Source organism: Hymenobacter edaphi, assembly GCF_003258365.1.
Lineage (GTDB): Bacteria > Bacteroidota > Bacteroidia > Cytophagales > Hymenobacteraceae > Solirubrum > Solirubrum edaphi.
The window spans coordinates 1-56481 of record NZ_QHKM01000012.1; the positions used below are offsets into that span (position 1 = coordinate 1).

Genomic DNA, 56481 nt, shown 5'->3' on the forward strand with positions numbered 1-56481 from the left:
TGGCTCAACTTCTTCCGACGGGTAGTCATGGACTACGAGTACACGCCCGAAAGCCACGCCGCCTGGATTCTCTGGGCAAACGTCACCCTGTGCCTCAACCGACTACCTTAATTCCCCAACAGGCTCTTATGCTCCGTTTGCTTCACCGCGCCGCCGCGCTGGCGCTGGCCGCCGCCCTGCTCGCCGCCTGCGACGCCAACCACGACACCGACCAGATTTCCACCGAGTCGCCGACCACGCGCCACAGCACCGCGCCCGCACCCGACAGCAGCGGCTACGCGGTGGACAGCTCCACGACGGTGCAGGAATAGGGTATGAGGGTAGGAGAGTATGGTGGGATGAGTCATTGTTTAAAAAACGCTTGACCTTTTACCTTCTTCAACTCCTACCCTCCTACCCGCACACCCTATCAAAACCGGCTGGTGATGCCGAAGTGAATCTTGGAGGCGTTGAAGGCAAACGCCTGGCTGTTGGTGCGCCCCACCGAGTACACAAACTGGAACAGGCCCGCGCCGGTGCGGAAGCTCAGGCCCGCGCCGAGGCCGGTGGGCGCATCCTCGCCGGGCGCGCCGGGCAGCCCCTGGCGCAGGTAGGCCTGATCGGCGAAGAGGAACACGTAGGCCTCGGGGCCGGTGAACTGCCGCAGTTCCACGGTGCCCACGCCGTACTGCGCGGCGTAAAACTGCAGCTCGTTGAAGCCGCGCAGGGTGGAGAGGCCGCCGAGGCGAAACAAATCGTTCTGAAACAGGCGCTGGTTTACCAGGGCCTCGCCGCGCAGGCGGGTGAGCAGCACGCCCTGCTGGCCCACGCGGAAGTAGTGCTCGGCCCGGCCGCTGAAGCTCACCTGGGTGGTGCGCAGCGGCAGCCCGTCGTAGAGCTCGGGCCGGATATCGGCGTTTTTGCTGATAATCTTGGTGCCCACGGCGCCCTGGGCAATCAGCAGGGTGCCCCGGCGCGGAAACAGCGGGTCGTCGAGCGAGGAGCGGGTCACGTCGAGGCCGTAGGCGGTGTAGCGCGAGTCGATGTTGTCGGGCAGCATCTGCAGAGTGGGCAGGCGGCGCTGGGCCAGCAGGCGGGAGTTGCGCTGCTCCACAAACACGCTGATGCGCCCGGTGCGGGCATTGACGTGGCTGAGCTGCAGGCGCGGGCGCAGGGTCAGAAACGTGCTGTCCTGCTTGAACAGGTTGAAGGTGGCGGCCACGTCGATGGGCGTGCCGAAGAAGTTGGGGTGCTGGTAGGCCGCGTCGAGCACCTGGGAGGCGGCATCCACCTTGCGCCACTGCAAGCCCAGCTGCTTGCCCCCGCCGCCGATGTTGCGCAGGTTCAGCGTCACGTCGCCCGTCACCTGCACGCGCTTCTGCCCGGCCGTCGGATTCGCGTTCGGCAACACGCCCACGATGGCGTCGAACTGGTTGGCGTTGCGGTCATCGAGCAAGAGATAAAGCCGGGCCCGGCCGCGGGCAAAGCGCACCTGCGGCTCCTCGCGCAGCTGCACGTAGGGCAGCAGGCGCAAGAGCCGGGCCGCGTCGTCGATGCGCTGCTGGCTGTAGGGCTGGCCGGGCACGATCTGCAGATACTTCATCAGAAAGCGCGCCTTGGTTTTGGTCTTGCCGAGCACCCGCACCGAATCGAACACCACCACCGGGCCACGGTCGAGCAGCAGGCGGGCGGAAATGTCGGCCCCGTGCAGCTGCACCGAGTCGAGGCGCACCTGGGCGAAGGGGTAGCCCTCGTTTTCGGCCCCGTCGAGCACGCGCTGCTGCAGGCGGGCCAGTTCGGCGGGCTGCAGGGGCTGGCCGGCGTAGAGCCGCTCGCGGAAGCCCGAGCGGCTGAGCACGTCCTCGCTCACGTTGCCGCGCTGCAGCCGGGCCCAGCGAAACTTCTCGCCCACGTACAGGCGCACGGCCAGCGTGTCGTGGCGCCAGTGCAGCTCGTCGGCCGAGGCGGTCAGGTAGGCGTCGGTTTGCAGGGCCAGCACCAGCTCGCGCACCTGCTCCAGGGCCGCCAGCGTGTCGGCCGCCATCAGGCGCGGGCGGTAGCGGTTGACGAGCGGTTGGTCGGCGGCTTCCACGTCGAGGCGAATGACCTTGGGGCGGGCGGGTGGCAGGCGGCGGGCGGCGCGGGCCGAGTCGCGCGGGACGCGGGGGCGCGGGGGCAGCGGCGGAGCCTGGGTGCCGGGCAGGTTGGGCGAGGTTACCGGCGAGGTCGTCTGGGCCCGGGCCGCGCGCGGGCCGCCCAGCAGCAGCCAGGGCAGCAGGAGCAGCAGAGCAAAAACGCGGGTATACCTTTGCATGTGGGGCCAGAACGCGGCGGCGCACGTTTTCATTTCGCCCGGCGCCGGATGTTCGGTTTTGGGGCCGGATAAGTCAGCCAGGGCGCCGAGCGAACCAGACGGGGCGCCGCGCGGTTTCACAATTTTACGGCTGATTTGGCGCCGGGCCCGTCGACTGCGGCGCGAAACGTCGCCCGGCGTAAATCAGGCGCTGCTTCGCGCATCAGGGAACGACCAGTTGCCGGCCGCCAGCACCCCGACATCAGCAACGATACGCGAACGGCAAGTTCGCGCTACCCCATGGCCGGACTTTACCTCCACATTCCCTTCTGCAAGCAGGCCTGCCACTACTGCGACTTTCACTTCAGCACCGCGCTGGGACGCAAGCCGCAGGTGGTGGAAGCGCTGTTGCGCGAGCTGGAGCTGCGCCAGGACTACCTCGGCGGGGCGGCGCTGGGCACCATCTACTTCGGCGGCGGCACGCCCTCGTTGCTGTCGGAGGCCGAGCTTATGACGTTGTTCGAGGCCCTTTACCGGCGCTTCGATGTGGCCCCGGACGCGGAAATTACCCTGGAAGCCAACCCCGACGACCTCACGCGCGAGAAGCTGCGCGAGTTGGCGGCTTCGCCCGTCAACCGCCTGAGCATCGGCCTGCAGAGCTTCCACGAGCCGCATTTGCGCCTGATGAACCGCGCCCATTCGGCGCAGGAGTCGCGCCGCTCGGTGCTGGCCGCCCAGGATGCGGGCTTCGATAACCTCAGCATCGACTTGATTTACGGCGTGCCGGCGCCCGGGCCCGGCCACGGCATCTGGCAGCACGATCTGGCCCAGGCCCTGGAGCTGCAGGTGCCGCACCTTTCCTGCTACGCCCTCACCATCGAGCCGCAGACGGTGTTTGGGCGCCGCCTGCAGAAGGGGCAGTTTCGCGCCGCGCCCGAGGAGTTTGTGGCCCGGGAGTTTGAGCTGCTGCTCGAGGCCAGCCGCGCCGCCGGCTACGAGCAGTACGAAATCAGCAACTTCGCCCGGCCCGGCCACCACTCGCGCCACAACAGCAGCTACTGGCAGGGCACGCCCTACCTCGGCCTGGGCCCCAGCGCCCACTCCTTCGACGGGCGGAGCCGGCAGTACACCGTGGCCAGCAACGCGCAGTACGTGCAGGGCTTGCTGGAGCGCGGTGAGCTGCCCGCCACCCGCGAGGACCTCTCCCCGACCGACCGCGCCAACGAGTACCTGATGACCAGCCTGCGCACCGCCGCCGGCTGCAGCCTGGCCTACCTGCGCCAGCTGGGCGTGGACCTGGCCACCGCCCGCGCCGCCTACCTGCAGCAGCTGCAGCACGACGGCTGGGCCACCGTCACGCCCGACCTCGTGCGCCTTACCGACCGCGGCAAGCTGCTGGCCGACCAGATTACGCTGGAGCTGTTTCTGGAGGCGCCGGAGTAAGCGGGCGGCCCACGGCAGGCATTGCCGCGCTTGACGACGTCGACCTTCGGTTCGCTTGCAATGACTGCGGGGTGAACCGTTGGCCGGGCTGGCCTGGCGCCGCGCCGCTGCGTAGCTTGCCCTATTCCCCCGCCCCGCGTACCTTCCCCCCATGCAACGCCTCATTGACGCCGTCGAATACGGAGCCGACTTTTTCGTGGAGGAAATCCACCTGCGCGCCATCGTGTTCGACAACTCCGACGACGTGACCCTGTGGGCCACCACCGTTTACGACGGCGACACCTACTTTTTTCACCTCGGCCTGCCCTTCGGCCAGCTCGATATCCTGCTGCGCCACGCCGGCCCGCGCGCCGGCGAGCTGCAGGAGGAAGTGGCCGATGCCCTAGCCCACGCCCCGCGGCCCTGCCTGCTGGAGTACACCAACGCCGAAGTCGAGCCCATCGGGTTGCCCGGCATTGCCCTGAAGCTCTCCTTCACCTACCCCGCCGACGAGGACGAATTTCTCAGCGAAGACGAGGAGGAGGACTTTAGTGAGGAGCGCGCCGCCGCCGACAACGTGTTTTACCTCGAAGGCATTTACCGCCGCCTCGATGCCTGATTCTGCGGAAACCCAGCCCGTTTTCTACCTGATTTCCGGCCTCGGCGCCGACGAGCGGGTGTTTCAGCGCCTCATTCCGCAGCTGCGCGGCACGGTGCACTACCTACCCTGGCTCGCGCCCGCCGACCCCGACGAGCCCATCACGGCCTATGCCGCGCGCATGGCCGAGAGCATTCCGCTCGAGCAACGCTGCTGGCTGGTCGGCGTGTCGTTTGGGGGCACGGTGGCGCTGGAAATGGCCCGCCTGCGGCCCTTGGCCCTGGTGGCGCTGGTATCGAGCATTCCCGGCGCCGACCAACTGCCCGCGCTGCTCAGGCTCGTGCGGGCTACCGGGGTGCAGCACTGGTTGCCCCCGCAGATTCTGCACTACCTGCCGCGCCTGGGGCAGTGGTATTTCGGGGTGAGCAACGGGCCGGAGTACGAGCTGTTTCGCCGGATTCTGAAGGACCAGGAGCCGCGCTACACCCGCTGGGCCATCCGGAGCCTGTTTCGCTGGGAGAGCCGCGACATCGGCCCGGCCGTGCAGATCCGCGGCACGCACGACCGGGTGTTTCCGCCCGGCCCGGCCCGGGTGGAGTACCTTATCCAGGGCGGCACGCACTTCATGATCTACAGCCGCGCCGACGAAGTAGCGCGCATCCTCAACCAACTCGCCGGCGAATTCCGCACCGAGCCGCCGGTCGTCTAACTGGTGAACTGGTGAGATGGTGAAATAGTGAGTGCCGTTCTAGCTGCGCAACCTGCGCGGCTCTGGCCTCCCGGACATCAAACTCACCAGTTCACCACCTCACCAGTTCACCGCATGTTCACCCTTCAGCACCACGGCCGCACGTTTCGCTTCGATGCCACGGCGCCGCTCGACATTGCCCTGCCGCTGGCGCCGGGGCCCGACCAGGTCAACTGCTTCTGGGCCGAGCCGGTTGGCATCGACGTGATTCGCGTCGGCAGCTTCGTGGGCTCGGTGGCCGAGGGCGGCAGCACCAACTACAAGCGCGTACACCTGACGCCCCACGGCAACGGCACCCACACCGAATGCTACGGCCACATCAGCCCCGACCCCGCGGCCACCCTACCCGCCTGCCTGGAGCGCTTCTTGTTCGTGGCCTGGCTGGTGTCCGTCGAGCCCCGCCACCGCGCCGACGGCGACTTGGTGGTGGAGTTGGCCGACGTGCAGCCGCTGCTACAAGCCGCCCCGGTGCCGCCCGAGGCCCTGGTGCTGCGTACCGTGCCCAACGACGAGGCCAAGCGCCACCGGCAGTATTCGGGCCAAAACCCGCCCTACATCAGCGCCGAGCTGGCCCAGTACCTCGTGGCGCAGGGCATCGAGCACCTGCTGCTCGATCTGCCGAGCGTCGACCGGGAGCTGGACGCGGGCGTGCTGGCCGCCCACCACGCTTTCTGGCAGTATCCCGACCACATTCGCCGCGGCGCCACCATCACCGAGCTCATCTTCGTGCCCGATGCGGTGCCCGATGGCCTGTACCTGCTCAACCTGCAGGTGACCATGCTGGCCCTCGACGCCAGCCCCAGCCGGCCGGTGCTCTATGCCCTGACCGAGGCCGATAGCTGGGCCGGGCATTGAGTGGTTAGCAAGAATTTCAATTTTGGAAGCTCGTCCTTGAAATTTTGCGCTATAAACAGGCTTGTAGGATAATATAACGAAGAAAAAATATAGGCTTAGTCGATTAGCTGCCAGGCCCTTGTACCTTTGCAGGAATGTAAAATCGGCTGTGGGAAGCTCTCCGGGCTTTTTACAGGCGGCTTTGAGTCTTCAGGTACCATTATGGGAAAAACAGTACGCATTACCTGCTTAGTCCTACTCTGGCTAAGCGCCTTATCCATTCGAGCCCAGGCCCAGGCCGACGTAGCCACCAGCCTCAGCGGTGCAGCGACGGCGCCGGCGGGCAGCACGGTCACCTACACCTTATCGGTGGCCAACGGCAGCGGCAACCAGGCCGACGGCGTGAGCCCGCAGCTGCGCTTTACCGGCGTGGTGCCCACCAACGTGAGCATCTCCAACCAGGGCACCATCAACGGCAGCGGCGTGGTAACCTTCCCCAGCCTGAGCATCGGCGGGGGTGGCACATTCCAGCCCACGGTGCGCTTCACCATGCCGGCCAGCGGCTCGGTTAGCGCTACGGCTTCGAGCACCGCCACCACCACCGACCCCAACGCGGCCAACAACAACGGCTCGGCCGCCGCCGCCCAGATTACCACCTCCGCTACCCAGGTAGCCGACGTGGTAACGAGCATCGGGGGGCCGAACGTGGCCTCGGCCGGTCGCTCGGTAACGTACCAGGTGGTGGTGACCAACTACGGCCCCTCCACCGCCACCGGCGTGACGGCCCAGCTGACGTTGACCGGCAGCCCCACCGGCATCACGGTGAGCAGCGGCTCGGTCAGCGGCAACATCGTGACCCTCACCGCGCCCGGTTCGCTGGCCAACGGGGCCTCGACGGCCTACACGGTGCGCTTCACCATGCCCGCCGGCGGCAACGTGACGGGCCGGGTAACGGCGGCTTCGACCACCGCCAACGGTGACCCGGCCGCCGACAACAACAACGGCAACGCGCCCGGCTCCAACATTCAGACCACGCTGGTAACGCAGACGGCCAGCGAGCTGTGCGCGGCCCCCGGCAGCGACGGAACGACCACCACCGCGGCCAACCAGCTGCTGAATACTTACTACCCCGGCCAGGGCAGCCCGGCCGCCGGTACGAGCACCCTGACGGTTGGCTCGCCCTCGGGCAGCAACGTCCTGCTGCGCGCCGGCGACTTGATCATGATCATGCAGATGCAGGGCGCCGATATCAGCACCACCAACTCCACGGCCTACGGCAGCGGCTCGACCAGCGGCTACGGCCGTGGTACGCTGGGCACCAACCTCACGGCCGGCCAGTACGAATACCGCATCGTGCAGACGGTATCGGGCAGCACCGTGACGCTGACCACCCCGCTGACCTATTCTTACCAGGACGCCGACGCGACCGGCAGCGCCGGTCAGCGCCGCTACCAGGTTATCCGGGTGCCGCAGTACCAGGCCCTGACGCTGGGCGCCACGCTGACGGCCCCGCGCTGGAACGGCCGCACCGGCGGCGTGCTGGCCCTCGACGTGGCCGGTACGTTTGATTTCAACGGCAACATTATCGACCTGAGCGGGCGGGGCTTCCGCGGCGGCGCCGGCCGGGGCCTGACCGGCTCGGGCACGGCCGGGCTGTCGGCCAACGACTTTCTGACCCTGGCTACGCTGGCCACCAACGCCTCCAAGGGCGAAGGCATTGCCGGCACCCCGCGCTACGTAAACAACGGGGGCAGCCTGCTCGATACGGGTGTGGAAGGCTACCCCGGCGGCAGCTACGGCCGCGGCGCCCCCGGCAACGCCGGCGGCGGCGGCACCGACGGCCGCCCCACGGCAAACGATGAAAATACGGGCGGCGGCGGCGGCGCCAACGCCGGCGTGGGCGGCTTCGGCGGCAACGCCTGGAACTCCAACCTGCCCTCGGGCGGGGTGGGCGGGGGCGCCTTCACCCAGGCTTCGCCGAGCCGCCTCATCATGGGCGGCGGCGGCGGGGCCGGCACCACCAACAACTCCACCGGTACGCCGGGCTCGGGCTTCGCCAGCTCCGGCGGCGCGGGTGGCGGCATCGTGATTCTGCGCGCTACGGCGGTCAGCAGCTCGGGTACTATCAACGTCGACGGCGAAACGATGGGCTACGTGCCCGACAACGACGGCTCGGGCGGCGGCGGCGGCGGCGGCAGCGTGCTGGTATTGGCTAATAACTCGCTGGGCAACGTCCGGATAACGGTGCGCGGCGGCCGGGGCGGTACCAACAACGGGGGCGGTGCTCCGCACGGCCCCGGCGGGGGCGGTTCAGCCGGGGTGATTTACGTTTCTTCGACGGCCGCAGGCAGTTCGTCAGAAACGCCCGGCAACAACGGCGTTACTGCCGGCAACAATGCCTATGGGGCTACGGCCGGTGGCAGCAGCATTGTGGCATCGAAAATCGATGTAACGCCCAGCGAAACCACCAATACCCCCTCGGGAGCCAACTGCGTGGCCGACGTAACGACTACGCTCATCGGCTTTACCAACCTGGCGGCCGGCCAGCCCGTGGCGGCGTTTGAAGTAACCTTCAGCAACAACGGCCCGAACGTGGCCCAGCAGGTAACGCGTCGGGTGGTGCTGCCCACCGGAGCCACACTCACGGCTGCTCAACAGGCAGCCCTGCCCAGCGGTGCCACCTACGCCGGCGGCGTTATCGATTTTGGCACGCTAATTACCCTAGCCAGCGGTGCCGGCGACACGTACCAGTTCACCTTCACGGCTCCGGATACCCCTGGCACCGGCTCCATCAGTAGCCTGGTGACGACGACGACCAACCAGGGCAGCGACGCGGCCCCGAACCAGGCCACGCTGAACGTGACCGTTTCGACGGCCGCCGACGTGTTCACGACCGTTGTGGCGCCGGCCAGTGCCACGGCCGGCAGCACCGTCAGCGTAACGGCGACGTTTGGCAATAACGGCCCGCAACAGGCCACGGGCGTTACCCAGCGACTGCTGCTGCAGGCCGGGGTGAGCAACGTGGTGGCTCCGGGCGGCACGATTTCGGGCAACCCCGGCGGGCTCTACACCATCACGTACCAAACGAATGGCACGCTGGAGCCCAATACCAGCGCCCAGTACAACGTAACGTACACGGCACCGGGCTCGGGCTCCATTCAGGCGCTGTCGCAAATCAGCACTTCCTCCAACGAAGGCAGCAGCACGGCCAACAACTCCGCTTCGGCGACAACTACTTTCACCGAACTAGCCGACGTGGCTGTGGCCGTAACGGCACCGGTGTCGCTGAACCAGAACAGCAATTCCAGCACCTCAATCGTATTCACCAACAACGGCCCTTCGAACGCCGACGGCATCACCCGCTCGGTGGTGCTGACGACGGCCACGCTGACCAACGTCACAGCCTCGAACGGCGGCACCGTGGTGCGTAACGCGGGCAGTAACACTTACACCATTACCTGGGCGTCGCCTACTACGCTGACCAGCGGGCAGAGCATCACCGAAACGGTGAACTTCCGTACGGCCAATCCGGCTGTTGAGTTTGCCGTTACGGCCACCATCGGCACCAGCACCGACGAGGGCGGCGCCACGGCTAACAACACGGCCACCCGTATCGTCAACGACAACCAGCGGGCCGATGTGACAACCAGCTTCCAGACGGGCGGTACGACCATCAGCGCCGGGCAGGCTACGGGCAACTACACCGTGCGCTACCTGAACAACGGCCCGGATCCGGCCCTGAACGTGACGCGCCGCGTAACGCTGCCCACCGGGGCTACGCTGTCGGCCGCGCAGGAAGCGGCCCTGCCCAGCGGTGCCTCCTTCAACAACGGCGTCATCGATTTCGGCACGCTGGCCTTCCTCAATGCCAGTGCTACGTCCGACGTCACGTTCAGCTTCACCGCGCCGACCACGACCGGGGCGGGCAGCCTGGTGAGCAACACCAGCATGAGCACGCGGCAGAATACCACCACCAACCAGCCGGATCAGGCCACGCTGAACGTAACCACCGCCGCCGCCGCCGATGCCTACGTAACCCTGAGCGGCCCGACGTCGGTGACGGCGGGCGGCACGGTGAACCTGACGGCCACCTTCGGCAACAACGGCCCGTCGGACGCGGCCGTGACCAACCGCACGGTAACGCTGCCGGCCGGCGTGACCAACATCGTGGCGTCCGGCGGCACCATCAACGGCACCGTCATCACCTACGGCGCGGCCACGGTGGGCAACGGCGTCGCCACGGGCTTCGGCATCAGCTACACGGCGCCCACCACGGGCTCGGTAACGGCGCAGGGCTCGGTGACGACCAGCACCAACCAGGCTGGCCGCACCGCCAATGACACCAACTCGCTGACGACGACCGTTACGGAAGTCGCCGATGTGACCACCACGCTCACCGGTCCGGCCTCGGCGGTGCAGGGCCAAACGGCGGGCCCGTACACGGTCACGTTCATCAATAACGGTCCCTCGGCCGCCAGCAACGTGACGCGCCGCGTGACGCTGCCCGCCGGTGCCACCGTCACGGCGGCTCAGCTGCCCGGCGGTGCCACCTTCGCCACCACCGGCAGCGGCAGCAGCGCCGTCACCACCATCGACTTCGGCACGCTGACCTCGCTGGCCTCGGGTACGGCCAACCAGACCCAGCTGCAGTTCCGCTTTACGGCCCCCGACTACGCCAGCAACAACGCCCCGCTGACCAGCACGGTGGGCACCGGCACCGGCCAGGGCGCCAATGCCGCCGCCGACCAGGCCACGCTCAGCCTGACGCTGGAAGCCGCCGCCGACGTGGTACTCGCCGTGTCGGCCCCGGCTTCGGTGCAGGCCACGCTGAACCCGGCCAGCCCGGCGACGTTTGCCTACCAATTCTCGCTGACCAACAACGGCCCGGCCTTCGCCAGCAACGTTGCCACCTCGGCGCAGCTGGCGCGCGGCCTGCGCCCCTCGGGCTCCCTGCCCGAAGGCGCCGCCTACAACCCGGAAACCGGCGTGCTCACCCTGCCCACGGTGGCTACGGTGTACGCCAACGCGGCGCCCCTCGTCTACACCGTCAATTTCCTGGTGCCGAGCAGCAACTACGCCTACTCGGCCCCGACCAATGGCAGCGGTACGCCCACGGTAGTGCCCCTGCCGGCCACCGGCAATGCCGCGGCCCAGACCGTCGACCCGACCGCGGGCAACAACACCAACCGCGTGGCCAACGTGACGGTGACCATGCCGGCGGGCGCCTGCGGCGGCAACTCCTTCAACGGCACGGCCACCACGCAGGGCCTGTACGCGGAGTACTACAGCGGCGACTTCTCCGGCTCCAACGACCCGGCCTTCTTCACCAGCAACGCGCCCCGCTTCGCCCGCACCGAAAGCACCGTCAGCTTCTCCGACAACCTGCGCAGCGGCTACAGCACCTGGGGCGAAACCGGGGCCAACGCCGCCACGGTGCAGCCCGTGAACCTGAGCGCGCGCTACCGCGGCTACCTCATCATCCAGAACGCGGGTAACTACACCTTCACCCTGGGCAGCGACGACGCCTCGTACCTGTGGGTGGGCAACCGCGCCCAGGACAGCCCGCTGAACACCAGCCGGGCCCAGGTAAACAACGGCGGCTCGCACGGCGTGGTCAACGTCAGCAGCGCCCCGATCTACCTGAATGCCGGCTCCTACCCGGTGGTTATCCTCTACGGCCAGGGCAACGGCGGCACCGAGCTGCGCTTCGAGTACTCCGGCCCCGATACCAACGGCAGCAGCGTGCTGGTGCCGGCTTCGGCGCTGTGCTCCCGCTCGTTTATCGGCGCGCCGCTGCCGGTGGAGCTGACGCTGTTTACGGCCCGCGCCCAGGAGCGCGACGCCCTGCTGAACTGGACCACGGCCCAGGAGAAAAACAACGCCCGCTTCGAGGTGGAACGCTCCCTGGACGGCCGCCGCTTTGAGAAGGTGGCGGAAGTAGCCGGTCGTGGCACCAGCACGGTGCAGCAGCAGTACCGCTACACCGAAACCGGCGCGGCCCGCTTCGGCACCCGCCTTTACTACCGCCTCAAGCAGGTAGATTTCGACGGCACCAGCGCCTACAGCGACGTGCGCGCCGTGGAGTTCAAGGCCGTGGCGGCCGTGGCTTACCTCGCGCCGAACCCGAGCACGGAAACCACCACGCTCGACCTCACCGCCCTGCCGGCGGGCCGCTACCGCATCAGCCTGCACGACGTGCAGGGCCGGGTGCTACGCGGCTTCGAGCAGGAAGGCGGCACGGCCGCGGCCCTCGACGTACGCGCCCTGCCCGCGGGCGTGTACGTGGTGCGGGTGCGCAGCGGCGAGTACCTGACCACGCTGCGCCTGGTGAAGCACAACTAATTCCCGTCCGCAGTCCTCGCGGCGCCGGCCCGGCAAGTGTCTCCCGTTACGCGGAGCGCTTGCCGGCGCCGGCGCCGCTTTTTGGGGGCTACCGGGCCAGCGGCCGCGTACCAGCCGGCGCTGGCCAATACGCGGCCGCCGGCCCGGGCCCAGTCGCCGGCCGCTGAAGCCGGCCAACGGCGGCTGGCGCCCGCCTCCCGGGGCACTGGCGCTACGCAACGGGCGCGGCAGACCCGGGCGGTGCCTGCGGGCCGCGGAGGCCGCTACGCCCCCGCGGTGGCCCCAGGCCGAAGCCCTGCCCGGGGCCACCGCGGGAACTGCAGGGCAGAAGCGCCCGGCCGAGCGTAACCGACTGCGCCGGGCGGGCCGGCGTGCGCGGCAGCCGGGCCAGCGGCGGGGCCGGTTGTCCTATTGCCGACCCGTCCGGGCACAATAAAAAAAGCCCGCCGGGAAGGCGGGCTTTCTTATGCTTGGGGAGGCGGAGCTACTTAAGCAGCAACTTCCTCGGCAGCGGCGGCCGGAACCACCGTCACGAACGAACGGTCTTTGCGGCCCTTGCGGAACTGCACCGTGCCGTCAATCAGGGCGAACAGGGTGTGGTCTTTGCCGATACCCACGTTCTGGCCGGGGTGGTGCTTGGTACCGCGCTGACGCACGATTACGTTGCCGGCAATGGCCAGCTGACCACCGTAAAGTTTTACGCCGAGACGCTTAGCATGCGATTCGCGGCCGTTGTTGGAAGAGCCTACGCCTTTCTTGTGTGCCATGGTATTTAGAAGAGTTGTCGGTGGGTAGTTGTCGGTTGTCAGTCTGGTTTACCAGCGCCTCGCGGCCCTGACAACTGACAACTCAGGACTGACAACTAATTAACCGATGCTGTTGATCATTACTTTGGTGTAGTCCTGGCGGTGCGTGTTGAGCTTCTTGTAGCCCTTACGACGCTTCTTCTTGAAGACAATCACCTTATCGCCGCGCACGTGGCCGAGGATGGTGCCTTTCACTTTGATGTCCGACAGAAACGGGGCGCCCACGCTCAGGGTGCCGTTGTTATCGGTCAGCAGTACATTGCCCAGCTCTACTTCGTCGCCGACGTTGCCGGCCAGTTTGTGGGCGTACACAAATTTATTGGCTTCGACTTTCGTCTGCTTGCCGGCTATGTCTACAATTGCGTACATCGGTTCTCCGCGGGTTTTCTGAAAATGGAAGGCAAAAGTACGAGGTGGGTTTCACATTACCAAACCTAACGCGTTAATCCTCTTGTACTCGCCTGATTTTCGGCCCGGCAGACCACAGGCAGGAACGCGTTGCGCCGGTACGCGCATAGCATTTTTGTGGACAACTTGAATTGTTAACAGGTAAAATGTGGATAACTAGTTGCAAATGCTGGGTTATTCGCAGAAACGTTGGCTTTTGCCGGGAAATCAGCGGGGTAGCGGCCGGGCGGCGCGTAGCAAAAAAATAACAGACAAAAAAGCCCCGGGCAGCCGGGTGGCTTGGGCCGGTCGGGCTATCTTTGGACTTCGGTGCGGCGGCCTCGGCCGCGTTGGCGGGCGGCTGCACTGCCCCAAACAATTGCCGCGGCCGGTGGTTGCAGAGGCCCGCGCCGCCCGCCGGCGTCCTGCTTCTTTCCGACCGTTTCATCCCTGTTGCCCAGCCTATGGAACCGCTGCTCGTAGAAAATCCCAACCGCTTCGTGCTCTTCCCCATTCAGCACGACGACGTGTGGCAGATGTACAAGAAAGCCGAAGCCTCCTTCTGGACGGCCGAGGAAATTGACCTCTCGCAGGACCAGAAAGACTGGGAGGCGCTCAACGACAACGAGCGGCACTTCATCTCGCACGTGCTGGCCTTCTTCGCCGCCTCCGACGGCATCGTGAACGAAAACCTGGCCGTCAACTTCATGCAGGAGGTGCAGATGCCCGAGGCGCGCTGCTTCTACGGCTTCCAGGTGATGATGGAAAACATCCACTCGGAAACCTACTCCCTGCTGATCGATACCTACATCAAAGACCCCAAGCAGAAGGACTACCTCTTCAACGCGCTCGAAACCGTGCCGGCCGTGACCAAGAAGGGCAACTGGGCCCTGAAGTGGATCAACTCGGAAAACTTCACCGAGCGCCTGATTGCCTTTGCCGCCGTGGAGGGCATTTTCTTCTCCGGCTCGTTCTGCTCCATCTTCTGGCTGAAAAAGCGCGGCCTGATGCCGGGCCTGACCTTCTCCAACGAGCTGATCAGCCGCGACGAGGGCCTGCACTGCGACTTCGCCTGCCTGCTCTACGAGAAATACCTCGTCAGCAAGCTGCCCGAAGCCCGGGTGCACGACATCATCCGCGACGCGGTGAACATCGAGCAGGAATTCGTGACCGACGCGCTGCCGGTAAACCTGATCGGGATGAATGCGCAGGCCATGTCGCAGTACATCGAGTTTGTGGCCGACCGCCTGCTGTTGTCGCTGGGCTACAGCAAGATCTACAACGCCACCAATCCCTTCGACTTCATGGAAATGATTTCGCTGCAGGGCAAGACCAACTTCTTCGAGAAGCGCGTGGCCGAGTACCAGAAGGCCGGCGTGATGAGCGACCGGGACCAGAACGTCTTCTCGCTCGACGAGGACTTTTAAGCGGCGCGAACTGCCGAAAAACCAAAAGCCCGCGGCCCCGGTCGCGGGCTTTTTTGCGCGTCAGGCGGGCGTTGCAACACTACCGGCCGACGCACGTCGTTGGCGTATTCATCAACTGCTATTTCTTGATTCCATGCTCAAAAAACTACTCCTCGGGGGCGGGCTGCTGCTCTCCGTCACGCTCACGCAGGCCCAAACGGCCACTTTCGCCACGCTGAGTGGCAAGGCCATGAGCGCCTACCAGGACAAGCGCTACGCCGAGGCGGGCAAGCTGTTCGATCAGGCCTTCAACGACAAACAGGCCCACCCCGGCGCGGGCGACTACTACAACGCGGCCTGCACCTGGGCGCTGGCCGGCAACAAAGACCAAGCCTTTCGCTACCTCGACCTGGCCACCGCGGCCGGCTGGGAAAACGTGGCCCACCTCAAGCAGGACACCGACCTGAGCAGCCTGCACGCCGACCGGCGCTGGCAGCCCATGCTCACCAAGCTGGACGCGGCCGTGGCCCGCATCCAGGCCGGCTACGACAAGCCCCTGAAGCAGCAGCTGGACTCCATCTACGCCTCCGACCAGGGCGGGCGCCAGCAGTACAACAGCATCCGGGAGAAATACGGCGAACATTCGCCCGAAATGCAGGCCCTGTGGAAGCAGATGGCCGAAACCGACGCCCGCAACCTGAAGAAAATTACTGCGCTGCTCGACCGGCACGGCTGGCCCAGCAAGGCCAAGGTGGGCAACATGGGTACCCAGACGGTGTTCCTCGTCATCCAGCACTCCGACCTGCCAACCATGCAGAAGTACTTCCCCGTGGCCCGGCAGGCCATGGAGCGGGGCGACCTGGCGAAGTCGGCCTTTGCCTTGATGCAGGACCGGCTGCTGATGTGGCAGGGCAAGCCCCAGATCTACGGCAGCCAGCTCAGCAGCGACGCGAAAACCGGCAAAATGGCCTTCCACCCCATTGAAGACGAGGCCCACGTGGACGAGCGCCGCGCCACCATGGGCCTGGGCCCGCTGGCCGACTACGCCAAGGGCTTCGGGCTGGACTACCAGCCGAAAAAGTAACGGCTCCTGCACCGCTTCAGAGGATGAAAATTCGGGGCCCCAACAAGCCGGCAGCAAGTGCCGCCGGCTTGTTGGGGCCGTGCCGGACGCCGCGGCCGGTGCCAGCGCATGATCAGACGACTATTCCACCGCCTCCGCCCGCTGCTGCCCTACCTGAATATCCTGCTGGCCGGCGGCGCCTACGTGGCCAACCAGTACTTCATTCAGGGCTTCTGCCAGCCGGTGCGCTGGGCGGCCTGGGTGCTGGCGCTCAGCACCGCGGCCTTTTTGGGGTGGCCCTGGCTGCTGCGGGCGCCGCGGGCGGTGCGGGCCACGGCCCTGCTGCTGCAGGGGCTGGCCTTTACGGTGTGCCTGTACTGCGCCTGGTTTATCGGGCTGGAATGGACCTACTACCTGCTGAGCCTGTTCATGGGCTGGCTGCTGTTTCCGCTGCTGCTGTGGGTGCCGGTGTTCTTCGGGGTGCAGCTCTGGCAGCGGATGCGCACGGCGGCGCTGCCCTACGCCCGGCTCTGGTTTGCCCTCGGGGCGCTGGCGCCGCTGCCCGCCCAGCTCGGGGCCGAATGGCAGTACCGACAGTTCCGGGCGGCCATCCGCCAGGTGCGCATCAATCCCGACTACGACTTCCCCGGCTACACCGCGGCAATGCGGCGGGTGCTGCCGCGCAGCTACGTCACGGAGCGGGTGCTGGGGCTGCGGTTTCGCTACCACACCTACCCCAATTTCCTGGAAGACGGCTGGCGCCCGCCCCTGCACGACCCCTTGCTCACCGTGCTCATGCGGGGCGAGGTGTACTGGAGCGACCCGCTGCACAAGCTGGGCAACGAGCGGCGGGCGCTGCTGTACCGGCTGGTCTTCCCGGAACGGCCCGTCAAGGCCGACTGTGCCTGCGCCCACGTCGGCGATGCGCAGAGCTACCTCTACTGGCACCCGGAATGGAACCCGCCGGGCATGCCGCGCTCCTGGGCCGGGCTGGATAGCCTCCACGCCCTGTAGCTGCTGCCGGCGCGCCCCCAACCAGCTTAGCAAAACCGCCTCAAACGCGCAACCCGACTTTGCCCGTTTTGCGGGCCAAACCGGCGCTGTGGATAACCGGAAAAAATCGGCCCGCACGGCATCATTAACGCATTGTGGAAAACTTTCCGGCCGCGAGTTGATTCAGGCAACCAACGCGGCTGGCTATATTCGGACAGTATCGGCGCGGGCCTGGTAGGAAATGGAGGGGCAGTACGCCGCTTCCGCTCTGCCAGGCCCGCGCCGCCGCAACCTGCACACCTCCAACCTTTTTACGCCAAACCTCACCCCCGCCTATGCTGGTAATTAAACGCGACGGTCGGCGCGAGTCCGTCAAGTTCGATAAAGTCACGGCCCGCATCGAGAAGCTGTGCTACGGGCTGAACATGCTCTTCGTCTCCCCCATCGAAGTGGCCAAAAAGGTCATCGACGGGATTTACGACGGCGTAACGACCGTGGAGCTGGACAACCTGGCGGCCGAAACCGCCGCCTCGCTCACCACCAAGCACCCGGACTACGCCATCCTGGCGGCCCGCATTGCGGTGAGCAACCTGCACAAAGTCACGTCGAAGTCTTTCTCCTCGACGATGAAGCGCCTCTACACCTACGAGGACCCCAAAAACGGCGACAACGCCTCGCTCGTCGCCCGCGACGTGTGGGAAGTGGTGCACAAGCACGCCGCCCAGCTCGACTCGGCCATCATCTACGACCGGGACTACAACTACGACTACTTCGGCTTCAAGACGCTGGAGCGCTCCTACCTGCTGCGCCTCGACGGCAAGGTGGTGGAACGCCCCCAGCACATGCTGATGCGCGTGGCCGTGGGCATTCACAAGGACGACATCGAGCAGGCCATCGAGACCTACAACCTGATGTCGGAGCGCTGGTTCACCCACGCTACGCCCACCCTCTTCAACGCCGGTACGCCCAAGCCGCAGCTCTCGTCGTGCTTCCTGCTGACGATGAAGGACGACTCGATTGAGGGCATCTACGACACGCTGAAGAACTGCGCGCTGATTTCGCAGTCGGCCGGCGGTATCGGGCTGGCCGTGCATAACGTGCGGGCTACGGGTAGCTACATCAAGGGCACCAACGGCACCTCCAACGGGCTGGTGCCCATGCTGAAGGTGTTCAACGACACGGCCCGCTACGTGGACCAGGGTGGCGGCAAGCGCAAGGGCGCCTTCGCCATCTACATCGAGCCCTGGCACGCCGACATCATCGACTTCCTGGACCTGAAAAAGAACCACGGCAAGGAGGAAAACCGCGCCCGCGACCTGTTCTACGCCCTCTGGATCAACGACCTGTTCATGAAGCGGGTGGAGAGCAACGGCGAGTGGACGCTGATGTGCCCCCACGAGTGCCCGGGCCTCGACACCAGCTGGGGCGAGGACTTCGAGAAGCTCTACCAGAAGTACGAGCGCGAAGGCCGCGGCCGCAAGACCATCAAGGCCCAGGAGCTGTGGTTTGCCATCCTGGAAAGCCAGACCGAGACGGGCACGCCCTACATGCTGTTTAAGGACGCGGCCAACCGCAAATCCAACCAGCAGAACCTGGGCACCATCAAGTCGTCGAACCTGTGCACCGAAATCATGGAGTACACGGATGCCGACGAAATTGCCGTCTGCAACCTGGCTTCCTTGGCCCTGCCGCGCTACGTATCGGAAAAGGACGGCCGCGCCTTCTTCGACCACCAGCGCCTGTTCGAGGTGACCTACCACGCCACCAAGAACCTCAACAAGGTTATCGACATCAACTACTACCCCGTGCCGGAAGCGGAGCGCTCGAACAAGCGCCACCGCCCCATCGGCCTGGGCGTGCAGGGCCTGGCCGATACCTTCATTGCCCTGCGCATGCCCTTCGAGAGCGAGGAAGCCAAGGGCCTGAACAAGGACATCTTCGAGACCATCTATTTCGCCGCCGTGACGGCCTCCAAGGACCTGGCCAAGCGCGACGGGCACTACGAGACCTTCCCCGGCTCGCCCATCAGCAAGGGCCAGTTCCAGTTCGACATGTGGGGCGTGACGCCCGAGTCGGGCCGCTGGGACTGGAACGCGCTGCGCGCCGAGGTGATGGAGCACGGCGTGCGCAACTCCCTGCTGGTGGCGCCCATGCCCACCGCCAGCACCGCCCAGATCCTGGGCAACAACGAGTCATTTGAGCCTTACACCTCCAACATCTACGTGCGCCGCGTGCTCAGCGGGGAGTTTATGGTGGTGAACAAGCACCTGCTCAAGGACCTGGTGAAGCTGGGCCTCTGGAACGACCAGATGAAGCAGGACATCATTGCCGCCAACGGCTCGGTGCAGGACATTCCCAGCATCCCGCAGTCCATCAAGGACCTCTACAAGACGGTCTGGGAAATCTCGCAGCGCACCATCATCGACATGGCCGCCGACCGCGGGGCCTACATCTGCCAGAGCCAGAGCCTGAACCTGCACGTGCAGAACCCCAACTTCGGCAAGCTGACCTCGATGCACTTCCACAGCTGGAAGCGCGGCCTGAAAACCGGCATGTACTACCTGCGCACCAAAGCCGCTGCCGACGCCATCAAGTTCACCGTGCAGAAGCAAGCCGCCGAAACGCTGGAACCCGTCTACGACCAGGCCGCCGCTATGGCCTGCTCCCTGGATAACCCGGACGCCTGCGAAGCTTGCAGCGCGTAGATTTTAATAGGGGAAGCAAGGTGCTTCCCCTTTTTTTCTCCTTACCCTTTTATTCCTATGGACGACCAGCAACAACCTGCTGCAACAGCAGATAATTGGTCAAAAGATTTGACTGGCCCTCACCTAGAGCTTGCTGCTTACAGTGATGGTAAGTTTTTGCGCGTCAAAGCCGGTCCTGGCACTGGTAAGACTTTCGCCTTGATGCGTCGAGTTACTAGACTTCTTGATGAAGGCGTTGCGCCGGAGTCAATTCTGGCAGTAAGCTTCACTAGAACGGCTGCAGAGGATCTTGTAGCTAAGCTGAAAGCCCTTGGCGCACCAGGAGCAGACCGAGTAGAAGCAACAACATTGCACAGCTTGGCTTTGCGGATGCTCTCCCAAGAAGCCGTGTTTCAAACTTTACAGCGTAGCCCAAGAATGCTGATGGAGTTTGAAAAAGCCTGCATGATTGCCGACCTAGCCGAACAAATTGGCGGAGTTCGGAAGACCAAAAAACTACTAAAGGAGTTTGAGTCTTACTGGGCAACTCTACAGAGCGAGGAGCCGGGTGAAGTTCAAGATGAGGAAAAGCAAAAATTCCAACGAATCTTGGGAGACTGGTTGAAGCGGCACGATGCCGTATTGTTGGACGAATTGATTGTTCTAATGATACGATACATCCGCCAGAACCCAGTAGCGGCGTCTTTCTTGGGCTACAAGCATGTTCTTGTTGACGAATACCAAGACCTGAACCGTGCAGACCAAGAGTTGATTGATTTGCTCGCTCAAGATGGTACGTTGACAGTCATTGGTGATGACGACCAATCAATTTACAGTTTCCGCCATGCTCGTCCAGAGGGTATCATTACCTTTAATGAGAGCCATGACCCAACGAAAGATGTAGCAATTCTCACCTGCCGTCGTTGTCCAAAGCAGGTTGTGAATATGGTCAATCACCTCATCAAGCATAATAAGCACCGCTTTGCAGGTGCTCCAGAGCTTGGTGTTCACACGTCGAATCCGGACGGAGAAACATTCATCGTTCAACACCCTGACATGTACGATGAAATTGACTCTATCGCGTCGTACATCAAGTGGTACATCACTAATAAAGGAGTGGGCGCCGGCCAAGTCCTTGTACTGGCTCCCCGTCGAAAGCTCGGACTAGCTATCCGCAATCAACTCTTTCGGCTACAAGTTCCAGCAAGAAGTTTCTTCAATGAAGATGCTCTTGAAGAAGCAGTAGCGCAGGAAGGGTTGTGCTTGTTGAACCTTCTTGTAAACCCAAGCGACAACGTTGCTCTTAGGACTTGGCTTGGACTGCATGTAGACAGTAAACTGGTAAAGCAGTACGCTGCGATAGAGCAGTTAGCCGGTAGTTCAGGAGTGACTGTCGGAGATTGTTTTGCCAAAGCTGTGAAGGGAGAAATAAAAGCTCCTGGCAAGTGTGCTCCTATTCTTGCTCGCTTTTCGGTTCTGTTGGACAAAATTGCTTTAGCTGAAGGGAAAACCTTAGCTGAAGTCGTTGATATCTGTTGGCCTGGCAACGAGCCGAATTGTGATGATGTGCGTGTACTCGCGCTTAGTCTCGTAGCTAAACATGAGACTTTAGAATCATTCCGGGATGCATTGGTTATTAGTATCAGCCAGCCCGAAATACCTAGCGAAGAGGACGGCATTGTCCGAATCATGAGTCTGCACAAGTCAAAAGGCTTGACTGCGAAATGCGTAATTGTGGCTGGATGTAATGCAGGGGCTTTACCCCGTGTAAAAGGAGACACCCCTCTTGAACGAGAACTGTCTATTGAGGAGCAACGGCGGCTGTTCTATGTTGCTTTGACTCGGCCTACTCAAACTTTGGTGATAAGTGCAGCCGCTAAAATGCCTGCGGTAGAAGCGGTACGCCAAAATATTGACGTTCATCGCAACGAGGGAGTTGATGCGATTTTGCAAATGAGCCCATTTGTTGCCGAATTAGGTGCTGCTGCTCCAAGAACCATAGTCACCTCTCAGTGGGCTACCCAGGTGGGTTTTACCGTCGAAAGGACGTTGCCCACTCCTACGGCTGAATAAACAATTCCCCCGCGGCCCCTAGACATACCCGCCGCCCGGATACTGGCTATCCGGGCGGCGGTGTTCGTTCTGGCGGGATGGTAACAATTCCCTGGGGGTGAGAATACATTAGCATCGTCCACCAAGCTGCTTGTTTTCCCAAAGCAGCTGCCTAAATAGTACGAGTATGTTCGATTCCTACGAAACCGACTTTGGCAAAGTCAACTGGAACTGGTGCCACAGCGTGTGTATTCAGATGCACGAGATAGAAGAGCTGCTTGGGCTGCCGAAACGAGCGGAGCTTTACCTGAAGTCGGCACATGAGTATGAAGTGGTTGGCTACACGGGCGAACGAAAATTTCTTTCCGTTACTTTCATTTTAGCAGCCGACCGCATCGTCATTGAAAACGTAAACCTGCCCAGTTATGAAAGCATCCGAGACGTCATCATCCGCCAATTCCTCGCCGCGGCCGAGTGATTTCAGCATGACCGGCGAGTCCGTGGAAGCAGTAGAGGCCAAGCGCATCAGCGGGCCGCTCTCGAAGCAGGAGTTTCTGGCCTACCTGCGCAAAATTGGCAAGCTGCCGCCGGGGGCGGAGTGGCAGGTGACGCCAAAAACAGATTCCCGCTAACTTGAACGCCCTGGCCGGATGGTCGGGGCGTTATCATTATCACGTTATGAAGCGGAAAGTCTATTTGCTTGGGCTGTGCGTAGCTATTGTAGGGGCTGCTGCTACAACAGCGCCTGTTGGTTCAGGGCAACACGTCACACTAGCCCGTGACTACCTGGAAGCGTGTGAAATTGGTGAAGGGGAATGCCCGCCAGTGGTCATTAAACGCACAAAAGGCGAGCGAGTCAGCGTGGGATTTTTCCCCATTCCGCGAGCTTCTGTTATGCTGTGGGACTCGTTAAGGTATCAGCAGCGCATGGCGCGGGAACCAGTCAAGTGGCTAGAGCGACAAGGCTCCGGCTCTGATGTAGAAAACCCGAAGCCTATTGCCTTCGATCTGACCCGCCGTATCGACGGCACTTACTACTTGTGGCTGACTTCGTGTGGTGTTGGGGGCGTGTATGTAGTAAGACTAAAGACTCTGTAAAAGGATTGCCGCCCGCCAGCGGCCCCAAGACACCCCCGCCGCCCGGATACTGGCTATCCGGGCGGCGGGGTTCGTTCTGGTGGGAGCCAATCGGAAGTGCGGTAGCCTGCAAACCATGGATAGCAGGCTACCAGGGTTCTGGTTGAGGTGGGTGCATTGGTTTCCGGGCCGATGTGACGTCACACGTGCCCGGAAACCATGGTTTTTGCCCTCATGTGACGTCACAGTTGTCCGAAAACCATTGATTTTGCCCAAATGCGACGTCACAGGTGCTCGAAACCAACGGTTTTTCCCTGCATGGGAAGTCATAGGGGCCCGAAAACGATGGTTTCCGGACAACTGTGACTTCCTAGTGGCCCGGAAACCACTGTAGCGGTAGTAGGGCGGCTGGGGGTGGCTGTTATTTGCGAAGTTTATTGCTGTATGGGGTGTTTCATTATGGGAAAGGCAAAAAATATCAGTTGCTGATGCGCAAGTTGCCTGGCCGGGCTTCTATATTCCCTCAGAAGTACCACAATCCAAACCCATTTATGTCAACTCTACTTAACGGGTCGGACGCTACGGCGTCGACCACCAAGACCAAGACCGTGCGGCGCACGGCGCAACTTCCCACCAAAGACGTGCCGCTGGGCATCCTGGCTACCACCGTAGCGGAGAAGTGGCAGGCCTCCCCGCTGCCGCCGCTGATGTGGCTCAGCAAAGACAACTTCGCGGCGCAGGTAGCGGCTTTCGTGCTCAGCCACCAGGAAGCCGACGACACGGGCGACGCCCGCACCCCGCAGTCGAAGCGCCTCAAGGTGCTGGACAAAACCCTTGATACCAGTCTGCGCTACGTGAAGGGCTACCTGGAAGAAGAGTACGACGACCACGAAGCTTACTACGGCGAGTTCGGTATTGAGAAGCAGGGCAAGAATTACAAGCTGCCGCTCGGCCGGCCCGAGCGAGTAAAGGCCCTCGGCAAGCTGCTGGCGGCCCTGCGCAAGCACAAGTTCGACAAGAAGAAGTACGGCCTGGCCTACTGGCAGCCGCTCTACGACGAGTACCAGCCGCTGGTGGCCGGCAGCACCGAAACGGCCGGGGCCCGCAGCGGCAAGGTGAGCCAGAAGGACCAGGGCGCGGCCCAGGTGCGCAAGGGCCTGCGCAGCATCATTCACCACATCAAGGCCAACTACCCCGATACCTGGGAGGCCGAGCTGCGCGGCTTCGGGTTCCAGAAGGAGTCGTTTGGGGGGTAGCGGCCCGCTGCTGCCGCCCAGTGAGGACCGGCCCGGTTGCCCTGCGGGGGCGGCCGGGCCGGGTTGCGTAAGTGGGGCGGGGAGGGTAGTATTGTAAGAAGAATGGCCGGGACTTTGGCCGGGAGCCGCCACCGGAAAAGGCCGCGGCGGAGGGGCGGCCGGGGTCTGTTTGTTTAGCTCGCTTGATATGATGCAGCGTTACGTAGTGCGCGCCGGCGCGGCGCTTATTGGGGGCTGGCTGCTGGCGGCCCCGGCGGCCCAGGCCCAGACCGGCGGTGTGGGCATCGGTACCAGCACGGTGGAGCCCTCGGCGGCGCTGGAGGTGAAATCGGCCAGCAAGGGCCTGCTGCCCCCGCGCATGGACGAGGCGGCCCGCAACCTGATCGGCAACCCGGCCCCGGGCCTGACCATCTTCAACACCACCAGCGGGGTGCTCAACGTGTGGAACGGCACCAGCTGGCAGGCCTACCTGGCCGAGTCCATTCCGGCCGGCCTCTACCCGCCCAACACCTACGCCCCCGTGGCCTTTGCCTACACCGGCGCGCCGCAGACCTACACCGTGCCCGCGGGCGTCACCCAGCTGCGCGTGGACATGGCCGGGGCGGGCGGCATCGTCAACGGCCCGTTCTACCGCGGGGGCAACGGGGGCCGGCTGCAGGCCCAGCTCACGGTCACGCCGGGCGAGGTGCTCACGATTTACGTGGGGGGCATGGCCACCGGCTACGACTCGGGCAGCGCCGGCTACAACGGGGCCGCCAACGGCGGCGGCGGGGCCACCGATATCCGGCGCGGGGGCGGGGCCCTGGCTGGCCGCGTGCTGGTAGCGGGCGGCGGCGGCGGCGGGGGCCAAAACAGCGCGGGCGGCTGCGGCGGCGGCACCCAGGCCTGCTCCGGCGCCAGCTCCGGCAGCGGCATCGGGGGAAGTGCGGGCGGGGGCGCGGGCGGCGGCCAGACGGGCCCGGCGGCCGGCGGCAGCAGCTCCATCAACCAGCCCGGGCAGCCCGGGGGCCTCGGCGTCGGGGGGGCGGGCAACACCGGCGGGGGCGGGGGCGGCGGCGGCTACTACGGTGGCGGCGGCGGCGGCTACGACGGCATTGCGGGCGCGGGCGGCGGGGGCGGCTCGTCGTTTGCCCTGGCCGGCAGCACCACGGCGGTGGTACACTCGCCGGGCACCCAGGTCGGCAACGGCTACGTGCGCCTGGGCCCGCTGCTGCCCGCCCCCGTGCTCGACGGCAGCAACATCGTGAACCTGCGCGGCCTGGGCGACCACACGGCCACCCAGAACCTGGACCTGGCCACCTACCAGCTGGTGGGCAACGGCGGCAGCCAGGGCCTGCGCATCAGCAGCACCGGCAACGTAGGCATCGGCAGCAGCGCGCCCACCGCCCGGCTGGAAGTCGACGGCTTCACCCGGCTGGGCGCCAACGCGCCGGCCATCAAGACCCTAGAGCTGGCGGGCACGCTGCCCGGCGGCCAGGGCCAGGCCTTCGTGGCCCACGGCCTCGACGAAAACAAAATCCTGAGCGTGACGGCCATAGCCACGGCCGGCGCCAACTACATTCCGCCCGGCTACACCCTCAACAGCGGCGTGCTCTACGGCGTGTACATCAACAACGACAACGTGGTGCTGCAAACCGGCAACAGCATCAGCTCCGGCACGGCGTACGGCAAACCGGTGCGCATCCTGATCATCTACCGGGACTAGCGCCTGGCCGGCACCGGCGGGGCCAGACCAGGAGTGGGGGAGGAGGCCAGGGCCGGCAGCTACCGCGCCGCCGTGCCCAGGCGCGCTTTGCCGCCCCGGTCGTCCACCCGGTACTCCGCGCCGTTTTCGATCAGCAGGCCCTGAGTCCGGCCCGTGTTCTTGGCCTGCCCGTGCTTGACGTCGATTTTGAGCACCCGCCCGTCGTAGTCGGCCGTGACGTTGGCGACGACCGAGTGGCCGATGACCAGGCGCTGGGCCCGGTAAAACCGCAGCACCCGCGTCAGCTCGGCCGGGGTGGTGCGGTGGTAGGCGGCGCCCCGCGGGTCGCGGAAGAAAAAGAACGCCCGGTACAGCCAGTTCATGGCCAGGCTCCGGTCCCAGTAGGGGCTGTGGTAGGAGCTGAGAACGAGGCCCGCGCGGGTGCCGGCCAGGCGCCGGGCGGCGCGGTGGCCGTAGTGCTGGCGGGCAATGCGGTTGAGGTCGGGGAGGGTGAGGCCCTGCTGCACCAGCTGAGCTTTGAGGCCCGCGTGCACGAACAGGTAGGGGCCGAGGCGCTCGGCCACGTTCTTGCTGCGCAGCCAGCGGCCCAGCTCGGTATCGGCGCCGAACAGGGCGGGGCCGGCCTGGTCCCAGCGCGGCCGGCCGCTGATCTGCCGGGCCGCTTCGATGTACTTGTACTGGGCGTAGGACTGGTCGCCGTAGAGCATCATCACCTCGTGGTTGCCGAGCACGTAATGCACCTGCCCGCCGGCCTGCGCAGCCTGGGCTTCCAGCCGGTAAATCAGCCAGAGCACCGGCGTCACGTACCCGCCGCGGTCCACGAAGTCGCCGTTGAGCACCAGGTGGCCGCGGCCGAAGCTCCAGTTGAAGCCCGCATCCACCACGCCCTGCCGGCGCAGCAGGCTCACGAAGCCGTCGAAGTTGCCCTCGATGTCGGAAACGGCCAGCAGCCGGGTGGGCAGCGGATAGGTTTCGGGCGGCCGGGCGTGGGCGGGGCGCAGCGCCACCAGGAAGCTGTCCTGGTCGGCATTGCCCACGCGCACCGGCAGCGGCTGCCCGGCCCGCAGCGGAGCGCTGCGCAGCCGGCTGCGGGCATCCACCGTGAAGACGCGCCGGCCCACCACGTAGGGGCCGTCCACGCCGTCGAGGGCGGTGGGCACGGGCTGGTCAATGAAAAAGCCCAAGGGCTCGTCGTTGACCAGCGCATCCAGCCCCGACCAGTTGTAGGTGTAGCGGCCCGCCTGCTCGTCCACCGCGTTCTGGCCCAGCAGCAGGGTGGTCAGCACCCCGTAGCCCACGGCCCCGATCAGGCCCCACTTCACGATGATTTTCAGGATAGTCCTGGGTCTTTTCACGGTAGCGGAGGTGGGTTGAGGGGAGGCGAAGGGCCCGCGGCCGGGGCGGCCGGGGCGGCCAAAGGTATGGCGCCCGGGCCCGCGCTGCTGCCCGGGCGGGCCATTTGAGCCATTCGGGGCCCCTGGATGGTGGCGTAACGGCCTGCGCGTAAAAAGGCAGCAGCCGGCTTCTGCGCTGTGCAAAAGCCGGCTGCCGGAAGAGGGCGTGGGGCGGCCTAGTGGCGGCCGTGCCCGTGGCCCCGGCCGTGGCCTTTGTGCTTGCCGCCGGGCGCGTAGTACACCGGCTGGGCCGGTACCAGCATCACCGGGCGCGGCTGGTAGTAATGGTGGTGTTTTTTGTATTTATACTTGACGGGGCGCGCCTCGTGCACCACGATTACCGGGGGCGGCGGGGCCGGGCGGCCGATGTTGATGGTCACCTGGGCCCGCGCAGGAGCCGCGCTGAGGGCCAGGGCGCCTCCCGTCAGCAGGATGGTGAGGAGAATGGATGGTCGCATATGGGGAAAGAGAAAAGTGGACAATAGCGGCCTCGGGCCCGGGCAAAGATTACGCCAAGTTACCGATTTCGGCGAGACGCGGGCCGGGCGGGCTTGACGCAAGCATAACCCTGCGGTACCGCGGGCGCAACACTGCTGCCGCACCTTTGTCGCGGCCAACGCCTGCCGGGCGGCGCCGCTTTTTCCCCTTGCCAACCAACCCCCACACTGCTATGAAACTGCTGCTGCAAACCGCCGCCCTGATGAGCCTGCTGCTGATCGGCACGGGCCGGGCGGCCACCGCCCAGGAGCCCGCCGGCCAGCCCGTGTGCCTCGACCAGGTGGCCGCGTGCGTGTACCTGGTGCGCGTGAGCAACCCCACCCAGCTGCCCAGCCGCCTGCAGCTGGTGCGCGCCACCGACGGGGCCGTGCTCTACGAGCAGGCCAGCGCGGCGCCCGCCTTCGGCCAGAAGCTGAACGTGGGCCACCTGGCCGACGGGCGCTACGCCGTGGTGGTGAAGCTGGGCCCCGCCACCCACCGCTTCGCCCTCGATCTGCACACCACCCAGACGCGCAGCGCCCGCCTGATCAGCCTGGCCACGCCCGCCCGCTAGGGCCGGCCGCGCAACGCGCACCACCCTCCGTTGCGTAGGTACTACCATTCTGTGCCGCCGGCGAGCCGTACGCGCTCCACCGGCGGCACCATTGTGTAAAAGCTGCCTATGCACCGTACCCTGGAAATTACCGTTCCGCCCGCCGTCACCGAGTCGCTCGGCGCCGAGCTCACCACCCTGGAAGAAGTTATCGGGCTGACGCTGCAGCGCGGCGGCTCGCTCAAGCCCGTCGGCGACGTGCTCACCGTGCACGTGCTCAACACCGGCGCCGACGAAGTGCTGCGCCGCGTGCGGGCTGCCGTGCCCGACAAAGCGGCGCTGAGCGTCGTCACGGCCGAGGCCACCAGCTTTATCAGCCCCAATGACCACCACCTCGTGCGCGACGACCGGGACGAGGCCATCTGGGAGGAAATGGAAAGCGGCCTGCGCCACCAGGGGCGCATCACCGTCAATTACCTGCTGCTGATGGCGCTGGGCGGCATCATTGCCACGGTGGGGCTGGTGTCGGAGCCGGTGCCGCAGGCGGTGGCGTTTGTGGCCTCGGCCATCATCGCGCCGGGCTTCGACCCGATGACCACCGTGGCGCTGGGGGTGGTGCTGCGCCGCGGGCCGCTGGTGCGTCGGGGCTTCACCTCGGCGCTGGCCGGCTACGCCGTGCTGATTGGGGCGGCGGCCCTCACCATGTGGGCCATGGTGGCCGCGGGCGAAGCCGATGCCGCCCTGCTGGCCACCAACAAGGAAGTGCAGCACCTGGCCCACCCCATGCTGATGGAGCTGGCCGTGGCCGGGGCCGGCGCGCTGGCGGGCGTGGTGATGCTGGCCGCCTTCCGGCGCAGCTTTCAGGCCGGGCCGCTCATTGCCATGGCCTTTATCCCGGCCGCGGCCCTCATCGGCGCCGCCCCCGTGGTCGGCCGCTTCGATCTGGCCCTGGAAGGCCTGGAGCGGTTCGGGGCCGACTGGGGCTTTATCCTGGCGCTGGGTATTCCGTTTCTGTGGCTGAAGCAGCGGTTTCTGCACCGGCGGCCCCCGCTCGTCTGAGCCCGGGGGCGCTAACAGCCGCGCCGCCCCCGCGCCTTCGGGCGTGGGGGCGGCGCGGGCATTTGGGGGGTACGCGGCTTAGCGGCCCAGAGCGGTGGCCGTGGGCGTGGGGGCCAGCAGCTCCTGCAGGGCGGGCGTGGCGGCCACGGTCTGGTCGAAGCACGCGGCCCGGTAGTAGCGGTCGGTTTGCGGGTTCAGGCGCACGAAGAGGGCTTTGCGGGCCTGGCTGGGGCGGCGGTGCTCGGCGGCCGTTTCCTGGTAGATAACCTCCTTGCCGGTTTTGGGCTGGGTAAACACCAGCACGTACACCCGCTGGGTGCTGACCTGGTGCGTCTGCGGGTTGTAGCGCAGCAGCACCAGCTCCTCGTTGGGGTGGGCCCGGGCCGTGCGAATGGCGGCGGGCATGTCCTTTTTCAGGTAGGTCAGGGGCAGGTCGAGCGCGCAGGTGGCCAGCTGCAGCTCACCGGGAAACAGTTCGGGGGCGCGGGGCGCGGCGGGCGCCCCGGGCAGGAGGGCCAGCGAGGCCCAGAGTAGAATGGCGTACATGGGGAGGCGGTGGAGAGTGAGGGCGGCCCGGGAGTTAGTCGGGCAGCTGGCTGATGTCGCGGGGCTCCAGGCGGGGCTGCGCGTTCATGTGGTGGCGGTAGGCCGCCGACCGTTCGTAGGCCTTGATGCGGGCCCGGTTGATGGAGCCCAGGGGCTGGTGCGCCGGCAGGCAATGGAAAGGGTTGAACGACAGCACGTCGTCGGCAAACACCCGGCGGGCGGGGCTGTAGGCGTCCTGCGCCGGAACAACGAGCTTGCCCACCGGCTGGTGGGGGCTCTGGTCGGCGGGCCACTCCACGGAGGCATCCTCCACGGGCATGGTCTGCAGGTCGGTGCAGAGCTGGGCGCGCAGCTCGTACTCGGCGCCCTGCTCCCGGAAGAAATCCACCACCAGGTCGCGCCAGGTGCCGTCTTCCTGCACGTCCACCGGCTGGCAGGTCAGGGCTTGCACGTTGGCGGAAAGCGGAGCCACGCTGAGCTTGGCCACGTAGTCGCCGTAGCGGAGGGCGCCGAGCGTGTGGTAGGTTTCGCCCAGCAGGTGGTGGTTTTGGTCGCCCGGCCCGATGGGGTTCAGGTTGGGGTGTACGCCCACGGCGTTCAGGGCCTTGGTGGCCACGCGGGCCGCCGTCGACAGGGCCTGCTGCAGGCCCTCCGGCGTGTGGGCCAGCTGCTCCAGCTTCAGCTGCATGTCGCGGTAGCTTTTGATGTCGCCGGTGGGAATGATGGTGTCGTTGACCAGCAGAAAGTCCTGGGTGACTTCGTCCTTTTTACCGGCCAGAAACTTCTCGCCGGCCACCCCGATTATTTTGATGGCCAGGCCTTTATTGGTCGACTGCTTGTCGGAGCCGATGGCGCCGGGGGCGGAGGAGAGGCGGATAATGACCGGGTAGGTGCGCGCCTCGCCAAACACGCCCTGGGCCAGGTGCGCGGGCAAATTGGGGTAGATGTGCAGCTCGCCGCGCAGGATGCCGTGGCTTTTGGCGTGGGCGTCGCGGATGGCGTGGCGGTGCTTCTCGAACATGTAGCGGTTCAGCCGCGCCATCGACTCCACGGTTTCGTCGGTGAGCTGTTCTTCGTTGGGCTGAATTTCTTCGACGCCGTCGGCGAAGCGGATGTAAGAAGCAGGGATAGAGGGCATAACTGCAAGGAAAAAAGGGCAACGGGCCGGGGCCACGCTGTCTGTACGCCGGCCCGCGGCATTGGTTGAGCGGCGGCGGGCGGGCCGGCGGCCGCGGGCCGGCGTTACCTTGCGCCATGCACAACTGGCACGACCCCGACTACCTGCAAACCGGGACGCCCCGGCAGCGGGCAGCCCACGCGGCGCTGCAGCAGCTGGGCATCCTGGCCACGCTGCAGCCCTACGGCCCGGTGCTGGCCGGCACCATTCCGCTGGCCGTCGACGTGGCCGGCAGCGACCTGGACCTGATCTGCCAGGCCGCCGAGGCGCAGCAGCCGGTCCTGGCCCGGCTGCTGCGCCGCCACTACGGGGCGCTGCCGGGCTTCGAGCTGCACTGCACCCGGTGGCAGGAGCAGCCCACGGTGGTGAGCCGCTTCCGGGCCGTGGGCTTCGCCTGGGAAATCTTCGCGCAGCCGCTGCCCGCGCCGCAGCAGCAGGCCGTGCGGCACCTGCAGGTGGAGCACGCGGTGCTGCAGGCCGGCGGCGAGGCCTGGCGCCGGGCGGTGCGGCAGCTCAAGCAGCAGGGCCTGAAAACCGAGCCGGCCTTTGCCCGGCTGCTCGGGCTGCCCGGCGACCCGTACGCGGCCCTGCTGGCGCTGGAAAGCTGGTCGGCGGAAACGTTGCGGGCCTACGTGGCCGCCCGCCCGCTGCCCTAAGCCGCCGGCCCGGGCCCGCCGATTGCCCGCTTGCCCCGGGCCGGGCGCGCAACTTTCTGGGAAGTACCAAGCTCGCCGAAAAATGCAAGGCCCGGCAGGCAACGGTGCGGGCCGCGGCGACGCCTATACGAATGTTTTCGTTGAAGCCGCCTGCGGCGCTCAGCGCGTTCCAACCTTCCAACCCTTTTACCACCTAACCGCTATGAAAACCCGCATCCAAACCGCACCCCGCCTCGTGCTGCTGGCCGCCGGCCTCAGCTTCGGCGCCAGCCTGCCGGCCCCGGCCCAAACCTCCAGCCGGCCCCAGCCGGTGTGCATCGATCAGGTTGGCCCGTTCACCTACCTGGTGCGCGTGAGCAACCCCACCCGGCTGCAGGGCGAAGTGCAGCTGGTGAAAATGAGCAACAACAAAGTGCTCTACCAGCAGTACAGCCGCGGCACCGTGTTCGGCAACCGCCTGAACGTGCAGGAGCTGGCCGATGGCCAGTACGCGTTCCTGGTGAAAGTGGGCAAGCAGACCTACAACTACACCCTGGACATTCATTCCTCCCGCGACCGGGTGGCCCGCCTTGGCTCGGTCTCGACCACGGCCCTGGCCGCGGCCGACTAAGGTGTGCAGGACCGTGAGCACCCAAAACGTCCCGCTGAGCGCAGTCGAAGCATCTCTACTTGATGGTAGTTGCTTATTCAGCGAAGCGGTAGAGCTGCTTGGCTACGCCTTCCTGCGCTTCGACAAGCGGCCACTAAATGAGCAGGACGGCCTGAGTAGCAGCAGGAGCCCATGTTCAGTTACTGTCCGCACACCCTAAGCCCCGCGCCATTCGTGGCCGGTCTTGCCGCAGCGCCCCTGCCCCCGTCGGGCAGGGGCGCTGCTGGTAGTGGCCGGGCGGTGCCCGGCCCGCGGACCGGGCCAGCCGCGGGCGCACGCGGGGCGTACAAGGAAAAACATCCATCCACTTCCCTGCTTTTCGCCTATGTACCGCTTCCTGCTCCTGCTGTTCCTCGGCCTGGCGGCCGCCTGGGCCCCGCCCGCATCCGCGGCCCCGGCCGACGAGCTGCCGCCGCGCCCCGTTCCGTTCCGGTTTGTCACCGACCAGGCCCAGCTGCTGCAGCCGGCCGATGCGCAGAAGCTGGAGAGCGGCCTGCGCCGCTACGCCGACAACACCGGCACCCAGGTGGTGGTCGTCACCGTGCCTACCCTCGGCGGGCGCGAGGTGGCCGATTACGCCCGGGCGCTGGGCACTGCCTGGGGCCTGGGCCAGCGCGACAAAGACAACGGCGTGGTGGTGCTGCTGGCCGGGCAGGAGCGCCAGGTGTCCATTCAGGCCGGAAACGGCCTGCGCCAGCAGCTGCCGCCGGAGCTGATCAAGCGCATCATCAACGAGCAGATGACGCCCGGCTTCAAGCAGGGCAACTACTTTTTGGGCCTGCGCACCGGCCTGAACACGCTGATGCTGGCCGCCAACCCCGACTCGGACCCGCGCAAAAACCAGCCGGCCGCTCCCGGTGCTGCCCCCGCCGATGCTGCCTCGGCGGACGCGGCGGGCACTGACCTGGGCGCCGCCGCTCCCGGCCTGGACGAGCCCGCTGCGGCCCCGGCCGACGTGCCGTTTTCGCCCACCGAGCCGGCCGCGACGCCCAGCTCCAGTCCCGGCTCGGGCGCGGGCTTCAGCCTCGGGGCTATGGCCCTGGGGGCCCTGGTGCTCGGCGGCGGGGTGTGGCTGCTGCTGCGGCTGTTTCGCCGGCGGGCGGCGGCCAGCGCCGGCTACGGCACCAACCCGCCCGCCGGCTACGGCCCCGGCGGAAGCTACGACTCCAATGCCCCCGTCGGACCGGCCGGGCCGGCGGGCGGTTATGGCCGCGGCCCGGCCGGCCAGCCGGCCCCCGATTTCTACCCCAACCGCGGTGGCGGCGGCTTCGGGGGCAGCACGGGCAGCGGCCTGGGCGGCGCGCTGCTGACGGGCGCGGCGGCCGCGGCCGGCGCCTACATCGGCAACCGCATGGCCACCGGCTCCGAAGCGGGCCACCACGACAGTCTCGGGGCCGATGTGCCTGCCACTCCGCCGCTGCCCACCGGCAGCGGGGCGGCCTCCGGGGGCTTCCCGCTGCTCGACCACTCCGGCAGCGACCAGGCCGGCCCCGGCGACAATGCCCCCGACTATTTCGCCGATGATGCGGCCGACAGCTCACCGGACTATTTCTCTCCCGGCAGCGGCTCCTACGACGACTCTTCTTCCGGCGACACCGGCGGCGGCGGCTTCGACGACACCAACGACAACAACGGCTCGTGGTAAACGGGGGCGGGGCATCACATCTTTGGGGACGCCTCGGCAGCGGCTAACCGCGTTTGGACGCGGCAGAGCGGGTTTAAGGGCTGGCCTTCAGGCCAATTAGAGCGGCAAGGCCCCGATGATGTGAATGCGCCAGGCAACGGGTGGGTCTACCTTTGCATCTGTCAATCAGCAACACAGTCGCCTGATGGTCAGGTCCCGCTGCTGGTGCCCCGTCCAACCCTTCCAACCTTACCCGCTATGAAAACCGCCCTGCTCAACACCCGCTTCCTGCTCCTGGCCGCCACCGCCTGCGCCCTGGGCTTTGCCCGGCCCGCCGCTGCCGCCGACAAGACCAACAACACCGACGGCCAGCCCGTCTGCGTCGACAAGGTGGCCGACTTCACCTACGTGGTGCGCGTGAGCAACCCCTCGCAGAAAGCCAGCCAGCTGTGGCTGGAGCGCGTCGATACCGGCGCCCGCCTCTACCGCAGCAGCGACAAAGCCCCCTCGTTCGGCCGCAAGCTGAACGTGAAAAACCTCGAAGACGGGCAGTACGCCATTGTGGTGCAGACTGGCAAGGCCACCCGCCGCTACACCCTGGAGCTGGCCACGCAGCCGACGCAGCGCGTGGCGCTGCTGCACGAAAACGCCGTGGCAGCGCGCTAACGCCGCTGGTTTTCACCACCCTGCCCCCGACGCCCCGGTCTGGCTGCTGCCCGCAGCCGGACCGGGGCGTCGGCGTTGCCGGGGCAGCCCGCTCCGGCGGCAACGCGGGTTTTTGTAAGTCAAGTGGCCTGTATTTCGTCCTATTCTGGTATCTTGGCCGCTGATCTATTGGGAGCCGCCCGATTACGGTGATTCCACGTCTTTGAAGCCCGCTTCCGGGACGTGGGCACCGGCCAGCTAGTATAAAAAAACTGCGCAACAATTCGGCTAAGCGGCTTCGTTAGGCCTCGCCGCGGCTTAGGTACTCCGGCCAGCCACCGCCGCCCACTGCGGCGGCTCTCCCCTGCTCTGATTTTCCACCCGTCCTTTTTGCTATGAAAAAAGTACTACTTCTTTGTTTGTTGCTCTGCCTGACTGCCGGCCTGGCCCGGGCCCAACAGCTGGGGCAGCGCGTCGTGGTGGCGCGCGACGGCAGCGGCAACTACCGCACCGTGCAGGAGGCCCTCAACGCCGTGCCCAAAAACAACCCCGCGCTCATCACCATCTTCATCAAGAAGGGCGTGTACAAGGAAAAGCTGAACCTGGCCAAAAAGCAGGACAACGTGCGCCTGGTGGGCGAGGCCCTGGAAGAAACCATCCTGGTGTACGACGACTACAACGGCCGCGTGGTGGAAGGCGCCGCCGAGCCCCTGGGTACGTCGGAAGCCGCCTCGTTCCGGGTGTTCAGCAACAACTTCTCGGCCGAAAACCTCACCTTCCAGAACACGGCCGCGCACACCGCCGGCCAGGGCCCGGCCATGTGGGTATACGGCGACAAGGCGCAGTTCCGCAACTGCCGCTTCCTCGGCTTCCGCGACACGCTGTACGTGTACGGCTACGGCTCGCGCCAGTACTACAAGAACTGCTACATCGAAGGCACCACCGACTTTATCCTGGGCTCCGGCACGGCCTGGTTCGAGGACTGCACGCTGTTCTGCAAGCCCAAGGGCACCTGCATCATGGCCCCTTCCACCCCCGACACGGTCACGTTCGGCTTCGTACTGCAGCGCTGCAAAATCGTGGGCGACGCTCCCGACGACTCGTATTTCCTGGCCCGACCCTGGAAGCCCTTCGGCAAGGCCGTGCTCCTGAACTGCGAGCTGGGCCCCATGATCAAGCCCAAGGGCTGGGACCATTGGGGCAAGGAAACCAACAAGCAGGACGCCTTCTTCGCCGAGTTTAAGTCGAAGGGCCCGGGCGCGGCCAAGGCCAAGCAGCGTGCCCTGTGGTCGAAGCAGCTGAACGCCCAGCAGGCCGCCCTCTACACCCCCGCCGCCGCCATGCACGGCTGGGACCCCACCGCGACGCCGGCCGCCGAATAGACGAGCCAGCTGCTACAACGCCACGGCCCCGGTGCTCAGCGCACCGGGGCCGTGGCGTGTTGGCCCGAAGCGTGGCCGCCCGCTACTGAATGAAGTGCGGGCGAATCAGGTTTTCGAAGGTGAAAATTTCGTCCCACTTGGCCTGGGTGAGCAGCTGCCGCTCGGTCACGGCAATCTGGTACACCGACTTGCCGGTCTTGAGCGCCTCCTTGGCAATTTCGGCCGCGGTTTCGTAGCCGAGCACCGGGTTCAGCTGCGTGACGATGCCCACGCTGTTGCGCACCAGGTTTTCGGCGTGCGCGGCGTTGGCGGTGATGCCCACCACGCACTTCTCGCGCAGGGTGTGCACGGCGTTGGTCAGGTAGCTGATGCTGGTAAACAACGCGAAGCTGATAACGGGCTCCATCACGTTCAGCTGCAGCTGCCCGGCCTCGGCGGCCATGGTCACCGTCAGGTCGGCCCCGATAACGTAAAAGGCCGTCTGGTTGACCACCTCGGGCACCACCGGGTTCACCTTCCCGGGCATGATGCTGGAGCCCGGCTGCAGCGGTGGCAGGTTGATTTCGTTGATACCGGTGCGCGGGCCCGAGGAGAGCAGGCGCAGGTCGTTGCAGATTTTGGAGAGCTTCACGGCGGTGCGCTTCAGCACGCCCGAGAGCTGCACGTAGGCCCCGGTGTCGTAGGTGGCCTCGATCAGGTCGCCGGCCAGCACCAGCTCCAGCCCGGTGATGTCGCGCAGGTGCTGCGTCACCAGCTCGGCGTAGCCTTCGGGGGCATTCACGCGGGTGCCGATGGCGGTGGCGCCCATGTTGATTTCGCTGATGAGCCGGCGCGAGTCGTCGATGCGCAGCAGCTCCTCGCGCAGGTTGGTGGCAAAGGCCTTGAATTCGTCGCCCATGCTCATGGGCACCGCGTCCTGCAGCTGGGTGCGCCCCATTTTCAGCACGTTGCGGAATTCCTCGCCCTTGGCGGCAAAGGCGTCGGCCAGTTGGGCCAGGGCGTCGCGGTAGCTCTGCAGCTTGTTGTTCAGCGCGATGCGGAAGGCCGTGGGGTAGGCGTCGTTGGTGCTCTGCGAGCAGTTGACGTGGTTGTTCGGGTGGCAGAACTGGTACTCGCCCTTGGCCTTGCCCATCAGCTCCAGGGCCACGTTGGCAATGACCTCGTTGGCGTTCATGTTCACCGAGGTGCCGGCCCCGCCCTGAATCATGTCGGTCAGGAACTGGTCGTCCAGCTCGCCGGTCATCACCCGGTCGCAGGCCCGGGCGATGTGGCCGGCCAGGGTGGCGTCGAGCACGCCCAGGTCGCGGTTGGCCAGGGCTGCGCCCTTCTTCACGTAGGCCAGGGCCTGCACAAACAGCGGCTCGGCCTTGAGTGGAATGCCGGTAATGTGGAAGTTTTCGAGGGCGCGCAGCGTCTGGATGCCGTAGTAGGCGTCGGCCGGAATGGCCCGCTCGCCCAGAAAATCGTGCTCGATCCGGGATGCGTTCATGAAGTCGATGGGGTGGGAAGTAGGGAATGGAAGAGGCGCCGCGGCCCGCCGGGCAAGCCGCCGGGCAAAGGTATACGGCGCTCGGCAGTTGGGCGGGCGGGCGGCGGCCCAAAACAGGCCGCGCCGGCTACCCTGCGGGGTAGCCGGCGCGGCAGCGCGGCAGCAGCGGCGCTAGTTGTTGCGGATCGGCGCGTCGATGGTGATAACGCCCTTGGGCTTGCGGCGGAACAGGCCGCGGTTCTTTTTCTGCTTGCGGGCCTTGCGCTTGGCTTTGCGGGTTTTGGCCTTGTGGCGGTAGTATTTGTAGCGCGGCCGCGGGATGGCCTGCGTTTCCAGGGCCGTTTCGGGGGCGGCAGAAGTGCTGGCGGCCGCTTCGGCGGGGTCCAGCACGGCCAGGAAGATGCCCAGCCAGAGAACAAAGATTCTGTACATGCGAAAGCTCAGGAGAGTGGGCCGCCGAAACGGTAAAAAGTACCTGCGTGCGGAAATAGTCCTACTGCGGACCGCCCTCAGCGGTAAGTTAGTAGATTCAGCTGATTGAATGCTACCTACGGCGAAAACCGCTGCGCGGGTTGTCAAGGCAACTGCGTTAAGACGTTTTTTATTGTCGAGCCTCGCAAAGGTAAGGCATATTCAGGGTATGAGGGAGCTTGATTCCTGAATAAGTACCAAAGCATCAGCGGCCGGTCAGCGCGCCTGAGCCAGCAGCCAGGCCGCGGCGTCCTCGTCGCGCTCGAACGAGCGGTAGAGCAGGGGCAGGCCTTGCACGTGGGTGGTGATGTAGGCCGTGGCCAGGCGCGTGAGCACCTGCGGCGACACCACCACGGCCCCGAAGCGGTAGCCGGCCTGCTGCACGGCCTGCGGCAGCCAGTGGCGGGCCACCCACTGCTGCTCCGGGGTGGTGAAGGGCGGCATCTCCACCTGATTGATCAGGATGCGGCCCCAGCCCTGCTCCTGCAGAGCCCGGGCCATGTGCTCGAACAGCGCCTGGGTATCGGCGAGGCGGCGGGGGCCGCGGCTCCAGTGCGCCCGCAGAAAGCCGGCCGGGTCGAGGGACAGGCGGCCGGCGGCGTTGGCAAAGTAGGGGCTGGGGGCAGAAGCGGCGGGCATCGGCGCAAAGGTAGCGGGCGCGGCGGACGGCGCCACTGCCGGGCCGGCCGCGGGGCTCATTGCTGGCCCGGCAGGGCTTCGGGCGGGGTGGGGGCCTCCACGTTGGGCGTCTTGGGAAAGGCCAGGAAGTGGGTGACGCGCGGCGGCTCGGGGCCCTGGTGAAACTGCCGTACCTGAGCTTCCACCAGCTGGTCTTCGCGGGTAAAGCGGTGGTGCTGGCGCTGATGCTCACCCCAGGTGGCCACGTAGAAAAACTCGGTAATCTGCTCGGGGCGGGCCAGATCGGCAAACACGCCGGCGCGCAGGGCCCCGTCGCGCAGGCGCAGGCGGGTGAGCGGGCCCACGGCCTGCCGGAAAGCGGGCTGGGCGGCCACCGGCACCCGGTACTCCACCATCACCACCACCGGCCCGTCGTCGGGGTCGACGGCGCCGTGCACCTCCGGCTCGGGCCAGTGCTCGGCGGGGGCCAGGTCGAGGTCTTCGGCGGCGCGCATGGGGAAGGGCAGGGCCAGCAGCAAACTCAGCAGCATCCAGCCGGCGGCCCCGAGCAGGGAATACACCAGGCCCAGGCGGTCGGCCAGCTCGCCCCACACGATGCTGCCCAGCGAGAGGCCCGCCTGAAACACGAGCATGTACAGGCTCACCACCCGCGCCTGCACCCACCGGGGCACGTGCAGCTGCACGGTGGTGCTGAAGGCCGTCATCGTGAGCAGCCAGGCCACGCCCGAAAGGAACATCACCGGAAACAGGCCGTACTCCGTCGGCATCAGGGCCAGGCTTACGTTGGTGCCCACGAACACCAGCGCCCCGAGCAGGGCGCGCTGGTTGAAGTTCAGCCGCCGCCCGATGCGCCCCACCAGAAAGGCCCCGGTAATGGCGCCCGCGCCCAGCCAGGAAAGCAGCACGCCGTAGGAGCCCGACTGCAGGTGCAGGCGCTGGGCCGTGACCACCGACAGCAGCGCCCACATGGCCGCCGCCCCGAACGAAAACGCGAAGGCCCGCACCAGCACCGCGTAAATGGCCGGCGAGTACTGCACGTAGCGCAGGCCGGCGCGCAAGGCCCCGGCAAAGTTTTCGGCCGGCCCGCTGACCTCAGGCTGCACGCGCCGCCAGCGGTACACCACCACCCAGGTGCCCACAAACGACACGCCGTTGAGCAAGAACACGTAGCCCGGCGAGTAGTAAGCAATGATGAGTCCGCCCAGCGCCGGCCCGATGGCCCGGGCAATGTTGTTGCTGACCCCGTTCAGGGTAATGGCGAAGGGCAGAATGGGCCGCGGCACCAGCTCGGCGGGCAGCGTTTGCCACACCGGCGCGTTCAGGGCCGAGCCGATGCCGAGCACAAACGTGAAGCCCAGCACGCTAAAGGCCGATACCTGATTCGAGAGGGTGAGCACGCCGAGCACGAAGGCCACCACGCCCATGAAGCCCTGGGTGACCAGCAGCAGGCGGCGCCGGTCAATCAGGTCGCCAAGGGCGCCGGCGGGCATGCTCAGCAGAAAGGCCGGCAGCGAGGTGGCGGCCTGCATCAGGGCCACCAGCAGGGCCGAGGTGGTCAGCGTCGTTACCAGCCACACGCCGGCCACGTTCTGCATCCAGGTGCCCACGTTCGACACCACCGAGGCCAGCCAGATGGCCCGGAACATGGAAACAGCCAGCGGCGACCAAAGCGTGGCCGGGGCGGCGGGGGCGGGAGCAGCGGTGGACGGATCGGACATAAAACAGCACTGCCCGGGGCCGGCGGCGGCCCCGGGCAGTGCTGCGTACGGGATTTGGCCGCGCCGGGGTGGGCCGAAGGGCCGGGCGCCGGTAATGATTTCATAATTAGCAGCCCGGCCGCCGGCGGGGTAGTTTTGGGCCGCATCAGCTTCGGTTTATTCCATGCGTCGTGCTTTTCTTCTGCTGCTGCCGGTTGTCGGCCTGGTCGCCGGGCGCGCTGTGGCCCAGGCCCCGGCGCCGCGCCCGGTGCTCGGCGGCGTGGTGCTGAGCGGGGCCCGGCAGCCGCTGGCGGGCGTGAGCGTGCTGGTGCGCGGTACCACCCTGGTCACCAGCACCAACGCCGAAGGCCGGTTTCTGCTGCCCGAGCTGCCCCGCGGCCCGCTCACGCTGCGCTTTGAGCTGAGCGGCTTCGTCGTCACCGACGTGGCCGTGGCCGACACCGCCCGCGCCCCGCTGCAGGTGCGCCTGCTCTCGACGCGCCCGCCGGTGCGCACCCGGCGCAACTAGCTCCGGCCGCCAACCCGGCTTGGTTCGAAAGGCCCGCCTTCCGCCGGCGCGGCTTATTTCCCGCGCGGCAGCTGGCCCACGAAGTCGGCAACGGCCTGCTGAAACGCCCGCGGATTTTCCTGGAAGGGGTAGTGCTTGCCGGGCAGCACCACGGCCTGCTGCCTGGGGAAGCGGAACGACTTGTAGTGGTCGGGGCCGGTGACGTAGTCTTCGCGGCCGCTGATGACGAGCACGGGCATGGTCAGCTGGGCCGAGGCGGCGGTGAAGTCCTGTAGGTACTCGGGGCGCTGAAACACGGCGGAGGCAAACTCCTGGTTGCGCTGGGGCTGGCTGCGCACCACCTGGCTGGCGCGCGCCGCGGCCGTGTCGGCGGCGTACATGAGCTTGCCCAGCAGCTTCTGCTGGCCGAGCAGCCCCATCACCATGCCCCAGCGCTGGGGCAGCGGGGCGGCCGGGTCGAGGGGCGGGCGGCCCTCGGCGGGCAGCAGGGCGTAGCCGTAGGTGGTGGTGGCCTCCATGGTGGCCGGCAGGTTCAGAATGCCGTTGACCAGAATCAGCGCCTGCACGCGCTCGGGGTGCCGGGCGGCGTAGGCCGTGGCAATGGTGCCGCCGAAGCTGTGCGCCATCACCACCCATTTGTCCAGCCCCAGCTGCTGACGCACGTCCTCCAGGTCCTGCACCAGGCGGTCCAGCGAGTAGTCCTTGGAGGGGGCGCTGGCCGAGCGGCCGCTGCCGCGCTGGTCCAGGTAAATCATCTGCAGCCGGGGCTCCAGCGCCCGGCCGCCCAGGGCCTCGAAACCGTAGCTGCCCGCGCCGGGCCCGCCGTGCACAAACACGCAGGGCAGCCCCTGGCCCGCCACCTGCACGAACAGCCGCACGCCGTCGGTGGTGGTGATGGTGGGCGTGCCGCTGGTGAGTTGGGCGGCGGCGCGGGCGGGTTTGGCCGGCTGGGCCAGCAGCGGGGCCGCGCCCAGCAACAACGCGCAGCAGGTGGCCGCCGAAACGGCGCGGCGGAGGGAAGGCAGCTTTATCATGGCAGCTCGGGAACTGGGGAAGGATGAGGCCGGAAGATAGAGCCCGAGGCCGCCCACCCGCCACCCAAACCGGGTGAACCGTCCCGATGGCCGGGGTGAAGCCCCCCCAAAGCGCCGCGAACGTTACACGGGCCGCGCGGCTTTGGAGGCCGGAAAATCCGGGTTCAGTCGCGCTAGCGTGTCGCGCAGGGTGGCGGCCACCGCGTAGGCCTTGTACCAGTTCTGGTCGGCGGGCACGATGTGCCAGGGCGCCTCGGCGGGACTGCAGTGGCGGAACACGTCCTCGTACACGGCGCGGTACTGGGGCCACTGCTGGGTTTTGTCTTCGTCGCCGGCCTCGTATTTCCACTGCTTGGCCGGGTCGTGCACGCGCTCCAGCAGGCGCTTGCGCTGCTCTTCTTCCGAGACGTGCAGGTAGAACTTGAGGATGGTGGTGCCGGCCTGCTGCAGCAGCCGCTCGAAGTCGTTGATGCGGGCAAAGCGGCGGCGGGCTTCGGCGGCGCCCACCAGCCCCTGCACGCGGGTGATGAGCACGTCCTCGTAGTGCGAGCGGTTGAAGACCTGAATCATGCCCTTGGGCGGCGTGCGCTGATGAATGCGCCAGAGGAAGTCGTGGGCCAGCTCGTCCTTGCTGGGCTCCTTGAAGGAGTGCACCGCCACGCCCTGCGGGTTCAGCCCGCTGAACACGCTGCGAATCAGCCCGTCCTTGCCGCTGGCGTCCATGCCCTGCAGGATGATGAGCAGGCTGCGGCGGTTTTCGGCGTAGAGGCGCTCCTGCCAGCTCACCAGCTCCTGCCGGATGCGCTCCAACTCGCGCTGGGTTTCGCGTTTGTGAAAGCCGGCCGGGGCGCGGGTGGTCAGCTGGGTCAGGTCGAGGTCGGGAGTCATGCCGGGGCGGCGCGTAAAGGGCGCTCCGTCCCGCTACGCGCCCGGCCGCGAAAAGGCTGGCTTACACCACCTCGCGCTCCAGCGCCAGCAGCAGCGCGTCGATGCGGTCGGCGTGGGTGTTAAGCTGGTCGAGGCCGGCGCGGGCTTCCTCGATCTGGCCGCGCTGGTAGAGGCGCACCAAGTCGCGGCCGGTGTCGAGCAGGCGCTGCAGTTGCGCGTCGATCTGCGTCACCTCGGGCCGGGCGCCGTACTTGGGCTTCACCACCGCGTCGAGCCACTGGCCCAGCGGGTTATCGGCGCGTGCGAACAGGGCCGAGTCGGCCTCGCGCACGCCGTAAAGCACCGAGCGCAGCCGGGATTTAAACAGCACCTGCTTGATGCGGGCCTGCTGGAAATCCAGGCTGGTAATGTCGAAGGCCAATGCCATTGAGGAGGAGTTAGGCGCCGGAATGAGCGGCCGGGCCGGCGCCATGCAGGCGCTCCAACACCTGACGGGCCCGAACAAGTTCAGTTACGTCGAAGGCAAAGCAGAATAAGCCCACCACCTGGCCGTGTTCACGGAAGGGCTGGTACACGAAGTTCAGGTACAGGGGCTCGGGTGCGGTGCCCACGGTCAGCGGCACTTCCTGGCCGTAGTACGGCTCGCCGGTGCGGTATACCTGCTCGATCAGCTGCTGAAAGCCCTGCTCCACCGCCTCGGGTATGGCCTCGGCCACCGGCCGCCCCAGCAACTGCCGGCCGGGGAACAGGGTGTGCTGGTACCGCTCGTTCACGAACTCGAAGCGGTGCTCCGGCCCGCGCACAATGGCAATGAGGGCCGGCGCCTGCTGAAACAGCTGCAAAAAGGTTTCGCGCTGGGCCACGGCGTGCTGCTGGGCGGCGTAGGCCTGGTCGGAGAGGGCCGCGTGCTGCTCGCTGGCGGCCAGCAGCTCCTGTACCAGCTGCTTCTGGTCGTGAATGTCGGTGGCGCTACCGACCCACATGGTCGTCTGGCCAGTCTCGCTGCGGCGGGGCACGGCGCGGGCCAGCACCCAGCGGTACTGCCCGTCGTGGCGGCGCAGGCGGTACTCGGCCTGAAAAACGTCGTGCCCGGCCAGGGCCTGCGCCCAGGCCGCGTTGAGGGCCGCGGCGTCGTCGGGGTGTACCACGGCGCCGGCGGTCTGCTCAATGGACTGGTCGAGTAGGTCGTAGCCCGTAAACTGTCGCCAGCGCGAGTTAAAGTAATCGGTGTGGCCGTCGGGGCGGGTGGTCCACACCATCACGGGCAGGGCCTCCAGCACAAACTGCGCCTGCGCCTGGGCCTCGGCCAAGGCCTGCTGCATCTGCTGATTTTGCTGCCGGGCCAGCTGCTGCTCGGTCACGTCTTCGGGCGTCTGCAGGATGTAGAGCAGCCGGCCGTCGTCGTCGAGAATGGGGTGGTGGGTGAGCTGCCAGTAGCGCACCTCCGTGCCGCCGCCCTGGGCGGCGGGCCGCTCCAGGTCGTAGCGCAGCAGCGCCATGGTGTGCGGGCGCAGGGTGCGGCGCACCTCCTCCTGCGACGCAAACAGCTCGCGCTGGCTTTCCGGGGCCGAGGGATACGCTTCGAAAATGCTGCGCCCGATGCCCTGCTCCCGCGGCAGCATCGAGACGCGCTGGTGGGCGTCGGAGTTATCGAGGACGGTGCCATCGGCCGCGAGTAGCAGAAAATTGCCGGGCAGCCGGTGAAACAGGCGGTGGTAATCGACGGAAACGGGCATACGTGAGCGGTAAGGAAATGCGCGCAGGCAGGACGAAGATAGCAGATGCCGCGGGCCGCTCACCGGCCCGCCCAAGCACTTGCCTGCCCCATACGAAGGCGGGGTAGCTGCCGTCGAGCTTTCCTGAAAAAACCTTGGCAATAAGCCGAATAATGCAGACGTTGCAGCAGTTCCTACCGCTTATTACTGGCCCGTTATGCTCCGACGCTACTCCTCCTTAGTACTGACACTGAGCCTGCTGGCCTGCGCCCGCCCCGACGATTCTACCGTCGGCCGCAGCGGCCAGCCCGGCCGTTCTGCCGCTGCTTCATTGCCTGCTTCGCCTCCCGCGCGCGTGGCGCCGACTGCCGCCGCCGGCGCACCGACGACGCCGGCCGGTGCAGGCCAAGCGCCGCTGAGCGTGGCCGAAGAGCCGGCCGCGCGCGTGGCTGCATCGGCCGCGGCCAGTAGTCCGTACGGTCGCCGCGCCAACAGCTTGGCCGCCGGGCCCGAACCCTCGGCCGCCCAGGCGGCCAACGCGGAGCGCCCTTCCACGTCGCGGGCGGCTCGCCGCCGCGCCGGGCGCCCGGCGCCGGCCGGGGCCAACAAGCCGGCTGCCGGGGCCGCCACGGCGGCCACGCGACCAGTAATCCATGCGGCTGCGCCGGCACTAGCGGCCGAGGCCGCGGCTCCCGGCCGCTCCGACCTTCCAACGCAATTCGCCGCTTCGGAGAGTAGCCTGGCCGCGGGCAGCGCCGAGCTGCTGCCCGAAACGGCCTGGGCGGGCCTGCCCGGGCCCCCCACCCAGGTATTCCGGCTGCAGGCCGCCCTCGATACCGCCGTGGTGGGCGTGCGCGGGACCCTGCTGGCATTGCCGGCCAACGCCTTTGCCGACGCCGACGACCCCGAGCAGAAGCCGGTGACGGGCACGGTGGAAGTCCGGCTGCGCGAGTTCTACACCGTGGCCGACATGGTGCTCAACCAGCTGCACACCGCCTCCGGCGACAAGCTGCTCGAAACCGGGGGCATGGTGCAGCTCACCGTGCGTACCCCCGACGGCCGCCCCTGCCGGCTGCGGCCCGGGGCCTCGCTGCTGATGCGCGTGCCCGCGGCCCGGCCGGCCGCGGGCATGCAGCTGTTCAGCGGCGTTGCCACCCGCACGGGCCGCATCGACTGGCAACGGCCGCGCCGGGCCCTGAACATCCGGCGGCTGCGCGGGGGCGGGCCCCTGCTGCGCGGCTCGGTGTCGCTGCAGCGCTTTCTGCAGCAGCGCGTTACCTGTTCGGCGGCCACTCTGCGCGCGCTGAAGCGGAGTCCAACGCGGCTGCGGCACGCCAAATGGTTTGCCCAGCGGCGCTACCGCCTGCTGACGCAGTGGCGGGCCGTGCTCTTCGTCGACTCCACTGGGCGGGTGGCCCGGGTGAAGCAGACCGGCAGCGCCCCTGCCGAGTTGCGTGCGGCCGTCGACCAGGCGGTGAGCCAGCTGCCCCTGTTTGTGCCGGGCTACGTGCTGGGGCCCACTACCGCCCCGGCGCGGCGGCTGCGGCGCGGGCAGGTGCGGGTGAAGCCCCCGCGGCTGGCCACCCGCAGCGTGGTGCCGGTGTGGCTGGGCGTCGACCGTAAGGGGCGCGTGCTGGTGTACAGCGACCGGCTGGCGCGTACGCCGGTGGTCGGCAATGCCCTGCGCACGGAGTTTATCAGCCAGCAGGACGCCCAGCAGCGCTTGGGGCGGCTGAGCCAGCAGGAGGCCAACGCCATGGATGCCGGGCAAATGGGCGGCTACCTCTTCGCCGCCACCGACCTGGGCTGGATCAACTGCGACCAGTTTTACTACTCGCCTCAGCCCAAAATTCAGTTCACCGTGCGCGGCTCCCGGCCCGATGAAGTGGTCAGCCTGGTGTTTCGCAACATCCGCGCGGTCATGGCCGGGCAGGCCTACGACGGCGGGCACGTCTTCCATAATATTCCGCGCAACGAACCCGTGACGGTAGTGGCCCTGCGCCGCCGCGGCACGCAGCTGGAGCTGGCCCTGCAGACTACCACCGTCGACAAGGCGCCGCTCACCGGCCTGAGCTACCAGCCCGTCACGCCCGAGCAGCTGCGGGTGGCTCTGGCCCAACTCAACGGGGCCGGGCAACCGGCCGCGCCGCCGGCGCTGAGCCGGCGCTAACCACGGGCATCAGCGCTGCGCCACCAGCCAGCGCACGGCTTCGCCTTCGTCGGTAAACTGGTTCACCGAGCAGTTGTCGCCGTGGGTGTGGGGCAGGGGCGGCAGCGACTCGTCCTGCACGTCATCGGCCTGGTGCGGGCCGATGAGGAAGGCCAGGTACACGTGCCCGTGCAGGTGCTGGCGCAGCGTGGGGTAAAACACCGACGTGAGCCAGTGCACGTCGCGGGCATCCACTTCCACCCGGCGGCGCGCGTCGATCAGCCAGCGCCGGCAGGTGTCGCAGCCGCCGGCGTAGCGCAGAATTTCCTGGTAGCCCGTCCGCAGTTCCTGGGAGCCGACGGGGCGCGTCCAGCGGGCCGTCACCAACCCCAGGTCGGGGCGGTGCTGCAGCAGCAAGTAATCGGTAACGGCAACGGGTGACTCCATACGCAAATCAGCAGGTGGATGAATGGCGCGGCAAGCGGAGGTACGGGAGCGGTTGCGCCAGTGTTCGATCGGGGCCGCGCCGCCGGCTTCGGCCGCCGCGTGGCTGGCCTGGGCAGCACCTAAGGTAAGGGAGCCGCACCCAACAGGGCGCACCTGCCGGGTGGGTGCGGGGCCCTGGTAAGGTTGTCGAAAGAAGGCAAAACATTGGCACTGAGTGGGTTACCCGGCGCTGGCTGGCTTTATTCGGTACTGCTGACGACCGCGCCGGGGTAGCCTTTGCGCCGTATTTCCCGGTGGCGCGGGCGGGCATACGCCGCATCCTGCGCAGGGCAGGCTTTGCCCGAAAAATCGTAAAGCGCACGAAAAAAGGCGCCCTGCATGGTGCAGGGCGCCTTTGGCTCGGCAGTAGCAGCGCGCCGCCCGGCGCTTACCAGATGGTGGCGCGCTGCTGCTCGTTGCGCACCATCTTGTCGCCGGGCTTGCAGCCGAAGGCCTGGTAGAACTCGGGCATGTTCATCAGCGGGCCGTTCACCCGGAACTGGGCCGGGGAGTGCGGGTCCGTCAGCACCTGCTGGCGCAGGTACTCGGGGCGGGCGTTGGTGCGCCAGATCTGGGCCCAGGCCAGGAAGAAGCGCTGCTCGGGCGTGAAGCCGTCGTAGCGGGGGCGCGGGGCGTTGCCGTATTTCTGCTGCAGCTGCTTCTGCAGGGCCGAGTAAGCCAGGGCCGTGCCGCCGAAGTCGGCCAGGTTTTCGCCCATCGTGAGCTTGCCGTTCACAAACACCGAGTCGAGCGGGGCGAAGGCCGAGTACTGGCTGCCCACCAGGTCGGCGCGCTTCTGAAATTCGGCCGCGTCCTCCTTGGTCCACCAGTCGCGCAGGTTGCCCTCCGCGTCCGACTGCCGGCCCCGGTCGTCGAAGCCGTGGGTGATTTCGTGGCCGATGACGGCGCCCATGCCGCCGTAGTTGACCGCGTCGTCGGCCTTGGGGTCGAAGAACGGGGGCTGCATGATGCCGGCCGGGAAGACGATTTCGTTGAGCGAGGAGTTGTAGTAGGCATTCACCGTGGGCGGCGTCATGCCCCACACCGAGCGGTCGATGGGCTTGCCGTAGCGGCTCACGTTGTCCTTGGCGTCCCAGAGCCGGGCGTTGATAACGTTCTGCAGGTAGGACTCGCGCGAGATGCTCAGCGCCGAGTAGTCTTTCCACTTATCGGGGTAGCCGATTTTCACCGTGAAGGCATTGAGCTTCTTCAGCGCCTCCTGCTTGGTGCCCGCGCTCATCCAGGGCAGCTGCTGGATGTGGTCGGCCATGGCGGCTTTGATGTTGGCCACCATTTCCAGGGCCTTGGTCTTGGTTTCGGGCGTGAAGGCCTTGTCGACGTACAGCTGGCCGAAGGCCTCGCCCAAAGCTCCGTCGGTGGCGCGCAGCATGCGCTTCCAGCGCGGCTGCTGCTGCTTGGCCCCGCTCAGCACCTGCTGAAAGCGGAAGGCCTCGTCGACGTAGGCCTGGGGCAGGGCCGCGGCAAACGACGACGCGACGTGCCAGCGCAGGTAGGTTTTCCAGTCGCCGAGCAGCTCGGCTTTCAGGGCGGCGCTGGCGTCCTTCAGGAAGTCGGGCTGGCCCACGATGACCTCCCGGGCCGCGCCCAGGCCCAGCTGCTGCAGCATGGCCGTCACGCCCAGGTTCGGAAACTGCTGGCTGGCCTCGGCCACCGTCATCTTGTTGTAGTTGGCGTACGGGTCGCGCAGGGCCACGCGGTCCTTGGAGGCCCGGGCGAGGCGCGTTTCCAGGCGCAGCACCGTGGCGGCGTTTTTCTCGGCCGCGGCCGCGTTGTCGCCCAGCATCTTAAAGGTGTTGACCAGGTAGGTCTGGTAGGCCGCGCGAATGGTCTTCGAGCGCGCGTCGTCCTTGAGGTAGTAGTCGCGGTCGGGCAGCGTCAGGCCGCCCTGCGAGAGGTACACGGCGTACTGCGTGCTGATTTTGCGGTCCTGGTTGACGCCCACGCCCAGCACCGAGCGCGTCTGTAGCTGCTGCTGGCGCACCAGCGCGTTCTGCAGGCCTTTCAGGTCCTTGATAGCCGCGATGCGCGCCAACTCGGGCTGCAGGTACTTCAGCCCGGCCTTCTCGATGGCCACGGTGTCCATGGCCGAGGCGTAGAAGTCGCCGACTTTTTGCAGGTTGGAGCCCTTGGCGGCGGTTTGGTTGGCGGCCGCGTCGGTCAGAATCTGCCGCAGCACGGCGTTGTTCTGGTCGATAAGCGTGTTCCACGAGCCCCAGGTCGACTCCGAGGCCGGAATGGGCGTGTTCTTCAGCCAGGTGCCCGAGGCGAACTGGAAAAAGTTGTCGCAGGGCGACACCGAGCGGTCGATGTTGGCCACTTCGAGGCCGATGCCGGGCTGGCTGGGCTGCTCGGCCTGGGCGGGCGTGGCCGTGGCCGCCGTGGGGGCCGTAGCGGTGACGGTGGCGGGGGTGGAGCTACTGGACGCGCAGCTGCTGAGGAAGCCGGCCAGGGCGCCGGCGGCCAGCAGGAGGTACTTGGGATTGGACATGAAACGAAACGAACGGTGGTACGAGCAAAGAAAGTAGTGAAGAATTTGGAAAGGCTGCTGCGCGGGGCGGCGCCGGTCCAAATATTCACATCGTTCGGCCTGCTTTTTTGCGTACCTCGCATTCGGCGGGGCGGCTGCGGGGCGGGCTAGGCGCCGCCCCGCAGCCGGTAGCTTACCTGCACCTGCAAGGCGGCGTTGCGGGCCCGGGTCAGGTTGTAGTGGTCGGCGTAGGCGCGGGGAATGGGGCGGGCGGGGCCGAATACCGGCGCCGGGTACAGCGACGTGAGGGCGCCGGCGTAGCGCAGGCCCACGCTCAGCGCCGGGGTCAGCGCCAGGCCCAGCCCGGCCGCGTAGCCGGCTTCCCAGCGGCGAAAGTCCGCCGTCGACTCGCTGGCGGAATGGAGCAGGTACTCGTAGGCGCCGCTGTTGCGCACGTAGTCCCGGGTCTGCAGCGCGTTGCGACCCGCGGTCAGGTAGCTCAGCTGGGGGCCGGCTTCGGCAAAAACCTTCCCGAAGCGCACGCGCACCAGCACGGGCAGCGTCAGGTAGTGCAGGCGGCTTTTCTCCTCGTGCTCGTAGTAGCCCAAGGAGCCTTCCCAGCCCAGCACGCCCTCCGACTGAAAACGGGCGCCGCGGCTTTCGTACAGCAACTCGGCCTGCAGGGCTACGCGGGGGCTCAGCGGCTGGCGGAGCCAGGCCCCGGCCACGGGCCCCGGGCGGCCGTTTATCCGGTGGTTGGCCGGCAGCTGAGCGTCGTGATAAGCGCTGGCCAGTACCCCGCCCTTAACGCCGAATTCCGGCGTCTGGGCCTGGAGGGGCGCCGCGGCGGCCAGCAGCGCCGGCAATACGAGTGAGCGAGTATGCATGGGGCAGAATAGCAGGGGTTAACGCACCAGGGTATCAGCAACAGGAGCCCGGTTGGTAAAGCAAGGTTGCATCGGCCCACCGGCCCCGAACGCGCAACGGGCAGCCCGCACCAGCAGGCTGCCCGTCGGAAAAAGGGGGCGCCCGGCGCCTACCAGATATTGGCGCGGTCGGCTTCGGCGCGCACCATTTTCTGGCCCGGCTGGCAGCCGAAGGCCTGGTAGAACTCGGGCATGTTCATCAGCGGGCCGATGGTGCGGTACTGGCCGGGGGAGTGCGGGTCGGTCAGGATCTGCTGGCGCAGGGCTTCGGGGCGGATGTTGGTGCGGCGCAGCTGGGCCCAGGCCAGGAAAAAGCGCTGCTCGGGGGTGAAGCCGTCGATTTTGGGGCGGGGGCCGTTGCCGTAGGTCTTTTGCAGCTGCTTCTGCAGGGCCCCGTACACGATGGTGAGGCCGGCGAAGTCGGCCAGGTTTTCGCCCATCGTGAGCTTGCCGTTCACGTGCACCGAGTCGAGGGGGGAGAAGGCGTCGTACTGGCGGCCCACCACGGCGGCGCGGCGGTTAAACTCGTCGTTGTCGGCCTGCGTCCACCAGTCGCGCAGGTTGCCGGCGGCGTCGTACTGGCGGCCCTGGTCGTCGAAGCCGTGGGTCATTTCGTGGCCCATCACCCCGCCGATGGCCCCGTAGTTGACCGCGTCGTCGGCGTCGGGGTTGAAGAACGGGGGCTGCAGGTAGCCGGCCGGAAACACGATTTCGTTCATCGGCGGGTTGTAGTAGGCATTCACCGTGGGCGGCGTCATGCCCCACTCGTTGCGGTCGATGGGCTGGCCGAGGTGGCGGGCTTCGTCGCGGAAGTCCCACCGGCGGGCCGCCAGCAGGTTTTGCAGGTAGGACTCGCGCGAAATGCTCAGCGCCGAGTAGTCCTTCCACACGTCGGGGTAGCCGATTTTGACGCGCAGGGCGTTGAGTTTCTTCAGTGCCTCTTCTTTGGTGGCCGGGCTCATCCAGGTGTTGGTCTGGATGTGGTCGGCCATGGAGGCCTTCACGTTGGCCACCATTTCCAGGGCCTTGGCCTTGGCGCGGGGCGGGAAGGCCTCGTCGACGTACAGCTGCCCGAAGGCCTCACCGAGGTAGTTGTCGGTGGCGGCCAGCATGCGTTTCCAGCGCACGGTCTGCGTTTTGGCCCCGCCCAGCACCTGCTGAAAGCGGAATGCCTCGTCGGCGTAGGCCCGGGGCAGGGCGCTGCTGGCAGTGCGCACCAGGTGCCAGCGCAGGTAGGTCTTCTGATCGGCCACGGGCTCGGTCTGCACCAGCTTGTCGACTTCGGCCAGGAAAGCCGGCTGGCCCACCACCACTTCCTTGGCGGCCGCCAACTGCAGGGCTGGCAGCAGGCGCGGCAGCTCCAGGTGCGGGTACTGCTTGGCGGCCGCGGCCACGGTCATTTTGTTGTAGTTGCTCTGCGGGTCGCGCAGCTCCACGCGGGTGCGGGAGGCGCGGGCCAGGCGCGTTTCGAGGCGCTCCACCGCTTCGGCGTTTTTGCGGGCGGTGGCCTCGTTGTCGCCGAGTAGCTGGAAGGTGTTGCGCAGGTAGGTGCGGTAGGCCTCGCGGATTTTCTTGCTCCGCTCGTCGTCTTTCAGGTAATAGTCGCGGTCGGGCAGCGTCAGGCCGCCCTGGGCCATGCCCACGATGTACTGCGCGGAGTTCTTCTCGTCCACCTCCACGCCGATGTTGAAGTAGGCGCCGGTCTGCAGCATTTTCTGGTGGGCCAGCGCGTCGATGAGGCCGCGGCGGTCCTTCACGGCGGCCACGCGGGCCAGCTCGGGCTGCAGGTATTTCAGGCCCGCCGCTTCGATGGCCACGGTGTCCATGGCCGAGGCGTAGAAGTCGCCGACTTTCTGGGCGTTGGAGCCCGCTGCGGCGGCGCGGTTGGCGGCGGCCGCGTCGAGGATGCGGCGCATCAGGGCCTGGTTGCGGTCCTGCAGCAGGTTGCGCGGGCCCCAGCTGGAGGCGTAGCCCGGAATGGGATTGGCCTTGAGCCAGGCCCCGCCGGCAAACTGGAAAAAGTCGTCGCAAGGCGCGGCCGCGCGGTCGATGTCGGCCACGCTGATGCTCAGGCCGCGGACTTCGGGCTCGGCGGCAGGCGCTGCAGTGGTAGCCGCTGTCGGCGGCGCAGCGGTATTGGTAGAGGCCGAGGGAGCAGAAGCGGCGCAGCCACCGAGGGCCAGCAGGCCGGCCGCCGTGGCCAGGCGCGGAAGCAGGGTAAAGGTGTTCATGGGCTGAGGGGGAACGAGGGAGAACGGAAGGTAGGAACGGATGCGAAAGACCGCGCCCGCCCGGGCGGGCTGCACGGTGCGCGAAGCTCCGCTTCGTGCACCGTTGCCGACATCCGGGCGACAATTGGGCACCGACACGCGCAGCGGGGCGTCCTACTGGATCAGGTTGGCGCATACCGTGCTTATCTTGCCCGGTAAACGTCGCTCCTCCATCCTGCCGCTCGCATGAAACACGCTCTACTCCTGTCGCTGGCCTTGCTGCTCACGGCCGGTGCGGCCCGCGCCCAGGCCCCGGCCAGCCCCGCTGCCGCCCCCCCGGCCGCCGCGGTGCCCGCCAGCGTCGAAACCGACTTTCTGGCCGTGGCCAACGCCGCCGCGGGGCTGATGAAGCGCCTGATGGCCCAGCCCGCCACCGCCGCCGCCGAGGCCCCGCTGCTGCGCGAGTGCAACGCCCTGTGCCAGCGCGGGCGGCGCGTCACGCCGGCCTACGCGCAGTGGCTGCGCGGCCTCTCGCGGCCCGAGCTGCAAACGGCCGTGCAGCACCTGAAAGCCAGCGCCTTCGTGCAGTACTTCGGCCCCTTGCAGTACGATCCGCAGTTCGAGGCCCGCTACAAGCGCAGCCCCGCCGCGGCGGATATGATGCTGGCCCTGCTCAACGCCCTGGACTTCGAGCGGCAGTAGGCGCCCGGCGTCGGGGCTTGCTACTGCTCGTCACCGGCACCGCTACTCGTTCATCACCCGGTCCTGGTGCTGGATGGATTCCAGGTGAATGGCGTCGAGGAAGCGGTGAATGAATCCCTCGCTGAGGCCCAGCTTGGCGCCTTTCCGCACGCCTCGGTCCACGATTTCCTGCCAGCGGCCGGGCTGCAGGATGGTGATGCTGTTGTCCTTCTTGTAGCGCCCGATCTGCTCGGCCACCCCCATCCGCTTGCTGATCAGCTGCAGGATTTCGTCGTCGAGGTGGTTGATTCGCTCCCGCAGCTGGGCCAGGGCGCTGAGGTAGTCCGGCTGGTCGGTGGTTTCGCGGCGCCACACGATGCCGGCCAGCAGCTCGGCCAGGCGCTCGGGCGTCACCTGCTGGGCCGCGTCGCTCCAGGCCGCGTCGGGGTCCTGGTGGGCCTCGATCATCAGGCCGTCGAAGTCGAGGTCGGCGGCCTGCTGGGCTATGCCGTGGAGCAGCTCGCGGCGGCCGGCAATGTGGCTGGGGTCGCAGAGAATGGGCAGCTCGGGAAAGCGGCGCTTCATTTCGATGGGCAGGTGCCACATGGGCGCGTTGCGGAATTCCGTCTGCCCGTAGCTGCTGAAGCCGCGGTGAATCAGGCCCAGCGGCCCGGTGCCCACCTGGCGCAGGCGCTCCACGGCCCCGGTCCACAGCTCCACGTCGGGGTTGAGCGGGTTTTTGATGAGCACCGGCCGGTCCACCCCGCGCAGGGCGGCGGCCACTTCCTGCACCGAGAAGGGGTTGACGGTGGTGCGCGCCCCCAGCCAGAGCACGTCCACATCGAAGGCCAGGCAGTCCTCCACGTGCTTGGCGGTGGCCACTTCCACGGCCACGGGCAGGCCCGTCAGCTCGCGGGCCCGCACCAGCCAGGGCAGCCCCTTGGTGCCGATGCCCTCGAACAGGCCGGGCTTGGTGCGCGGCTTCCAGATGCCGGCGCGCAGCATGTTTACGCGCCCGGTGGCGGCCAGGCGCTGGCAGGTATCAAGGACCTGCGCCTCGGTTTCGGCCGAGCACGGCCCGGCAATGACCAGGGGCTTATCGGCAAGGAGCGGGTTGGTTTTCGTGGTAAGCGGGGCCGTGGGGTTCATGGCTGGGAAGACAGAGTTGAGGACGAGAGAAAAGCAGGGGAAGTGGTTGTTCGGCTCACTTGATGATGCGGCGGATGTGGTTGGCCTGCTCGATGAGCCGGGCGAAGGCGGCGTAGTCTTCCTGCTGTAGCAATTCGCGCATGCGCTGCAGCTGGTGCAGGTGCTCGTCGAGCACGTCGAGCACGTTCAGGCGGTTTTGACGGAAGATGGGCACCCACATGGCGGGCGAGCTTTTGGCCAGGCGCACCGTGGAGGCGAAGCCCCCGCTGGCCAGGTCGAAAATGCGCTGTTCCTCCTTCTCTTTTTCCAGCACCGTGAGGGCCAGGGCAAAGGAGGTGATGTGCGAAATGTGCGAGACGTAGGCCGTGTGCACGTCGTGCTCGGCCGCGTCGAGGTACACCAGGCGCATGGGCAGCTGCCGAAACAGCGTTTCCACCCGTTGCAGCGCGTCCGGGTCGCTGCCCGCGGCGTCGCAGATGACGAGGGTGCGGCCCGCAAACAGCTCGGCCAAGGCGGCTTCGGGGCCCGAGTACTCGGTGCCAGCCATGGGGTGCACGGCCACAAAGCGGCCCCGGCGCGGGTGCCCGGCCACGGCGGCCAGCAGGGCGGCCTTGGTCGAGCCCGCGTCGATGACGATTTGCCGCTCGGTCACGAGGTCGAGCACCTGCGGCAGCAGCGTGAGCAGCCCGTCCACCGGCACGGCGGCTACCACGAGGTCGGCCGGCTGCACGGCCGCCGTCAGGTCGGGCGCGGCTTCGTCGATGAGGCCCAGCGCCAGGGCTTTCTGCAGGTGCGCCGGGTTCTGGTCGACGCCGATGATGCGCCTAGCCAGGCCCTGCTGCTTCAGGCTCAGAGCCAGGGAGCCGCCGATGAGCCCCACGCCGATTACAGTTACTATCATGGCAGTAGCGTGGGCTTCAGCCCGCGTTTTTCAGAACGAAATCAGGAACGAGAATCAGCCGCGGCGGTATCCGGGAGGACGCGGGCGGAAGCCCGCGCTACGGGCCAGCCCGCTTCGGCCAGACGCTGCTGCGCCTCCGTGAGTACCGCCGCCGGCTGGCACAAACTCACCCGCACGAACCCGTTGCCGTTGGAGCCGAAAATGCCGCCGGGCGTGATGAACACCCGCGCCCGGGCCAGCACCGCGTCGCTGAGGGCGTAGCCGTCGGCGTCAGCGGCCGGCACCCGCGCCCACACGAACAGGCCGACCTGTGCGCGGTCGAAGGAGCAGCCCAGCGCGTCGAGCAGGCCGAACACCTGCTCGCGGCGGGCGCGGTAGGTGGCGTTCAGCTCGGCCGACCACTCCGGGCCGAGCTGCAGGGCGGCGGCGGCGGCCAGCTGCACCGGCAAGAACATGCCCGAGTCCATGTTGCTCTTGAAGCGCAGCACCTGCTGCAAGAGGTCGGCGCGGCCGGCCAGCAGGCCCACCCGCCAGCCCGCCAGGTTATGCGACTTGCTGAGCGAGTTCAGCTCCAGGGCCACCTCGCGGGCGCCCGGCACGGCCAGCAGGCTCAGCGGCTCGTCGTTGAGAATGAAGCTGTAGGGGTTGTCGTGGACCAGCAAAATGCCGTGCTGCCGGGCAAACGCCACCAACTCGGCCAGCGCCGGCGCCGAGGCCCGGGCGCCGGTGGGCATGTGCGGGTAGTTCAGCCACATAAGCTTCACGCGGCTCAGGTCGCGCCGGGCCAGGGCGGCTAGGTCGGGCAGCCAGTCGTGGTCGGCCGTCAGGTCGTAGTCGAGGGGCGTGGCGCCGCTGAGCTGCACGGCGGCGCGGTAGGTGGGGTAGCCGGGGTTGGGAATGAGCGCCTCGTCGCCGGGCTGCAGAAAGGTCATGCACACGTGCACGATGCCCTCCTTGGAGCCCAGCAGCGGCAGCACTTCCGTTTCGGGGTCCAGCGTCACGCCGTAGCTGCGCCGGTACCAGTCGGCCACGGCCTGGCGCAGGGCGGGCACGCCCCGGTAGCTCTGGTAGGCGTGGGCATCGGGGCGCAGGGCAGCGGCGGTCAGCGCCTCCACCACGCTCGGGTGCGGCGGCAGGTCAGGGCTGCCGATGCCGAGGTTGATGACGCGGGCGCCGGCCTGGTTCAGCGCCTCAATTTCGCGCAGCTTCTGCGAGAAGTAGT

48 protein-coding genes (1 of these 48 only partly in view) are annotated in these 56481 nt (G+C 66.9%); 26 read left to right on the forward strand and 22 right to left on the reverse strand.

What is annotated here, in order from left to right:
• Positions 1 to 128 precede the first annotated feature (128 nt).
• Positions 129 to 311 (forward strand): hypothetical protein, encoded by a 183-nt coding sequence (locus DLM85_RS25200; RefSeq protein ID WP_133257211.1) that lies wholly within the window; start codon positions 129 to 131, stop codon positions 309 to 311.
• Positions 312 to 409: 98 nt separating this feature from the next.
• Here the strand turns inward: DLM85_RS25200 and DLM85_RS22540 are convergent, their stop codons facing one another.
• The gene (locus tag DLM85_RS22540; RefSeq protein WP_165822265.1) at positions 410 to 2293 is read right to left on the reverse strand and encodes a BamA/TamA family outer membrane protein; all 1884 of its coding nucleotides are present in this window, start codon (positions 2291 to 2293) and stop codon (positions 410 to 412) included.
• Between the two features lie 279 nt (positions 2294 to 2572).
• On the opposite strand from DLM85_RS22540, the gene hemW reads away from it, so the two are divergent.
• From hemW to DLM85_RS22565, 5 genes are all read left to right on the forward strand, one after another.
• A complete protein-coding gene (hemW, locus tag DLM85_RS22545) occupies positions 2573 to 3715 on the forward strand; it encodes a radical SAM family heme chaperone HemW (protein ID WP_111480447.1) in 1143 nt (380 codons plus the stop codon).
• 151 nt (positions 3716 to 3866) lie between these two features.
• Positions 3867 to 4313, forward strand: a complete 447-nt coding sequence (locus DLM85_RS22550; protein WP_111480448.1) for a hypothetical protein — start codon at positions 3867 to 3869, stop codon at positions 4311 to 4313.
• Entirely contained in the window at positions 4306 to 5001 is a 696-nt protein-coding gene (locus tag DLM85_RS22555; protein WP_111480449.1) for an alpha/beta fold hydrolase, read from the forward strand. Before DLM85_RS22550 ends, DLM85_RS22555 begins: the two co-directional genes overlap by 8 nt.
• 114 nt (positions 5002 to 5115) lie before the next feature.
• The gene (locus DLM85_RS22560; RefSeq protein ID WP_111480450.1) at positions 5116 to 5895 is read left to right on the forward strand and encodes a cyclase family protein; all 780 of its coding nucleotides are present in this window, start codon (positions 5116 to 5118) and stop codon (positions 5893 to 5895) included.
• Positions 5896 to 6096: 201 nt separating this feature from the next.
• Positions 6097 to 12216 carry a GLEYA domain-containing protein gene (locus DLM85_RS22565; protein ID WP_111480451.1) on the forward strand — a complete coding sequence of 2040 codons (6120 nt, stop codon included), beginning with the start codon at positions 6097 to 6099 and terminating at the stop codon, positions 12214 to 12216.
• A gap of 488 nt (positions 12217 to 12704) precedes the next feature.
• On the opposite strand, the gene rpmA is transcribed toward DLM85_RS22565, so the two are convergent.
• Positions 12705 to 12983, reverse strand: a complete 279-nt coding sequence (gene rpmA, locus DLM85_RS22570; RefSeq protein WP_111480452.1) for a 50S ribosomal protein L27 — start codon at positions 12981 to 12983, stop codon at positions 12705 to 12707.
• Positions 12984 to 13082: 99 nt separating this feature from the next.
• A complete protein-coding gene (gene rplU / locus DLM85_RS22575) occupies positions 13083 to 13391 on the reverse strand; it encodes a 50S ribosomal protein L21 (RefSeq protein ID WP_111480453.1) in 309 nt (102 codons plus the stop codon).
• Between the two features lie 482 nt (positions 13392 to 13873).
• On the opposite strand from rplU, the gene DLM85_RS22580 reads away from it, so the two are divergent.
• The 10 genes from DLM85_RS22580 to DLM85_RS22620 all read left to right on the forward strand — a co-directional run bounded on the left by DLM85_RS22580 (position 13874) and on the right by DLM85_RS22620 (position 25645).
• A complete protein-coding gene (locus DLM85_RS22580) occupies positions 13874 to 14836 on the forward strand; it encodes a ribonucleoside-diphosphate reductase small subunit (RefSeq protein WP_111480454.1) in 963 nt (320 codons plus the stop codon).
• A 133-nt stretch (positions 14837 to 14969) separates the two neighbouring features.
• Entirely contained in the window at positions 14970 to 15899 is a 930-nt protein-coding gene (locus DLM85_RS22585) for a DUF6624 domain-containing protein (RefSeq protein WP_111480455.1), read from the forward strand.
• A 108-nt stretch (positions 15900 to 16007) separates the two neighbouring features.
• Positions 16008 to 16892: a hypothetical protein gene (locus DLM85_RS22590; protein ID WP_111480456.1), complete on the forward strand. Its 885-nt coding sequence runs from the start codon at positions 16008 to 16010 to the stop codon at positions 16890 to 16892.
• Positions 16893 to 17206: 314 nt separating this feature from the next.
• Positions 17207 to 19576, forward strand: a complete 2370-nt coding sequence (locus DLM85_RS22595) for a ribonucleoside-diphosphate reductase subunit alpha (RefSeq protein ID WP_111480457.1) — start codon at positions 17207 to 17209, stop codon at positions 19574 to 19576.
• A gap of 57 nt (positions 19577 to 19633) precedes the next feature.
• Positions 19634 to 21628, forward strand: coding sequence for an ATP-dependent helicase (locus DLM85_RS22600; RefSeq protein ID WP_111480458.1), 1995 nt, complete (start codon positions 19634 to 19636; stop codon positions 21626 to 21628).
• A 166-nt stretch (positions 21629 to 21794) separates the two neighbouring features.
• On the forward strand, positions 21795 to 22085 hold the full coding sequence (locus tag DLM85_RS22605; protein ID WP_111480459.1) for a hypothetical protein: 291 nt from the start codon (positions 21795 to 21797) through the stop codon (positions 22083 to 22085).
• A gap of 7 nt (positions 22086 to 22092) precedes the next feature.
• Positions 22093 to 22239, forward strand: a complete 147-nt coding sequence (locus tag DLM85_RS25650) for a hypothetical protein (protein WP_165822266.1) — start codon at positions 22093 to 22095, stop codon at positions 22237 to 22239.
• 46 nt (positions 22240 to 22285) lie between these two features.
• Positions 22286 to 22705 (forward strand): hypothetical protein, encoded by a 420-nt coding sequence (locus DLM85_RS25205; protein WP_133257212.1) that lies wholly within the window; start codon positions 22286 to 22288, stop codon positions 22703 to 22705.
• Positions 22706 to 23235: 530 nt separating this feature from the next.
• Positions 23236 to 23940, forward strand: a complete 705-nt coding sequence (locus tag DLM85_RS22615) for a hypothetical protein (protein WP_133257213.1) — start codon at positions 23236 to 23238, stop codon at positions 23938 to 23940.
• Between the two features lie 187 nt (positions 23941 to 24127).
• The gene (locus tag DLM85_RS22620) at positions 24128 to 25645 is read left to right on the forward strand and encodes a glycine-rich protein (RefSeq protein WP_111480462.1); all 1518 of its coding nucleotides are present in this window, start codon (positions 24128 to 24130) and stop codon (positions 25643 to 25645) included.
• A 59-nt stretch (positions 25646 to 25704) separates the two neighbouring features.
• Here the strand turns inward: DLM85_RS22620 and DLM85_RS22625 are convergent, their stop codons facing one another.
• Entirely contained in the window at positions 25705 to 27000 is a 1296-nt protein-coding gene (locus DLM85_RS22625) for a metallophosphoesterase (protein WP_111480463.1), read from the reverse strand.
• A gap of 215 nt (positions 27001 to 27215) precedes the next feature.
• Positions 27216 to 27497 (reverse strand): hypothetical protein, encoded by a 282-nt coding sequence (locus tag DLM85_RS22630; protein WP_111480464.1) that lies wholly within the window; start codon positions 27495 to 27497, stop codon positions 27216 to 27218.
• A 212-nt stretch (positions 27498 to 27709) separates the two neighbouring features.
• Here DLM85_RS22630 and DLM85_RS22635 point away from each other — a divergent pair, with 212 nt between their 5' ends.
• On the forward strand, positions 27710 to 28090 hold the full coding sequence (locus DLM85_RS22635) for a hypothetical protein (protein WP_111480465.1): 381 nt from the start codon (positions 27710 to 27712) through the stop codon (positions 28088 to 28090).
• A gap of 108 nt (positions 28091 to 28198) precedes the next feature.
• On the forward strand, positions 28199 to 29128 hold the full coding sequence (locus tag DLM85_RS22640; RefSeq protein WP_111480466.1) for a DUF389 domain-containing protein: 930 nt from the start codon (positions 28199 to 28201) through the stop codon (positions 29126 to 29128).
• Positions 29129 to 29206: 78 nt separating this feature from the next.
• Here DLM85_RS22640 and DLM85_RS22645 read toward each other — a convergent pair whose 3' ends face one another.
• Entirely contained in the window at positions 29207 to 29674 is a 468-nt protein-coding gene (locus DLM85_RS22645; protein ID WP_111480467.1) for a hypothetical protein, read from the reverse strand.
• A gap of 34 nt (positions 29675 to 29708) precedes the next feature.
• Positions 29709 to 30812 (reverse strand): catalase family protein, encoded by a 1104-nt coding sequence (locus tag DLM85_RS22650; RefSeq protein ID WP_111480468.1) that lies wholly within the window; start codon positions 30810 to 30812, stop codon positions 29709 to 29711.
• A 116-nt stretch (positions 30813 to 30928) separates the two neighbouring features.
• Here DLM85_RS22650 and DLM85_RS22655 point away from each other — a divergent pair, with 116 nt between their 5' ends.
• The 5 genes from DLM85_RS22655 (at position 30929) to DLM85_RS22675 (ending at position 35807) form a co-directional block, all read left to right on the forward strand.
• Positions 30929 to 31507, forward strand: coding sequence for a DUF4269 domain-containing protein (locus DLM85_RS22655; RefSeq protein ID WP_111480469.1), 579 nt, complete (start codon positions 30929 to 30931; stop codon positions 31505 to 31507).
• A gap of 202 nt (positions 31508 to 31709) precedes the next feature.
• Positions 31710 to 32117, forward strand: a complete 408-nt coding sequence (locus DLM85_RS22660) for a hypothetical protein (protein ID WP_111480470.1) — start codon at positions 31710 to 31712, stop codon at positions 32115 to 32117.
• Positions 32118 to 32481: 364 nt separating this feature from the next.
• The gene (locus DLM85_RS22665) at positions 32482 to 33801 is read left to right on the forward strand and encodes a TPM domain-containing protein (RefSeq protein WP_111480471.1); all 1320 of its coding nucleotides are present in this window, start codon (positions 32482 to 32484) and stop codon (positions 33799 to 33801) included.
• A gap of 237 nt (positions 33802 to 34038) precedes the next feature.
• Positions 34039 to 34446, forward strand: a complete 408-nt coding sequence (locus DLM85_RS22670) for a hypothetical protein (protein ID WP_111480472.1) — start codon at positions 34039 to 34041, stop codon at positions 34444 to 34446.
• A 374-nt stretch (positions 34447 to 34820) separates the two neighbouring features.
• Positions 34821 to 35807, forward strand: a complete 987-nt coding sequence (locus tag DLM85_RS22675) for a pectinesterase family protein (RefSeq protein ID WP_111480473.1) — start codon at positions 34821 to 34823, stop codon at positions 35805 to 35807.
• 82 nt (positions 35808 to 35889) lie between these two features.
• Here the strand turns inward: DLM85_RS22675 and aspA are convergent, their stop codons facing one another.
• The 4 genes from aspA to DLM85_RS22695 all read right to left on the reverse strand — a co-directional run bounded on the left by aspA (position 35890) and on the right by DLM85_RS22695 (position 40124).
• On the reverse strand, positions 35890 to 37296 hold the full coding sequence (gene aspA / locus DLM85_RS22680) for an aspartate ammonia-lyase (protein WP_111480474.1): 1407 nt from the start codon (positions 37294 to 37296) through the stop codon (positions 35890 to 35892).
• Positions 37297 to 37467: 171 nt separating this feature from the next.
• Positions 37468 to 37728, reverse strand: a complete 261-nt coding sequence (locus DLM85_RS22685; RefSeq protein WP_111480475.1) for a hypothetical protein — start codon at positions 37726 to 37728, stop codon at positions 37468 to 37470.
• Positions 37729 to 37983: 255 nt separating this feature from the next.
• Positions 37984 to 38406: a hypothetical protein gene (locus tag DLM85_RS22690; protein ID WP_111480476.1), complete on the reverse strand. Its 423-nt coding sequence runs from the start codon at positions 38404 to 38406 to the stop codon at positions 37984 to 37986.
• A gap of 56 nt (positions 38407 to 38462) precedes the next feature.
• A complete protein-coding gene (locus tag DLM85_RS22695) occupies positions 38463 to 40124 on the reverse strand; it encodes an MFS transporter (protein ID WP_111480477.1) in 1662 nt (553 codons plus the stop codon).
• 163 nt (positions 40125 to 40287) lie between these two features.
• Here DLM85_RS22695 and DLM85_RS22700 point away from each other — a divergent pair, with 163 nt between their 5' ends.
• Positions 40288 to 40632 (forward strand): carboxypeptidase-like regulatory domain-containing protein, encoded by a 345-nt coding sequence (locus DLM85_RS22700; protein WP_111480478.1) that lies wholly within the window; start codon positions 40288 to 40290, stop codon positions 40630 to 40632.
• 53 nt (positions 40633 to 40685) lie between these two features.
• Here DLM85_RS22700 and DLM85_RS22705 read toward each other — a convergent pair whose 3' ends face one another.
• From DLM85_RS22705 to DLM85_RS22720, 4 genes are all read right to left on the reverse strand, one after another.
• The gene (locus DLM85_RS22705; RefSeq protein ID WP_111480479.1) at positions 40686 to 41666 is read right to left on the reverse strand and encodes an alpha/beta fold hydrolase; all 981 of its coding nucleotides are present in this window, start codon (positions 41664 to 41666) and stop codon (positions 40686 to 40688) included.
• 123 nt (positions 41667 to 41789) lie between these two features.
• Positions 41790 to 42554 carry a PPK2 family polyphosphate kinase gene (locus DLM85_RS22710; RefSeq protein ID WP_111480480.1) on the reverse strand — a complete coding sequence of 255 codons (765 nt, stop codon included), beginning with the start codon at positions 42552 to 42554 and terminating at the stop codon, positions 41790 to 41792.
• 61 nt (positions 42555 to 42615) lie between these two features.
• Complete coding sequence (locus DLM85_RS22715; protein WP_133257214.1) at positions 42616 to 42981, reverse strand: CZB domain-containing protein; 366 nt, start codon at positions 42979 to 42981, stop codon at positions 42616 to 42618.
• A 10-nt stretch (positions 42982 to 42991) separates the two neighbouring features.
• Positions 42992 to 44290: a PAS domain-containing protein gene (locus DLM85_RS22720; protein ID WP_111480482.1), complete on the reverse strand. Its 1299-nt coding sequence runs from the start codon at positions 44288 to 44290 to the stop codon at positions 42992 to 42994.
• A 196-nt stretch (positions 44291 to 44486) separates the two neighbouring features.
• Between DLM85_RS22720 and DLM85_RS22725 the strand changes: the two genes are divergently transcribed.
• The gene (locus DLM85_RS22725; RefSeq protein WP_133257215.1) at positions 44487 to 46439 is read left to right on the forward strand and encodes a hypothetical protein; all 1953 of its coding nucleotides are present in this window, start codon (positions 44487 to 44489) and stop codon (positions 46437 to 46439) included.
• Positions 46440 to 46448: 9 nt separating this feature from the next.
• On the opposite strand, the gene DLM85_RS22730 is transcribed toward DLM85_RS22725, so the two are convergent.
• From DLM85_RS22730 to DLM85_RS22745, 4 genes are all read right to left on the reverse strand, one after another.
• The gene (locus DLM85_RS22730; protein WP_111480484.1) at positions 46449 to 46865 is read right to left on the reverse strand and encodes a hypothetical protein; all 417 of its coding nucleotides are present in this window, start codon (positions 46863 to 46865) and stop codon (positions 46449 to 46451) included.
• A gap of 427 nt (positions 46866 to 47292) precedes the next feature.
• The gene (locus DLM85_RS22735; RefSeq protein ID WP_111480485.1) at positions 47293 to 49413 is read right to left on the reverse strand and encodes a M13 family metallopeptidase; all 2121 of its coding nucleotides are present in this window, start codon (positions 49411 to 49413) and stop codon (positions 47293 to 47295) included.
• A 146-nt stretch (positions 49414 to 49559) separates the two neighbouring features.
• Complete coding sequence (locus DLM85_RS22740; protein ID WP_111480486.1) at positions 49560 to 50279, reverse strand: porin family protein; 720 nt, start codon at positions 50277 to 50279, stop codon at positions 49560 to 49562.
• 149 nt (positions 50280 to 50428) lie between these two features.
• The gene (locus DLM85_RS22745) at positions 50429 to 52549 is read right to left on the reverse strand and encodes a M13 family metallopeptidase (protein WP_111480487.1); all 2121 of its coding nucleotides are present in this window, start codon (positions 52547 to 52549) and stop codon (positions 50429 to 50431) included.
• Positions 52550 to 52774: 225 nt separating this feature from the next.
• Here DLM85_RS22745 and DLM85_RS25830 point away from each other — a divergent pair, with 225 nt between their 5' ends.
• On the forward strand, positions 52775 to 53230 hold the full coding sequence (locus tag DLM85_RS25830; protein ID WP_207891089.1) for a hypothetical protein: 456 nt from the start codon (positions 52775 to 52777) through the stop codon (positions 53228 to 53230).
• Positions 53231 to 53272: 42 nt separating this feature from the next.
• On the opposite strand, the gene DLM85_RS22755 is transcribed toward DLM85_RS25830, so the two are convergent.
• The 3 genes in view from DLM85_RS22755 to DLM85_RS22765 are tightly spaced (at most 55 nt apart) and all read right to left on the reverse strand, a layout consistent with a single transcriptional unit that may run on beyond the window.
• Complete coding sequence (locus tag DLM85_RS22755) at positions 53273 to 54358, reverse strand: chorismate mutase (protein WP_111480488.1); 1086 nt, start codon at positions 54356 to 54358, stop codon at positions 53273 to 53275.
• Between the two features lie 55 nt (positions 54359 to 54413).
• Positions 54414 to 55259, reverse strand: a complete 846-nt coding sequence (locus tag DLM85_RS22760) for a prephenate dehydrogenase (protein WP_111480489.1) — start codon at positions 55257 to 55259, stop codon at positions 54414 to 54416.
• A gap of 41 nt (positions 55260 to 55300) precedes the next feature.
• Positions 55301 to 56481, reverse strand: the 3' portion of a protein-coding gene (locus DLM85_RS22765) for a pyridoxal phosphate-dependent aminotransferase (protein WP_111480490.1). Its footprint extends 43 nt past the window's final position; the window shows 1181 of its 1224 coding nt (coding positions 44–1224); its start codon lies off the right edge, out of view; it ends in the stop codon at positions 55301 to 55303.

Bases quoted from the DNA above. Each gene is read 5' to 3' on its own strand.
- DLM85_RS22555 (WP_111480449.1), top strand. From the start codon at position 4,306: ATGCCTGATTCTGCGGAAACCCAGCCCGTTTTCTACCTGATTTCCGGC.
- rpmA (WP_111480452.1), bottom strand. From the start codon at position 12,983: ATGGCACACAAGAAAGGCGTAGGCTCTTCCAACAACGGCCGCGAATCG.
- aspA (WP_111480474.1), bottom strand. From the start codon at position 37,296: ATGAACGCATCCCGGATCGAGCACGATTTTCTGGGCGAGCGGGCCATT.
- DLM85_RS22660 (WP_111480470.1), top strand. From the start codon at position 31,710: ATGAAAACCCGCATCCAAACCGCACCCCGCCTCGTGCTGCTGGCCGCC.
- hemW (WP_111480447.1), top strand. From the start codon at position 2,573: ATGGCCGGACTTTACCTCCACATTCCCTTCTGCAAGCAGGCCTGCCAC.
- DLM85_RS22585 (WP_111480455.1), top strand. From the start codon at position 14,970: ATGCTCAAAAAACTACTCCTCGGGGGCGGGCTGCTGCTCTCCGTCACG.
- DLM85_RS22745 (WP_111480487.1), bottom strand. From the start codon at position 52,549: ATGAACACCTTTACCCTGCTTCCGCGCCTGGCCACGGCGGCCGGCCTG.
- DLM85_RS22695 (WP_111480477.1), bottom strand. From the start codon at position 40,124: ATGTCCGATCCGTCCACCGCTGCTCCCGCCCCCGCCGCCCCGGCCACG.
- DLM85_RS22590 (WP_111480456.1), top strand. From the start codon at position 16,008: ATGATCAGACGACTATTCCACCGCCTCCGCCCGCTGCTGCCCTACCTG.
- DLM85_RS22630 (WP_111480464.1), bottom strand. From the start codon at position 27,497: ATGCGACCATCCATTCTCCTCACCATCCTGCTGACGGGAGGCGCCCTG.
- DLM85_RS22735 (WP_111480485.1), bottom strand. From the start codon at position 49,413: ATGTCCAATCCCAAGTACCTCCTGCTGGCCGCCGGCGCCCTGGCCGGC.
- DLM85_RS22690 (WP_111480476.1), bottom strand. From the start codon at position 38,406: ATGCCCGCCGCTTCTGCCCCCAGCCCCTACTTTGCCAACGCCGCCGGC.
- DLM85_RS22710 (WP_111480480.1), bottom strand. From the start codon at position 42,554: ATGACTCCCGACCTCGACCTGACCCAGCTGACCACCCGCGCCCCGGCC.
- DLM85_RS22605 (WP_111480459.1), top strand. From the start codon at position 21,795: ATGTTCGATTCCTACGAAACCGACTTTGGCAAAGTCAACTGGAACTGG.
- DLM85_RS22730 (WP_111480484.1), bottom strand. From the start codon at position 46,865: ATGGAGTCACCCGTTGCCGTTACCGATTACTTGCTGCTGCAGCACCGC.
- DLM85_RS22650 (WP_111480468.1), bottom strand. From the start codon at position 30,812: ATGCCCTCTATCCCTGCTTCTTACATCCGCTTCGCCGACGGCGTCGAA.
- DLM85_RS22720 (WP_111480482.1), bottom strand. From the start codon at position 44,290: ATGCCCGTTTCCGTCGATTACCACCGCCTGTTTCACCGGCTGCCCGGC.
- DLM85_RS22685 (WP_111480475.1), bottom strand. From the start codon at position 37,728: ATGTACAGAATCTTTGTTCTCTGGCTGGGCATCTTCCTGGCCGTGCTG.
- DLM85_RS22560 (WP_111480450.1), top strand. From the start codon at position 5,116: ATGTTCACCCTTCAGCACCACGGCCGCACGTTTCGCTTCGATGCCACG.
- DLM85_RS22725 (WP_133257215.1), top strand. From the start codon at position 44,487: ATGCTCCGACGCTACTCCTCCTTAGTACTGACACTGAGCCTGCTGGCC.
- DLM85_RS22760 (WP_111480489.1), bottom strand. From the start codon at position 55,259: ATGATAGTAACTGTAATCGGCGTGGGGCTCATCGGCGGCTCCCTGGCT.
- DLM85_RS25205 (WP_133257212.1), top strand. From the start codon at position 22,286: ATGAAGCGGAAAGTCTATTTGCTTGGGCTGTGCGTAGCTATTGTAGGG.
- rplU (WP_111480453.1), bottom strand. From the start codon at position 13,391: ATGTACGCAATTGTAGACATAGCCGGCAAGCAGACGAAAGTCGAAGCC.
- DLM85_RS22655 (WP_111480469.1), top strand. From the start codon at position 30,929: ATGCACAACTGGCACGACCCCGACTACCTGCAAACCGGGACGCCCCGG.
- DLM85_RS22640 (WP_111480466.1), top strand. From the start codon at position 28,199: ATGCACCGTACCCTGGAAATTACCGTTCCGCCCGCCGTCACCGAGTCG.
- DLM85_RS22620 (WP_111480462.1), top strand. From the start codon at position 24,128: ATGATGCAGCGTTACGTAGTGCGCGCCGGCGCGGCGCTTATTGGGGGC.
- DLM85_RS25650 (WP_165822266.1), top strand. From the start codon at position 22,093: ATGACCGGCGAGTCCGTGGAAGCAGTAGAGGCCAAGCGCATCAGCGGG.
- DLM85_RS22705 (WP_111480479.1), bottom strand. From the start codon at position 41,666: ATGATAAAGCTGCCTTCCCTCCGCCGCGCCGTTTCGGCGGCCACCTGC.
- DLM85_RS22740 (WP_111480486.1), bottom strand. From the start codon at position 50,279: ATGCATACTCGCTCACTCGTATTGCCGGCGCTGCTGGCCGCCGCGGCG.
- DLM85_RS22700 (WP_111480478.1), top strand. From the start codon at position 40,288: ATGCGTCGTGCTTTTCTTCTGCTGCTGCCGGTTGTCGGCCTGGTCGCC.
- DLM85_RS22670 (WP_111480472.1), top strand. From the start codon at position 34,039: ATGAAAACCGCCCTGCTCAACACCCGCTTCCTGCTCCTGGCCGCCACC.
- DLM85_RS22755 (WP_111480488.1), bottom strand. From the start codon at position 54,358: ATGAACCCCACGGCCCCGCTTACCACGAAAACCAACCCGCTCCTTGCC.
- DLM85_RS22600 (WP_111480458.1), top strand. From the start codon at position 19,634: ATGGACGACCAGCAACAACCTGCTGCAACAGCAGATAATTGGTCAAAA.
- DLM85_RS22565 (WP_111480451.1), top strand. From the start codon at position 6,097: ATGGGAAAAACAGTACGCATTACCTGCTTAGTCCTACTCTGGCTAAGC.
- DLM85_RS22615 (WP_133257213.1), top strand. From the start codon at position 23,236: ATGTCAACTCTACTTAACGGGTCGGACGCTACGGCGTCGACCACCAAG.
- DLM85_RS22540 (WP_165822265.1), bottom strand. From the start codon at position 2,293: ATGCAAAGGTATACCCGCGTTTTTGCTCTGCTGCTCCTGCTGCCCTGG.
- DLM85_RS22675 (WP_111480473.1), top strand. From the start codon at position 34,821: ATGAAAAAAGTACTACTTCTTTGTTTGTTGCTCTGCCTGACTGCCGGC.
- DLM85_RS22665 (WP_111480471.1), top strand. From the start codon at position 32,482: ATGTACCGCTTCCTGCTCCTGCTGTTCCTCGGCCTGGCGGCCGCCTGG.
- DLM85_RS25830 (WP_207891089.1), top strand. From the start codon at position 52,775: ATGAAACACGCTCTACTCCTGTCGCTGGCCTTGCTGCTCACGGCCGGT.
- DLM85_RS22595 (WP_111480457.1), top strand. From the start codon at position 17,207: ATGCTGGTAATTAAACGCGACGGTCGGCGCGAGTCCGTCAAGTTCGAT.
- DLM85_RS22550 (WP_111480448.1), top strand. From the start codon at position 3,867: ATGCAACGCCTCATTGACGCCGTCGAATACGGAGCCGACTTTTTCGTG.
- DLM85_RS22715 (WP_133257214.1), bottom strand. From the start codon at position 42,981: ATGGCATTGGCCTTCGACATTACCAGCCTGGATTTCCAGCAGGCCCGC.
- DLM85_RS22645 (WP_111480467.1), bottom strand. From the start codon at position 29,674: ATGTACGCCATTCTACTCTGGGCCTCGCTGGCCCTCCTGCCCGGGGCG.
- DLM85_RS22635 (WP_111480465.1), top strand. From the start codon at position 27,710: ATGAAACTGCTGCTGCAAACCGCCGCCCTGATGAGCCTGCTGCTGATC.
- DLM85_RS25200 (WP_133257211.1), top strand. From the start codon at position 129: ATGCTCCGTTTGCTTCACCGCGCCGCCGCGCTGGCGCTGGCCGCCGCC.
- DLM85_RS22580 (WP_111480454.1), top strand. From the start codon at position 13,874: ATGGAACCGCTGCTCGTAGAAAATCCCAACCGCTTCGTGCTCTTCCCC.